Origin of the sequence: Massilia mucilaginosa (assembly GCF_011682145.1) — a bacterium.
Classification (GTDB): Bacteria; Pseudomonadota; Gammaproteobacteria; order Burkholderiales; family Burkholderiaceae_D; genus Telluria_A; species Telluria_A mucilaginosa.
In genome coordinates this window covers 1-56,065 of record NZ_WHJH01000013.1, presented here as the reverse complement: position 1 = coordinate 56,065, position 56,065 = coordinate 1, and the positions used below count along the sequence as shown (strand labels likewise).

The 56,065-nt window shown below is 65.9% G+C and carries 58 protein-coding genes and 1 pseudogene (1 of these 59 cut by a window edge); 35 read left to right on the top strand and 24 right to left on the bottom strand.

Annotated elements, in window-relative coordinates:
- A protein-coding gene (locus tag F2P45_RS13350; RefSeq protein ID WP_166875498.1) for a DUF2268 domain-containing putative Zn-dependent protease crosses the window boundary here: on the bottom strand, positions 1-96 show its start. It extends 1,164 nt beyond the left edge of the window; 96 of the gene's 1,260 nt are visible here — the first part of the coding sequence; it begins with the start codon at positions 94-96; its stop codon lies beyond the left edge, outside the window.
- A gap of 96 nt (positions 97-192) precedes the next feature.
- Positions 193-723, bottom strand: a complete 531-nt coding sequence (locus tag F2P45_RS13345) for a hypothetical protein (RefSeq protein WP_166875495.1) — start codon at positions 721-723, stop codon at positions 193-195.
- Positions 724-978: 255 nt separating this feature from the next.
- On the opposite strand from F2P45_RS13345, the gene F2P45_RS13340 reads away from it, so the two are divergent.
- The 5 genes from F2P45_RS13340 (at position 979) to cphA (ending at position 7,916) form a co-directional block, all read left to right on the top strand.
- Positions 979-1,848, top strand: coding sequence for an isoaspartyl peptidase/L-asparaginase (locus tag F2P45_RS13340; protein WP_166875492.1), 870 nt, complete (start codon positions 979-981; stop codon positions 1,846-1,848).
- Between the two features lie 117 nt (positions 1,849-1,965).
- The gene (locus F2P45_RS13335) at positions 1,966-3,444 is read left to right on the top strand and encodes an iron-containing redox enzyme family protein (protein WP_166875489.1); all 1,479 of its coding nucleotides are present in this window, start codon (positions 1,966-1,968) and stop codon (positions 3,442-3,444) included.
- 22 nt (positions 3,445-3,466) lie between these two features.
- Positions 3,467-4,477 (top strand): methyltransferase, encoded by a 1,011-nt coding sequence (locus F2P45_RS13330; RefSeq protein WP_166875486.1) that lies wholly within the window; start codon positions 3,467-3,469, stop codon positions 4,475-4,477.
- On the top strand, positions 4,474-5,316 hold the full coding sequence (locus F2P45_RS13325) for a cyanophycinase (protein WP_166875483.1): 843 nt from the start codon (positions 4,474-4,476) through the stop codon (positions 5,314-5,316). Before F2P45_RS13330 ends, F2P45_RS13325 begins: the two co-directional genes overlap by 4 nt.
- Before the next feature lie 5 nt (positions 5,317-5,321).
- Positions 5,322-7,916, top strand: coding sequence for a cyanophycin synthetase (cphA, locus tag F2P45_RS13320; RefSeq protein WP_166875481.1), 2,595 nt, complete (start codon positions 5,322-5,324; stop codon positions 7,914-7,916).
- Between the two features lie 24 nt (positions 7,917-7,940).
- On the opposite strand, the gene F2P45_RS13315 is transcribed toward cphA, so the two are convergent.
- The 3 genes from F2P45_RS13315 to F2P45_RS13305 form a co-directional block, all read right to left on the bottom strand.
- Positions 7,941-8,501, bottom strand: a complete 561-nt coding sequence (locus F2P45_RS13315; RefSeq protein ID WP_166875478.1) for a DUF805 domain-containing protein — start codon at positions 8,499-8,501, stop codon at positions 7,941-7,943.
- Positions 8,502-8,638: 137 nt separating this feature from the next.
- Positions 8,639-9,751, bottom strand: coding sequence for an ABC transporter substrate-binding protein (locus tag F2P45_RS13310; protein ID WP_370663245.1), 1,113 nt, complete (start codon positions 9,749-9,751; stop codon positions 8,639-8,641).
- The gene (locus F2P45_RS13305) at positions 9,748-9,957 is read right to left on the bottom strand and encodes a hypothetical protein (RefSeq protein WP_166875475.1); all 210 of its coding nucleotides are present in this window, start codon (positions 9,955-9,957) and stop codon (positions 9,748-9,750) included. The genes F2P45_RS13310 and F2P45_RS13305 overlap by 4 nt, the downstream gene beginning before the upstream one ends.
- Positions 9,958-9,972: 15 nt before the next feature.
- On the opposite strand from F2P45_RS13305, the gene F2P45_RS13300 reads away from it, so the two are divergent.
- The gene (locus F2P45_RS13300; protein ID WP_166875473.1) at positions 9,973-11,400 is read left to right on the top strand and encodes an RtcB family protein; all 1,428 of its coding nucleotides are present in this window, start codon (positions 9,973-9,975) and stop codon (positions 11,398-11,400) included.
- A 55-nt stretch (positions 11,401-11,455) separates the two neighbouring features.
- Positions 11,456-11,836, top strand: a complete 381-nt coding sequence (locus F2P45_RS13295; RefSeq protein ID WP_166875470.1) for a hypothetical protein — start codon at positions 11,456-11,458, stop codon at positions 11,834-11,836.
- A 43-nt stretch (positions 11,837-11,879) separates the two neighbouring features.
- On the opposite strand, the gene F2P45_RS13290 is transcribed toward F2P45_RS13295, so the two are convergent.
- The 6 genes from F2P45_RS13290 to F2P45_RS13265 all read right to left on the bottom strand — a co-directional run bounded on the left by F2P45_RS13290 (position 11,880) and on the right by F2P45_RS13265 (position 17,724).
- Positions 11,880-12,323, bottom strand: coding sequence for an Hsp20/alpha crystallin family protein (locus F2P45_RS13290; RefSeq protein WP_166875467.1), 444 nt, complete (start codon positions 12,321-12,323; stop codon positions 11,880-11,882).
- 203 nt (positions 12,324-12,526) lie between these two features.
- On the bottom strand, positions 12,527-13,372 hold the full coding sequence (locus F2P45_RS13285; RefSeq protein ID WP_166875465.1) for a universal stress protein: 846 nt from the start codon (positions 13,370-13,372) through the stop codon (positions 12,527-12,529).
- Positions 13,373-13,491: 119 nt separating this feature from the next.
- Positions 13,492-15,786 carry a xanthine dehydrogenase family protein molybdopterin-binding subunit gene (locus F2P45_RS13280; RefSeq protein WP_166875462.1) on the bottom strand — a complete coding sequence of 765 codons (2,295 nt, stop codon included), beginning with the start codon at positions 15,784-15,786 and terminating at the stop codon, positions 13,492-13,494.
- Positions 15,783-16,811: an FAD binding domain-containing protein gene (locus F2P45_RS13275; RefSeq protein ID WP_166875460.1), complete on the bottom strand. Its 1,029-nt coding sequence runs from the start codon at positions 16,809-16,811 to the stop codon at positions 15,783-15,785. Before F2P45_RS13275 ends, F2P45_RS13280 begins: the two co-directional genes overlap by 4 nt.
- Positions 16,808-17,362 carry a (2Fe-2S)-binding protein gene (locus tag F2P45_RS13270; RefSeq protein WP_166875457.1) on the bottom strand — a complete coding sequence of 185 codons (555 nt, stop codon included), beginning with the start codon at positions 17,360-17,362 and terminating at the stop codon, positions 16,808-16,810. The genes F2P45_RS13275 and F2P45_RS13270 overlap by 4 nt, the downstream gene beginning before the upstream one ends.
- A 131-nt stretch (positions 17,363-17,493) precedes the next feature.
- Positions 17,494-17,724: a hypothetical protein gene (locus F2P45_RS13265; protein ID WP_166875455.1), complete on the bottom strand. Its 231-nt coding sequence runs from the start codon at positions 17,722-17,724 to the stop codon at positions 17,494-17,496.
- A gap of 223 nt (positions 17,725-17,947) precedes the next feature.
- Here F2P45_RS13265 and F2P45_RS13260 point away from each other — a divergent pair, with 223 nt between their 5' ends.
- Positions 17,948-18,313: a hypothetical protein gene (locus tag F2P45_RS13260; protein WP_166875452.1), complete on the top strand. Its 366-nt coding sequence runs from the start codon at positions 17,948-17,950 to the stop codon at positions 18,311-18,313.
- An 11-nt stretch (positions 18,314-18,324) separates the two neighbouring features.
- Here the strand turns inward: F2P45_RS13260 and F2P45_RS13255 are convergent, their stop codons facing one another.
- Positions 18,325-21,621, bottom strand: a complete 3,297-nt coding sequence (locus F2P45_RS13255; RefSeq protein ID WP_166875450.1) for an amidohydrolase family protein — start codon at positions 21,619-21,621, stop codon at positions 18,325-18,327.
- A gap of 143 nt (positions 21,622-21,764) precedes the next feature.
- Entirely contained in the window at positions 21,765-22,556 is a 792-nt protein-coding gene (locus F2P45_RS13250) for a DUF4261 domain-containing protein (protein ID WP_223164732.1), read from the bottom strand.
- Positions 22,557-22,666: 110 nt separating this feature from the next.
- Between F2P45_RS13250 and F2P45_RS13245 the strand changes: the two genes are divergently transcribed.
- The gene (locus tag F2P45_RS13245; protein ID WP_166875444.1) at positions 22,667-23,236 is read left to right on the top strand and encodes a hypothetical protein; all 570 of its coding nucleotides are present in this window, start codon (positions 22,667-22,669) and stop codon (positions 23,234-23,236) included.
- A gap of 24 nt (positions 23,237-23,260) precedes the next feature.
- Here F2P45_RS13245 and F2P45_RS13240 read toward each other — a convergent pair whose 3' ends face one another.
- From F2P45_RS13240 to F2P45_RS13210, 7 genes are all read right to left on the bottom strand, one after another.
- Positions 23,261-23,743 carry an SMI1/KNR4 family protein gene (locus F2P45_RS13240; RefSeq protein ID WP_166875441.1) on the bottom strand — a complete coding sequence of 161 codons (483 nt, stop codon included), beginning with the start codon at positions 23,741-23,743 and terminating at the stop codon, positions 23,261-23,263.
- 67 nt (positions 23,744-23,810) lie between these two features.
- Complete coding sequence (locus F2P45_RS13235; protein ID WP_166875438.1) at positions 23,811-24,791, bottom strand: hypothetical protein; 981 nt, start codon at positions 24,789-24,791, stop codon at positions 23,811-23,813.
- Positions 24,784-25,356 carry a DUF6932 family protein gene (locus F2P45_RS13230; RefSeq protein WP_223164731.1) on the bottom strand — a complete coding sequence of 191 codons (573 nt, stop codon included), beginning with the start codon at positions 25,354-25,356 and terminating at the stop codon, positions 24,784-24,786. The genes F2P45_RS13235 and F2P45_RS13230 overlap by 8 nt, the downstream gene beginning before the upstream one ends.
- A gap of 248 nt (positions 25,357-25,604) precedes the next feature.
- Positions 25,605-27,743: a TonB-dependent receptor gene (locus tag F2P45_RS13225; protein ID WP_166875433.1), complete on the bottom strand. Its 2,139-nt coding sequence runs from the start codon at positions 27,741-27,743 to the stop codon at positions 25,605-25,607.
- Entirely contained in the window at positions 27,743-29,395 is a 1,653-nt protein-coding gene (locus F2P45_RS13220) for a PepSY-associated TM helix domain-containing protein (protein ID WP_166875430.1), read from the bottom strand. Before F2P45_RS13220 ends, F2P45_RS13225 begins: the two co-directional genes overlap by 1 nt.
- A complete protein-coding gene (locus F2P45_RS13215) occupies positions 29,392-29,697 on the bottom strand; it encodes a hypothetical protein (protein WP_166875427.1) in 306 nt (101 codons plus the stop codon). The genes F2P45_RS13220 and F2P45_RS13215 overlap by 4 nt, the downstream gene beginning before the upstream one ends.
- Positions 29,690-29,956, bottom strand: a complete 267-nt coding sequence (locus F2P45_RS13210) for a hypothetical protein (RefSeq protein ID WP_166875424.1) — start codon at positions 29,954-29,956, stop codon at positions 29,690-29,692. The genes F2P45_RS13215 and F2P45_RS13210 overlap by 8 nt, the downstream gene beginning before the upstream one ends.
- 281 nt (positions 29,957-30,237) lie before the next feature.
- Here F2P45_RS13210 and F2P45_RS13205 point away from each other — a divergent pair, with 281 nt between their 5' ends.
- The 26 genes from F2P45_RS13205 to F2P45_RS13080 all read left to right on the top strand — a co-directional run bounded on the left by F2P45_RS13205 (position 30,238) and on the right by F2P45_RS13080 (position 52,865).
- Entirely contained in the window at positions 30,238-32,907 is a 2,670-nt protein-coding gene (locus tag F2P45_RS13205) for a sensor domain-containing diguanylate cyclase (RefSeq protein WP_166875422.1), read from the top strand.
- Positions 32,908-33,429: 522 nt separating this feature from the next.
- Positions 33,430-33,669 carry a flagellar biosynthetic protein FliQ gene (locus tag F2P45_RS13200; RefSeq protein ID WP_229421974.1) on the top strand — a complete coding sequence of 80 codons (240 nt, stop codon included), beginning with the start codon at positions 33,430-33,432 and terminating at the stop codon, positions 33,667-33,669.
- 9 nt (positions 33,670-33,678) lie between these two features.
- On the top strand, positions 33,679-34,440 hold the full coding sequence (locus F2P45_RS13195) for a flagellar biosynthetic protein FliR (protein WP_166875417.1): 762 nt from the start codon (positions 33,679-33,681) through the stop codon (positions 34,438-34,440).
- Positions 34,440-35,519 (top strand): EscU/YscU/HrcU family type III secretion system export apparatus switch protein, encoded by a 1,080-nt coding sequence (locus F2P45_RS13190; RefSeq protein WP_166875415.1) that lies wholly within the window; start codon positions 34,440-34,442, stop codon positions 35,517-35,519. Before F2P45_RS13195 ends, F2P45_RS13190 begins: the two co-directional genes overlap by 1 nt.
- Complete coding sequence (locus F2P45_RS13185) at positions 35,516-37,582, top strand: flagellar biosynthesis protein FlhA (protein WP_166875412.1); 2,067 nt, start codon at positions 35,516-35,518, stop codon at positions 37,580-37,582. The genes F2P45_RS13190 and F2P45_RS13185 overlap by 4 nt, the downstream gene beginning before the upstream one ends.
- 38 nt (positions 37,583-37,620) lie before the next feature.
- Positions 37,621-38,349 (top strand): flagellar hook-basal body protein, encoded by a 729-nt coding sequence (locus F2P45_RS13180; protein ID WP_166875409.1) that lies wholly within the window; start codon positions 37,621-37,623, stop codon positions 38,347-38,349.
- Between the two features lie 28 nt (positions 38,350-38,377).
- On the top strand, positions 38,378-39,151 hold the full coding sequence (gene flgG / locus F2P45_RS13175) for a flagellar basal-body rod protein FlgG (RefSeq protein WP_166875406.1): 774 nt from the start codon (positions 38,378-38,380) through the stop codon (positions 39,149-39,151).
- Between the two features lie 7 nt (positions 39,152-39,158).
- Complete coding sequence (gene flgA, locus F2P45_RS13170) at positions 39,159-40,109, top strand: flagellar basal body P-ring formation chaperone FlgA (protein ID WP_166875403.1); 951 nt, start codon at positions 39,159-39,161, stop codon at positions 40,107-40,109.
- A gap of 10 nt (positions 40,110-40,119) precedes the next feature.
- Positions 40,120-40,692 carry a flagellar basal body L-ring protein FlgH gene (locus tag F2P45_RS13165; RefSeq protein WP_166875400.1) on the top strand — a complete coding sequence of 191 codons (573 nt, stop codon included), beginning with the start codon at positions 40,120-40,122 and terminating at the stop codon, positions 40,690-40,692.
- Complete coding sequence (locus tag F2P45_RS13160) at positions 40,692-41,804, top strand: flagellar basal body P-ring protein FlgI (protein WP_229505066.1); 1,113 nt, start codon at positions 40,692-40,694, stop codon at positions 41,802-41,804. Before F2P45_RS13165 ends, F2P45_RS13160 begins: the two co-directional genes overlap by 1 nt.
- Before the next feature lie 34 nt (positions 41,805-41,838).
- Positions 41,839-42,222, top strand: a complete 384-nt coding sequence (gene flgB, locus F2P45_RS13155; protein ID WP_166875394.1) for a flagellar basal body rod protein FlgB — start codon at positions 41,839-41,841, stop codon at positions 42,220-42,222.
- Positions 42,222-42,659, top strand: coding sequence for a flagellar basal body rod protein FlgC (gene flgC / locus F2P45_RS13150; RefSeq protein WP_166875392.1), 438 nt, complete (start codon positions 42,222-42,224; stop codon positions 42,657-42,659). The genes flgB and flgC overlap by 1 nt, the downstream gene beginning before the upstream one ends.
- Positions 42,656-42,958, top strand: a complete 303-nt coding sequence (fliE, locus tag F2P45_RS13145; protein WP_166875389.1) for a flagellar hook-basal body complex protein FliE — start codon at positions 42,656-42,658, stop codon at positions 42,956-42,958. The genes flgC and fliE overlap by 4 nt, the downstream gene beginning before the upstream one ends.
- A 12-nt stretch (positions 42,959-42,970) precedes the next feature.
- On the top strand, positions 42,971-44,404 hold the full coding sequence (fliF, locus tag F2P45_RS13140) for a flagellar basal-body MS-ring/collar protein FliF (RefSeq protein WP_166875387.1): 1,434 nt from the start codon (positions 42,971-42,973) through the stop codon (positions 44,402-44,404).
- A complete protein-coding gene (locus F2P45_RS13135) occupies positions 44,404-44,907 on the top strand; it encodes a hypothetical protein (protein WP_166875384.1) in 504 nt (167 codons plus the stop codon). The genes fliF and F2P45_RS13135 overlap by 1 nt, the downstream gene beginning before the upstream one ends.
- Positions 44,907-46,238, top strand: a complete 1,332-nt coding sequence (locus F2P45_RS13130; protein WP_166875381.1) for a FliI/YscN family ATPase — start codon at positions 44,907-44,909, stop codon at positions 46,236-46,238. Before F2P45_RS13135 ends, F2P45_RS13130 begins: the two co-directional genes overlap by 1 nt.
- On the top strand, positions 46,235-46,702 hold the full coding sequence (locus F2P45_RS13125) for a hypothetical protein (protein ID WP_166875379.1): 468 nt from the start codon (positions 46,235-46,237) through the stop codon (positions 46,700-46,702). Before F2P45_RS13130 ends, F2P45_RS13125 begins: the two co-directional genes overlap by 4 nt.
- Positions 46,699-47,745 carry a hypothetical protein gene (locus F2P45_RS13120; protein ID WP_166875376.1) on the top strand — a complete coding sequence of 349 codons (1,047 nt, stop codon included), beginning with the start codon at positions 46,699-46,701 and terminating at the stop codon, positions 47,743-47,745. Before F2P45_RS13125 ends, F2P45_RS13120 begins: the two co-directional genes overlap by 4 nt.
- Positions 47,732-48,127, top strand: a complete 396-nt coding sequence (locus F2P45_RS13115) for a flagellar hook assembly protein FlgD (RefSeq protein ID WP_166875373.1) — start codon at positions 47,732-47,734, stop codon at positions 48,125-48,127. The genes F2P45_RS13120 and F2P45_RS13115 overlap by 14 nt, the downstream gene beginning before the upstream one ends.
- A 15-nt stretch (positions 48,128-48,142) precedes the next feature.
- A complete protein-coding gene (gene flgF, locus F2P45_RS13110; protein WP_166875371.1) occupies positions 48,143-49,321 on the top strand; it encodes a flagellar basal-body rod protein FlgF in 1,179 nt (392 codons plus the stop codon).
- Positions 49,322-49,330: 9 nt separating this feature from the next.
- The gene (locus tag F2P45_RS13105) at positions 49,331-50,113 is read left to right on the top strand and encodes a FliM/FliN family flagellar motor switch protein (protein WP_166875368.1); all 783 of its coding nucleotides are present in this window, start codon (positions 49,331-49,333) and stop codon (positions 50,111-50,113) included.
- Positions 50,114-50,141: 28 nt separating this feature from the next.
- Positions 50,142-50,474 carry a FliM/FliN family flagellar motor switch protein gene (locus F2P45_RS13100; protein ID WP_166875365.1) on the top strand — a complete coding sequence of 111 codons (333 nt, stop codon included), beginning with the start codon at positions 50,142-50,144 and terminating at the stop codon, positions 50,472-50,474.
- Positions 50,471-50,917 carry a flagellar biosynthetic protein FliO gene (locus F2P45_RS13095; protein ID WP_166875362.1) on the top strand — a complete coding sequence of 149 codons (447 nt, stop codon included), beginning with the start codon at positions 50,471-50,473 and terminating at the stop codon, positions 50,915-50,917. The genes F2P45_RS13100 and F2P45_RS13095 overlap by 4 nt, the downstream gene beginning before the upstream one ends.
- Entirely contained in the window at positions 50,910-51,677 is a 768-nt protein-coding gene (gene fliP / locus F2P45_RS13090; RefSeq protein WP_166875359.1) for a flagellar type III secretion system pore protein FliP, read from the top strand. Before F2P45_RS13095 ends, fliP begins: the two co-directional genes overlap by 8 nt.
- 7 nt (positions 51,678-51,684) lie before the next feature.
- Positions 51,685-52,446: a sigma-70 family RNA polymerase sigma factor gene (locus tag F2P45_RS13085; RefSeq protein WP_166875357.1), complete on the top strand. Its 762-nt coding sequence runs from the start codon at positions 51,685-51,687 to the stop codon at positions 52,444-52,446.
- A 26-nt stretch (positions 52,447-52,472) separates the two neighbouring features.
- The gene (locus tag F2P45_RS13080) at positions 52,473-52,865 is read left to right on the top strand and encodes a hypothetical protein (protein WP_166875353.1); all 393 of its coding nucleotides are present in this window, start codon (positions 52,473-52,475) and stop codon (positions 52,863-52,865) included.
- Here the strand turns inward: F2P45_RS13080 and F2P45_RS13075 are convergent.
- The 4 genes and pseudogenes from F2P45_RS13075 to F2P45_RS13060 all read right to left on the bottom strand — a co-directional run.
- Positions 52,859-53,425: a FliH/SctL family protein gene (locus F2P45_RS13075; protein WP_166875350.1), complete on the bottom strand. Its 567-nt coding sequence runs from the start codon at positions 53,423-53,425 to the stop codon at positions 52,859-52,861. The genes F2P45_RS13080 and F2P45_RS13075 overlap by 7 nt on opposite strands.
- 424 nt (positions 53,426-53,849) lie before the next feature.
- A complete protein-coding gene (locus F2P45_RS13070; protein WP_166875346.1) occupies positions 53,850-55,022 on the bottom strand; it encodes a tetratricopeptide repeat protein in 1,173 nt (390 codons plus the stop codon).
- Positions 55,023-55,140: 118 nt separating this feature from the next.
- The gene (locus F2P45_RS13065; protein ID WP_166875343.1) at positions 55,141-55,752 is read right to left on the bottom strand and encodes a tetratricopeptide repeat protein; all 612 of its coding nucleotides are present in this window, start codon (positions 55,750-55,752) and stop codon (positions 55,141-55,143) included.
- A gap of 119 nt (positions 55,753-55,871) precedes the next feature.
- Positions 55,872-56,065: pseudogene (locus tag F2P45_RS13060) on the bottom strand (IS66 family transposase); the annotation flags it as partial.

Genomic DNA, 56,065 nt, shown 5'->3' with positions numbered 1-56,065 from the left:
CGCACTGGCCCAGGCGCGTCCCGAGGTCTGGGCGTGGGCCGGGCCGGCCAGCGCCGAGGCAAGCACGATGGCATGGAGGAACGCGATTTTTTTCATGAAGGACCCTTGAGGCAGGAAGGCGCCCAGTATGGCAGCTCCGCACCGTACAGGAATTGCCATGCGACAGTTTGCCGAATCAAGGGGGCAGGAGGGCTAAACGGGACGCCCGTCCGGGTTGCGTCCGATATCGTTGAGGCGGATGGTGCTCGCCAGCCCACGGCTCAAGTCGGCCAGGGTGTCGGCGTCGTCGAGGTTGAAGTGAATGTCCAGATCGTGATGGCTCATCACCCAGATGGTGCCGTAAAAGGCGCCGAACTGGCCGATCAGTGGCGCCACCAGCGCTTCGTTGATGTGCACGTTGTGCTCCGCCATCCAATGGAAATACTGGTGCGGCTGGACGAACAGCTGGGTGCTGCGGTACGAAAAGCACAGCCCGCACGGGCTGTTCGAGCGCGGGAAACGGCGGCCTTCGTACGGCGCCAGCAGGCCGGCGGTGGCGGCCCAGGTCAGCTCATCGAGGTCGTTATTGTCGAATATGCTGATGCCGGCCGACTGGGCCGAACAGCGCAGCAGCGCTTCCTCGCAACGTGCGCGCAGCGCGTCGCGCAAGGTCACGCCATCCTGCGCCACGATACGCGGCATCCCGCGCACAGGCGCATTGCCGGCGGGTTTGCGAGGGCGCAACTGTAGTTCATGAGTTGCAATAATTTCGGACAGTGACATTGAGCGCTCCGGTAAAAGGCTGCAAAGCAGCCCTGTGTACAGAGTCTACGCCGAGTCGGGCACGTTGTCAGTTCGCAAACAATCACTGAGAGTCGCATTTTTTGAAAACCAACAGTTTAGAGCAGCGTGCAACACTGCGCAGGGTTAGGCAGCGCACACTGCTGGCGCGCGGCGCGGCCGATAATGTCAGCCCACATCGCCTTTGCGAAAGACGCCATGCCTGCTCCAACTGCCATCGTCGTCCACGGCGGCGCCGGTACCTCGCGCGACCATGAAGATGGCTGCACGCGCGCCGCCGGCCTGGCCCTGGCCACCCTGCGGCGCGGCGGCGACGCCCTCGACGCCGCCGTGGCGGCGGTGGCCTCGATGGAAGACGACGGCCGCTTCAACGCCGGCACCGGTTCGGTGCTGTGCCTGGACGGCCAGACCATCGAAATGGACGCTTCCGTCATGGATACCCACGGCCGCCTGGGCTGCGTGGCTTGCGTCACGCAGGTGAAAAATCCGGTGCTGGTCGCGCGCGCGGTGGCCGACAGCCCGCACTGGCTGCTGGCCGGCGAAGGCGCGACCCGCTTCGCCCGCAATGGCGGCCACCCGCCCTTCTGCCAGCCCACCGACAAGGCGCGCGCCGCCCATGCGCGCCTGATCGCGCAGCTGGGCGACCGGCCCCAGTTCGCGCGCCTGTGGAACTATGAACGCGCGCTGGAAGAAAGCGGCGAGCGCGCCTGCGACACGGTCGGCGCGGTGGTGCGCGGCGCCGACGGCCACTTCGCCGTGGCAAGCTCGACCGGTGGCTCGGCCCCGTCGCTGCTGGGGCGGGTGGGTGACACGCCGATCATCGGCAGCGGCTTTTACGCCGGCAGCGACGGTGCGGTGGCCGCCACCGGTATCGGCGAACACATCGTGCGCCACCTGCTGGCGTACACCGTGTACCAGTGGATCGCCGCCGGCACGCCCATCGAGCAGGCTCTGCCGCGCGGCATCGAGCTGTTCGCGCCGGAAGTCGCGGTCGGGCTGATTGCGGTCGGCAAAACCGGCCACGCCACAGCCAGCAACCGCCCCATGCCGCGCGCCATGATTTGCTGACGCGAGGTGCGAGCCGCGTAATCGTTGTCCTACCCAAGCACAGCTTGGTCACCGATACGAGGCGCGCCGGGCGACGGCGATAATGAGCCCTCTCTCGACACCTGACCGCCCGCACCCATGACCACCCTGCACAGCACCGTGTTCGTCCCGCCGCACCTCGATGCCCCGCGCCAGAGCGCGCCCGCCACGACCAGCTGCCGCGCGCTGTACGACACTCTCTCCCGGGCCGACCTGCCGCCCGGCGCCGATGCCGATGCCCAGGCCTACCTGGTCGGCCAGCTGGCCCGCGCCGCCTCCCACCCGTGCGACCTGCCCGACACCCCGGCCGGCCTGGATGGCTGGATCGCGCCGCGCGGGGCCGCCATCGGCGCCGAGTACCAGCAATACCTGGCCGCCCGCCGCGACGGCGCCGCGCGCCGCTACTTCACCAGCAAGTCGCACGCGCTGTACTTCCTGCGCTGCGTGGCCCCGACCAAACTGGTGGACGGCGCCTGGCTGTACAGCACCCTGCAACGCTGGCAGGAGAACGACTTGCGTCCGCTGGTCAAAACCTATGTCGAAGAACTCGGCGACGGCCTGCCCGACAAGAACCACGTCACCCTGTACCGGCGCCTGCTCGACAACCACGGCTGCGCCGAATGGGACGACCTGGACGGCGCCCACTTCACCCAGGGCGCGCTGCAACTGGCGCTGGCTTACGCGGGCGACGATTTCCTGCCCGAAATGATCGGCTATAACCTCGGCTACGAACAGCTGCCGCTGCACCTGCTCATCACCGCCTACGAATTGAACGAACTGGGCATCGACCCGTACTACTTCACCTTGCACGTCACGGTCGACAACGGCTCGACCGGGCACGCGCGCGACGCGGTCGAGGCGCTTGCCCGCGTCATGGCGCGCGCCGCCAACCCGGCCGAATTCTACCGGCGCGTGCGCGAAGGCTACAAGCTCAATGAACTGGGCGAGAACACCGGGTCCGTGATCGCCTCCTTCGACCTCGAACAAGAACTGGTGCGCATTCTCGCGGCCAAGGCCATGGTCGGACAGAACATGCACAGCGATTACTGCCGCGTGGCCGGCAAGACCATCAACGCCTGGCTGGCCGATCCCGCGCAGATCCCGACCCTGCTGCGCGCTTTTGAGACCACCGGCTGGATCAAGCGCGGCGCCGCCCCGCACGAAAGCCGCTTCTGGGGCCTGCTGCAAGGCGACCATGCCGAGATGTTCGGCGTGTTTTCGCGCTACGAACAGCAGGTGCTGGCCGACTGGATCGCCTCCCCCGCGCACGAGGGCGATGCCGCCCCGGCGGCGCCGCGCGTGGCCTCGTTCCGCGCCCGCCAGCGCGCCCTGGCCCCGGCCCGCAACGCAGCGCCCAAGCAGCACAGCGCACGCGCCCTGATCCGCTACCGCTATGACGGCCAGGCCGGCGAACACGAAGCCGAAAACGACCAGTTGCGCAATCTGGAACAAGCCGTGGCGCTGGCGCCGTCCACCGGCGCCGCCATGAAGCTCTTGATCGCGCACATGTCGCCGGCGCGCCACCACACCCCCACCGGCCTGATGGCAACGCGCATGTTCGTGCGCCTGCTCGGCTGACCGCCCTTACCTACAGGACCCCATGAGCGCCTCCATTATCTCCATCGACGGCCACCGGCTCGACCAGGCACCGCCGATCGGCATCGCCGGCGGCGAGCGCCGCGCCGCGCTGTACGCGCTCGGCTGCGGCCTCAAGCAGCTCGGCTACGTCTTCACCACCGTCACCCCGCTCACCCACAGCCGCGTCAACGCGCGCCTGGCCAACGGCTGGGCGCACGACCTGGCCGGCATTTTCGGCTGGAGCCGCGCCTTCAAGCCGGCCGTGGTCAACCCCACCCTGATGGCGCTGCTGCATGAAGCCGAGGTGCTCAACCACGACAACGGCATGCTGCGCAGCGTGCTGCGCGCCTCGACGCTTGATGGTCAACTTTACCTGCACTCGGCCTACCCCACCAGCGCGGCCGACGCCGTGTTCTTCGGTCCCGACACCTACCGCTTCGTGCGCGCCCTGCGCATCTCGCTGGCGGCGCGCACCCTGCCGGTGCGGCGCGCGGCGGACATCGGCTGCGGCGCCGGTCCCGGCGCCATCACGATCGCGCTGGCCCATCCCGGCGCCAGCGTGTTCGCGGCCGACATCAACCCGGCCGCGCTGGTGCTCACCGACGTCAATGCGCGCATCGCCGGGGTGGCCAACCTGACCCCGGTCGAGAGCAATCTGCTCGCCAGCGTGGACGGCCAGTTCGACCTGATCGTCGCCAATCCGCCCTACCTGATCGACCGCGAACAGCGCGCCTACCGCCACGGCGGCGGCGAACTGGGCGCAGGGCTGTCGGTGGCGATTGTCGACGAAGCCATCAAGCGCCTCGCGCCGGGCGGCACGCTGATGCTGTACACGGGCGCGGCCATCGTCGCCAGCGCCGACCCGTTCCGCCAGGCGGTCGAACCGCGCCTGCGCGCGGCCGGTTTCCACTGGACCTACGACGAAATCGACCCCGACGTCTTCGGCGAAGAACTCGACGAAGCCCCGTACGCCTACGCGGACCGGATCGCGGCGGTGTGGCTGTGCGCCACGCGCCCGACTGGTGCCGCATGAACGAACCGGCGCGGGGCAGTCTCTTGATCATCGGCGGCGGCGAAGACCGCGAAGACGACATGCAAATCCTGGAGCGCTTCGTCGCCCTCTGCGGCGGGCCGGACAAGCGCATCGTGGTGCTCACCGCCGCCAGCCGCGTGCCCGAAAAAATGTGGGCCATCTACGACGCCGCGTTCGGCGGCATGGGCGTGGCGCACCGCGGCGAAGTGCGCGTGAGCAGCCGGCTCGATGCCAACGATGCGGCCAAGGCGGCCGAGCTGGCGCGGGCCGACGGCATCTTCATCACCGGCGGCGACCAGAAACGCCTGCTGGCGCTGATCGGCGGAACTAAATTGGACAAAGCCCTGCACGCGGCGCTGGCGCGCGGCGCCAGCATCGCCGGCACCAGCGCGGGCGCGTCGGCGATGTCCGCGCACATGCTGGCCGACGGCAAAGCCGACCTGCATCCCGAAAAAGGCGCGGTCAGCCTGGGCGCCGGCATCGGCTTCGTGCAGCGCGTCGTGATCGACCAGCACTTCTCGCAGCGCCAGCGCCTCGCGCGCCTGCTGACGGTGGTGGCGCAGAATCCCTACCTGCTGGGCGTGGGCATCGACGAAGACACGGCGCTGCTGATCGAAGCCGGCGGCGGCATCGAGATCCTGGGCGCAGGCGCGGTCACCGTGATCGACGGGCGCCACATGGTCTCGAACGTGGCCGACATCCGCAACCGCAGCGTGCCCCAAATGGTGGACGTGCGCCTGCACCTGCTGCCGTCCGGTTCGCGCTACGGCGCGCGCGGCGACAGCGCCACGCCGGCCGCGCTGGCCGACTTTCTACATATTGTTACCAACATCGCCTAGAGCATATGAACATCATCGAACAGCGCGTGCTGCGCGGCCCCAATCGCTGGTCCCGGCTGACCTGCCTGCAAACCATGATCGACAGCGGCGAGACGCCCGGCATGCATCCCGGCTTCGCCGACGCCTTGCTGGCGCAGCTGCCCGGCATGGCCAGCCGGCGCAGTTGCGCCACGCTCGCGCAGGCGGCCGAACAGGCGGCATTGGAACTGCAAGGCATGGCCGGCACGCCGGTCAGCTTCGCCCTGACCAGCAAGGTCGATGCAAGGCGCTGGCGCATCGTGGTCGCCTACCAGCGCGAGCAGGTCGCCGTCGACGCCATGGCGCTGGCGCTCGAGATGGTGCGGGCGGCCGCGCGCGGCGAGGCGCCCGACTGGACCGACCGTCTCGACGCGCTGCGCGACGTTGCGCAACGCGGCGCCATGGGCACCAGCACGGCGGCGGTGGTGAACGCGGCGCAGGCGCGCGGCATTCCCACGGTGCGCCTGACCGACGAAGCCAATCTGTTCCAGCTGGGCTGGGGCAGCCGCCAGAAGCGCCTGCAGGCGACCGTGACCGGCGCCACGTCCACCATCGCGGTCGGCATCGCCAGCAACAAGCAGTTGACCAAGACCCTGCTCGACCAGGGCGGCATTCCGGTGCCCAAGGGCGGCGTGGCCGCCACCGCCGATGAAGCGGTGGCGCTGGCCGCGCGCCTGCGCTTCCCGGTCACCGTCAAGCCGCTCGACGGCAACCAGGGCAAGGGCGTCACCACCGAATGCGGCGATGCCGACAGCGTGCGCACCGCCTTCGATTTCGCGCGCCAGTACGGGCGCCGCGTCATCGTCGAGCGCTTCATCGCGGGGCGCGACTACCGCCTGCTGGTCACCGGCGGCAAGCTCGCCGCCGCCTCGCTGCGCCGCCCGCCGTCCATCACCGGCGATGGCGCGGCCACCGTACAGGAGCTGGTCGACCGTGAAAACCGCGATCCGGCGCGTGGCGAAGGCCACGCCAACATCCTCACGCACCTGCGCCTCGACGAACTGGCGCTGGCGCTGCTGGCCGAACAGGGGTTCGCGCTCGATTCCGTGGTTCCGGGCGGCGTCGAGGTACAGCTGCGCGGCAACGCCAACCTGTCCACCGGCGGCACCGCCGAAGACGTGACCGGCCTGGTACACCCGTCCACGCGCGAAATGTGCATCCGCGCGGCGCAGATCATCGGCCTGGACGTGGCCGGCATCGACGTCATTTGCAGCGACATTGCGCTGTGCCTGCGCGAACAGCGCGGCGCCCTGATCGAAGTCAATGCCGCACCCGGCATCCGCATGCACGAATACCCGAGCCAGGGCCAGGCCCGCAACGCCGGCGCCGCCATCGTCGACGCCATGTTCGGCGAGGGCGACGGCCGCATTCCCGTCATTGCGGTCACCGGCACCAACGGCAAGACCACCACCTCCCTGATGATCGCGCACGCCGCCCGCCTGGCCGGCCTGTGCACGGGCGTGACCACCACCGAGGGCGTCTTCATCGACGGCCACCGGATCATCGACGGCGACTGCGCCGGCTACCATTCGGCGCGCACCCTCTTGACCACCCCGACGGTCGATATCGCGGTGCTGGAAACGGCGCGCGGCGGCATCCTCAAGCGCGGGCTGGCGTTCGACCGCTGCGCGGTGGCGGTGGTGCTGAACGTGTCGGCCGACCACCTGGGACTCGACGGCGTGGAGAGCGTGGAAGAACTGGCGGGCGTGAAGGCCGTGGTAGCCAACGCCGCCTCGCGCGCGGTGGTCCTGAACGCCGACGACCGCCTGTGCGTGGCGATGAGCGCGCAGGTGCCGGCCGATGTGGAACGCATCTTCTTTTCGATGGAGCCGGAGAACCCGGTCCTGCTGCGCCATCTCGATAACGGCGGGCGCGCCGCCTACTACCAGGACAATGCGCTGATCCTGGCCGATGGTTCGCGCAGGGCCGAACTGCTGCGCGCCGAGCGCATGCCGTCGAGCATGCAGGGCCATGCGCGCTACAACATCGCCAACGCGCTCGCCGCGTCGGCCGCGCTGATGGGGGCCGACTTTACCCATGCGCAGATCGCGCTGGCGCTGTCCACGTTTGTGTCGGACCGCGCCAACAACCCGCTGCGCTCGAACATCTACAGCGCGCACGGCGTGACGATCGTGGTCGACTACGCCCACAACCCGGCCGCCTACGCGGCCATGGCGTCGATGGCGCAATCGCTCTCGGGCGGACGGCGCATCGCGGTGCTCACCTGCCCCGGCGACCGGCGCGAAGCCGACCTGCTCGACATCGGCCACACCTGCGCCGACGGTTTCGACGAACTGTTCGTGTACGAAGCCGATCCGCGCGGACGCGCCAGCGGCGAGACGGCGCAAAAAATCCTCGACGGCGCGCGCCGCGCCGGCAAGGATGAACACCTGCTGCACGCCATCGTGCCGGTCAGCGATGCCTTTGCGGCGGCGATGGCCTGCTGCCGGCCGGGCGACGTGCTGCTGTTCGCCTGCGGGTCGAGCGCCACCGCCCTGCGCGAAACGGCGCGCTATGTCGACCCGGCGCCCGCCGCGGCGGCGACAGCCTCGTTACATCAGGCGACCGTCCCGCTCGAATAATGTGCCGGCGGGCCCGCGCCGCGCTCAGTCGGCGTCGTCCAGCGGCGGCACAGCGTCGACGGCGTACCCGGCATGTTCGACTGCCGCCTTGATCGTTGCCTCGAATTGCTCGTGAGTCGACAGACCGATCACGGCGCACAGCGCGTACGCAAGCATCAGCGCCCAGGCCGACATGACCACCTCTGCGGGATTCGGTTCCGGTGCCGGTCCGAAACGGTTGCGGCCGGAGTCACCAGGTGCAAAAAGCAGGTAAATCGCCAATCCGATATTGAGCACCGGTACTAACAAAAGGGTGGACCATCCAGCGGCCCGGCCCAGATCGTACAAACGCCGCTGCGCAACCAGCATGGCGACGCTGAGCGGGGTGGCCATGATGATCAGGAAACCAATTGGCGAGTCCGAAGGCAGCAGCATGAACAGCCCCAACGCCGCCAACAGCGCCAGCATGGGAACCACCGTTCCATAGACGAGGTAGCGCATGCGTCCGATACGTCCGCGCATGGCGAGCATGGGGGGCTGGTAGGTGCCGGCGTCGCTGGCTGGCGCACCGATGGGGTTGTGGGGGGCGGTGTACGGATTATCCAATGGGCGCTCCGGAGAGTTGGATCAAGTTGAAAGAACGCGTCGGCTGATTGGCAATCGCAGTTGCGATTGTAACAATTTTACGCCAACCTGGCTCGTCTCAACTCACCGCGGCGACAGGGATGCGGCCCCGGCCCCGGTTAGTACATCAGGCGGCCGTCCCGCTTGAACAGGGCGATATCGACGAATTCGGACATGGTGCTCTTGCGGTCGGACGACTGGATCGTCATGCCGCCGATATCGATCGGGGTGCGGCTGGCGGCGATGGTCTGCAAGCCGCCTTTGCCGGCGGCCTCCATCTGAATCACCTTGACCAGGGTCTTGGCGACCGCAAAACCTTCGAGCGTGATGGACGATACCGGCTCGTCGCGGAACTTCTTCATCATGTCGATATGCTCGGATTGCAGTACCGAGGCGGTGCTGCCCGGATTGGGCACGACCTGCGAAAACACGGTCCACTCGGTGGCGCGCGCGCCGGCGATTTCGCTCAAGGTGGCCAGGTTGATCAGCGAGGTGCCGGCCACGAAGGTGCTGGCGTCGTGCTTGCGGAAGGCCTTGAGGAACTGCGAGGCGCCGATCGTATCGGCGATCATCAAGACCACCTTGGCGCCGGACGCGCTCAACTGCCTGGCGTCGGCGTCCATATTGGGCGACACCCGCACCGTACCGGCCAGGCTCATGCCGCGCTTGCGCAATTCGTCGCCCACCATCTTGTAGGTCTTCTGGTTCTGCGCCGTGTCCTGCAACACGATGCCGACTTTTTTGAGCCCCAGCTTGTCGAAGTAGGCGAGGATGAACTGGCACTCGTGCTCCATGCTCGGACGCCAGAAAATCACGCGTCCGCGCGGCGCCGCGAAGGCATCGGTCAGCGGCGCGAACAGCACGTGGCGCGATTCGGCGAATGCCGGCGCGGCCAGGATGGCCTGGGTCGACTCGGGACCGATCGCGCCCAGCAGGTAGCCGACCCGGTCCTGCTGGATCAGCGACGTGGCCAGCCTGGCCGAATCGGCCGCCACGCCGCGGTCGTCGCGCACGGTGTAGACGATCTTCTTGCCATTGATGCCGCCCTTGACGTTGATGCTGTCGAAGTAGGTGGTGATGCCGGCCACGTAATCGCGGCCGATGCTGCCGTTCGGGCCGGACAGGTCGATGGCGTGGCCGACCACGATTTGCGCGGAGGCGGTCGCGCTGGTGGCCAGCAGGGTGACACAAACGCTCATTGCCAGCCACAGGGCACGGATACAGGACTTCACGGTCGACTCTCGGGGATGAAAACCGCAATCGTACAGATGGGGTATGACAGGGTGATGACGCGCTGCAACATTGATTTCATTTTCACCTCAACAATATCGAAAACACCACATCGCGGCGTTCGGCTGATATAATCCGCGTTCTTCGTTGTATTGGCTGCTGCCTCTGAAGAAACCGCCTTTTCGAAGGTGCGTTTTTCTTCGTCCACAGAAAGCAGCCAAACATGAGCACTACCGTCCCGGCCAAACGACTGGCCAAAGCCCTCGCCTCCCACAACATCTTCGCCGAACGCGAAGGCAATATCCTGCGCGTGCAATCGACCGTACAAGCGGACGTACGCGCCGAAATCCTGCTGCCCGAGAGCCTGCCGCTCGAAGCGAAAGCGGTCAGCCAGCTGCTGGCGTTCGCCGGCATGCGCCACCCGCTCGGCGGGCACGTTTGCCGCGCCTGCGCCACGCCCGACTTCCATCCCGGCGCGCCGGTACCGGTCGGCAGCATCCTGGTCACCAACCATGACTTCGTGGTGCCCGAATCGATCGGGCGCGACATCAACTGCGGCATGCGCCTGCACGTGATCGACGTGCCGCTCGAACGCTTTTTGGCGCACAAGGAACGCCTGGTGGCGCTGCTCAAGGGCGACCTGCTGGAAGCGGCTCGCAATGTGCCGACCACCCCGGCCGCCATGACGGCACTGTTTGCCGACGGCCTGGGCGCCTTCTGGCGCGCCATGCGCAACACGCGCGAAGGCTTGTTCGAGAAAATCGACTTTGCCCAGGTCGAAGCGGAAACGGCGCGCCTGTTTTCCGCCTCGCACGTCAAAGGCAATCCCGCCTGTGCGCCCGAAGCGCTGCAGGATACCCGCCGCGGCCTGCTGCGCGATCCGGGCCTGGCCACGCTCGGCGCCGGCAACCACTTCTGCGAGTTTCAGCATGTGGCGCAGATACTGGACCGTCACCGCGCCTTCGAGCTGGGCGTGCGCCCCGGGCAGCTGGCGCTGATGGTGCATACCGGCTCGCGCGATGTGGGCTCGTACATCGGCACGCGCTGGATGGACCGCGCAAAAGCCGAATGGCCGGCCGGCGTCAAGCATCCGGAGTCCGGCCTGTATGGCCTGTGCGGGCCGCTGGCGGCCGAATACCTGACGGCGATGCACGCCGCCGCCCACTACGCCGACGCCAACCGCGCGCTGATCGTGGAACTGGTGCGCCAGCGCATCCGCCAGGTGTTCGGCGACCAGTCGATGCCGCTGGTGTGCGACGTGCCGCACAATATCGTGCTCAGTGAAGCGGGCGGGAATGTGCACCGCAAGGGCGCCACGCCGGCGCATGCCGGCCAGCCCCTGCTGATACCGGGCTCGATGGGCGACGACTCCTACCTGCTCGATGGACTCGGGCACGAACGCTGGGCCAGTTCGGCCAGCCATGGCGCGGGACGGGCCGTGTCGCGCACGGAGATGGCGTGGAAGTCGAAGCACGATGGGCCGGCCGGCGCACAACGGCCGTTCGAATGCATCACGCTGCGCGAGGAACGCCGCATCGAAGAGGCGCCCGGCGCGTACAAGCCGATCGGGCCGGTCATCACGTCCCAGGTCGAGGAAGGCCTGGCGCGCCCGATTGCGCGCTTTTCGCCGCTGCTGACCTTCAAGGCGTGAGGGCACTGTGGGCAACCGGAGCGGCATGCGGGCGCCCGGATTCCCGGGGCCCGGCATGACAGTGACGGCAAACTTGCTAAACTGGCATTTTGTATCTCTATCTCTAGAATGCCGGTTCATGAAAATAGCGCTTCTGTTTGTTCTCGTCGCCGTGATCGCCGGCGGCGTGCTGTTCGCCAGGGTGTACCAGGAGAACCGCCGCCGTATCGATTGCGGCATGCAGGCCAATACCGTTGCCGGCATTGCGCTTCGGCGCGACAAACGCGCCACGCGCGACGAGGTTCGTGCGGCGGTGAGCGGAACGGATTCTAAAGCCCGTTCCGCCGCGCAGCTCGAATCCATGCTCGATGCCGTCTACGTGCACGGCATCGGAAAATCGTTCGAAGAAATACGCAACATCGCCTGGGAGCAGTGCGACAAGAATCCGGAGCGTTGACAGCGCGCCGGTGCCTGTGCGCCTGTGCGCGCCCTGCCGCCTGTTACTGGACGGTCAGGCGCTTGGCGCCGCCACCCGGCTTCTTGGGCAAAGTCAGCTCAAGAACGCCGTCGCGGCAGGTTGCCGTCGCCTTCTCGTCGTCCACACTCTGGGGCAAGGTGAAGCTGCGGTACTGCTGGCCGTGAAAGCGCTCGCGCCACATGCTGCTGCCCTCCTTGCGCTCCTGCTCCTCGGTGACATCGGCGCTGATGGTCACTTCGTTACCGTCAACCGACACCTTGACGTCTTCCTTTTTCACGCCCGGCATGTCGGCCCGTACCACGAAGGCCTGGTCGGTTTCGCTGACGTCCATGCGGATATGTTCGCTGTCGAACGCGCGCAAGGGGCGCATCAGGTCGAAGGCGTTGAACAGGCTGTCGATATTGCGGAAAGGGTCCATCCGGCTGAGCGGGGTACCGGGATCGAAACGGGTGAGATGATTGGCCATTGCTTTCTCCTTCAGTTGGGTTGCTCGGATTGCGGATTGGCGGCCGCGGGTCGAGGGCTGCCATGCCGTCAGGGGTCCGATCATAAGGCGCTCGATGACCGCACTTTCTGACGCAGGTCAAATGCGCACCACTTCCTCGTGCGCTGGATTGATGGCGGCACAAAGTGCCAGCGCCCGCCATGTGAGGCGGGCGGCAGCGGGCGTCAGGCCGCCATGAACACAGGCAAGGTCATCGACTTGAGAACGGTGCGGGTGACGCCGCCGAGCAGCAATTCGCGCAGGCGCGAGTGGCCGTAACACCCCATGACCAGCAGGTCCGCACCGCGTTCGCCGGCCAGCGCCAGCAAGGCTGCGCCGGCGTCGCTCTCGTCGTCGCGCAGCACCAGTTCGGCCCGCACGCCGTGGCGCGCCAGCGCCTGGCCGATGGCCGTGACCGGACGCAGGCTGGCCCCGCCCCCGCTCTGGAGAGAGCCGGCGTCGAAGATCGCCACATCGACCGCGCTGGCGCGCCGCAGCAGCGGCAAGGCGAAGCGCATGGCGCGCCCTGCTTCGCGGCTGCCGTTCCAGCCGAGCAGGATGCGCCGGATCGGCCATGCTGGCGCCTGCGCGTGCGGCACCAGCAGCACCGGCGCCCCGCTGGCTTTGGCCACCTCGGCCGCCAGCCCGGGCGACGGCAGCGATGCGCCCTGCACCGCATCGGCCTGGCCCAGCACGCACAGGTCGCAGTAGCGCGCCAGCGCGCTCAGGCTCAAGCGCGGCTCTTCGTCGACGGCGCGCCGCTCGTAGCCGGCCAGCGCGAAGCCGGCCGCGACGCTCTCGAACTGGTCGAGCCCGGCTGCGGTGCGTTGGCGCAGCGTGTCGAGCACCGGCGCGATGGAGGGATTGAGGTTGTTCGTGACCACGGTCTCGCGCAGGAAGCGCGAGACGTCGCTGCTGGCCAGGCCGATAAGATGGGCCTGCTCCACCTGCGCCAGCTCGGCCGCATACGCATAGCAGGCCCCGGCATTGGGTTCGTCGCCGACGTGCACGACGATCGTCTTGTAGCTCATGATTGCCCTCCCCTGATCCACATTGACTGTATGACGCCGGTCAGGTCGGGGTTTGAGACGAATCAAAGTGCGCATCCGAACCAATCGGCGCGCATGGTGACACGCGCCGATGGGCGCGCTTACGGCGCCATCACCTTGTCGGGCGTCATCGGCGTGCTGCGTACGCGGCGGCCGGTGGCGTGATAGATCGCATTGCAGACCGCCGCCGCCACGCCGACCTGGCCGATTTCGCCCACGCCCTTGGCGCCGAGGCGGCTGACGATGCGGTCGTCCTCTTCCACGAACAGCACGTCGATATCGTGGATGTCGGCGTTGACCGGCACATGGTATTCGCCCAGGTTGTGGTTCATGAAGCGGCCCAGCCGATCGTCGGACTGGGTTTCTTCGTGCAGCGCCTGGCCGATGCCCCACACCACCCCGCCGACGATCTGGCTGCGCGCCGCCTTGGCGTTGATGATGCGCCCGGCCGCAATGGCGCTGACCACCCGCGTCACGCGCACCGTGCCGAACGCTTCGTCGACCCTGACCTCGACGAACACCGCAGAGTGGGTGGCGCGCAGGTACTTCTGCTGCTTGAGCATGTTCGGCAGCATCATGTACTTTTCTTCCATGCGCTCGGCGCCGTCGAATGCCAGGATCGCCTGCAAGGACACGGCCTGCGCCGGCTGCGCGCGCAGGCGCAGGCCGCCGCCGGCAAATTCGGCATCGTCGAAGCTGGCCTTGGCGAACGGCGAATCGGGCATCTTGCGGGCCAGCTTGAACAAGCTCTTTTTCAGCTTCTCGCACACGCCCTGCACCGCCGAACCGACCGTGGCCACGTGCGACGAGCCGCCTTCTACCGGCGCGACCGGCAGGGTCGAGTCGCCGAGCTGGAAGCGCACCCGTTCCAGCGGCATGCCCATGGCGTCGGCGGCGATGATGCACATCGCCGTATAGGTGCCGGTGCCGATATCGGTGGCCGCGCTGGAGACGACCAGCTTGCCGTCGGCATGCAGCACGGCGCTGGCGCGCGCGAACATCTGCATCGCGTCCCACATGCCGGTGGCCATGCCCCAGCCGATCAATTCGTGGCCTTCGCGCATGGCGCGCGGCTCGAGCGGGCGCTGGGCCCAGCCGAAGCGCGCCGCGCCCTGCTCGTAGCAGGCGCGCAGCTCCTTGGTCGAATACGGCAGGCCGTCGGTGGGATCGATGCCGGCGTAGTTTCGCAGGCGTAGCGCGAGCGGGTCCATGTTCAGTTCGTACGACAGTTCATCCATCGCCACTTCGAGCGCGTGCACGCCGTGCGCCGCGCCGGGGGCGCGCATGTCCATCGGGCTGAAGCGGTCCAGCGCCACCAGCTTGTAGCCGAGGCGGATATGCTCGCAGGCGTACAGCTGGCCCGACCAGTTGACTACCACTTCCACGTAGTCCTCGTTGCGCGAGGTTTCGGCCAGCGCTTCGTGGATGATGGCCGTCAAGGTGCCGTCCGGACGCGCGGCCAGGCGCACGCGCTGGATGGTTTCGGGGCGGTGCCCGAAGCTGAACATCTGCTGGCGCGTGAGCACCACGCGCACCGAGCGTTCCAGCTTGAGGGCGGCCATCACGGCCAGCGCCAGCTGGTACTGCGGCCGCAGGCCGGAACCGAAGGCACCGCCCACGTAGGGATTGCGCACGGTGACTTTGTCCTTGGACAGGCCGAACACGTGCGACACATACCAGCGGCTGTTTTGCGAACTCTGGGTCTTGTCGTAGATGGTCAGGTGGCCGTCGTCGGCGCGCACCACGGTCGAGGCGAACATTTCGAGCGGGTTGTGGTGCTCGACGCCGCTGTAATACTCGGCTTCCATCCGCACCACGGCCTTGTCCCACATGTCGTCGGCAAAGCCTTTCGGTTCGGGCGGCGGGGTGTAGCCGGCTTTCAGGCGGCTCGGCTTGTGGCTGCGCTCCATGTGTTCGACCAGGCTGGTTTGGTGCTCTTCCACCTCGTAGGCGATCCGCACCAGCGAGGCGCCATGGCGCGCCGCTTCGAACGTCTCGGCCACCACCAGCGCGACCGGCTGGCCGCTGCTGTGGATCCGGTCGTCGTAGAGCGGGCGGAATGGCGAGCCGCCGGGGGCGGTCATATCCTTGTAGAACAGGTCGAAGGAGCGCAGGCGCGGACGGTTCTCGTGGGTGATCACCTCGATTACGCCGGGCAAGGCCAGCGCCGCGGCGGCGTCGATCGAGGCGATGCGCCCTTTGGTGACGGTGCCGCTGACGACCACGCCGTACAACAGCGGATCGGCTGTATGCGCGGCCGGGTGTTCGGCGGCGTAGCGCGCCTGGCCGGTGACCTTGTCGCGGCCATCGACGCGCGAGACGGCCATGCCGATGGTGACAGGGCCGGTGCCTTCGTCGGCGACCGGGGTGCGCAGTGCGTCAATCAGATCGGTCACAGTGACTCCTTGCTGTCCGGTGCATGCATGTTGTCGATGGTGCCGGCGGCGGCCTGTTCGAGCGCGCGCACCACGGCGCGGCGCGCCATCGGAATCTTGAAATCGTTTTGTCCCTGGCCATGGGCGCCGGCCAGCAGCAGGCCGGCGCAGGCGTCGAAAGCGGCGCTGCCGGCGGGTTTGCCGACCAATAGCATCTCGGCTTGCGGCACGCGCCACGGTTTGTGCGCCACGCTGCCCAGGGCCACGCGCGCGGCGCGCACGATGCCGTCGGGGCCGATGTCGAGCGCGGCGGCGACGGACACCAGCGCAAACGCGTACGAGGCGCGGTCGCGGAACTTGAGGTAGGCCGAGTGGGCGGCATACTCTGCGCCCGGCGGCAGTTCGATGGCGGTGATCAGTTCACCGGGCAGCAAGGTGTTGTCGCGCTCCGGATTGGCGCCCGGCAGGCGGTGAAAGTCGGCAAAGTCGATGCGCCGTTCGCCCTGCACCGAGCTGACGTGGACCACCGCTTCCAGCGCCGCCAGCGCCACGCACATGTCCGACGGATGGGTGGCGATGCAATGCTCGCTGGCGCCCAGGATGGCGTGCTGGCGCGTCAGGCCGCCGATGGCCGAACAGCCGCTGCCCGGTGCGCGCTTGTTGCACGGGACGGCGGTATGGTAAAAATAGTGGCAGCGCGTGCGTTGCAGCAGGTTGCCGCCGTCGGTGGCCATGTTGCGGATCTGCGGCGAGGCGCCGGCCAGGATCGCCGCCGACAGCAGCGGGTAGCGGGTGCGCACCAGCCGGTGGTAGGCGGTATCGGCATTGCGCGCGGTGGCGCCAAGCAGCAGGCCGCCTTGCGCCGTGGGCGCGATGGCGTCCAGCGCCAGGCTGTTGATGTCGACCAGGGTGGTGGGGCGCATCACGCCCTCTTTCATCAGGTCGACCAGATTGGTGCCGCCGGCGATGAAGGCGGCGTTGACGCCGGCGGCGCAGCGCAGCGCGTCGGCATTCGCCTGCGGCGCGTGGAAGGTGACCGGGTTCATGCGGGCACCGTGCCGGGAATGGCAGGACGGTCGGGATGGTCCTTGTGATCGGCCAGGCCCATCACCCCGGTGACGGCGGCCACGATCTGCGGGTAGGCGCCGCAGCGGCAAACATTGCCGCTCATGAGTTCACGCACCTCGGCCACCGTGCGCGCTTCGCCTTCGCGCAGCAGGCCGATGGCCGAACACAGCTGGCCGGGCGTGCAATAGCCGCACTGGAAGGCGTCGTGGTCGATAAAGGCTTGCTGCAGCGGATGCAGCCTGGTCCCGTCGGCCAGGCCTTCGACGGTGACGATCTCCTTACCGTTCTGCATCACCGCCAGGGTCAGGCAAGAATTGATGCGCTTGCCGCCGACCAGGACGGTGCAGGCGCCGCACTGGCCATGATCGCAGCCTTTCTTGGTGCCGGTCAGGCCGGCGCGCTCGCGCAGCAGGTCGAGCAAGGTGACCCAGGCTTCGACCTCGACCTGGTGCTGCTGTCCGTTGATGCGCAGGCTGATGGGATAGGTGGTGGCGGCCGGCGCGTGCGCGGCCTTGATATGGACGTCCATGAATAGTCGACTCTGCTTGTGTGGGAGCCAACTTTATCCAGAATGCCCATCTTGATCTGTTAGCGAACGAACGTTCGTAACAATCGGTAATTTATTTGTGTGTCGCACAAGTCACAAAACAGGGGAACGGCTTATCCGCAGCTTCCCTTGACGCTGTTGTTTTGATGGAACTGCTCCCAATCGGTCAGGCGCCGGGTCGCCGCGCCCAGCAGCACGCGCTCGACTACGGCGGCCGGAATGTCCGATGCGCGGAAGTACGCCAGCGCCACCTGGCGGCTCAGGGTGCGGTCGTACGTGACGCCAAGATCGACCAGGAGCGACAAGCCGCTGTTGTCGCATTGGCGACGATCGGGAGCATTCAATTGGTGAGCCTTTCTGGTGGGGTCCATCTACCCCTTTTTACAATAGCCGAGATTTATCATGTCCACAAATAGCGCTTTGCTATTGATGATTTTCCAACCGGAAATCTACACCATTTTTCATGACTCCATTCATTCTGATGCTCGAACAACTGTTGCTTAACTGTGTTGGCGAACTTCATGCAGCAGTGATAAATTGGCCACTTTTGGTAAGTGAGGAGGCGTGATGGAACGCTATGAACGCCACTTCGTGTCGCAGCGAATTGGCAGAGCCATTGGCGCGGTGGAGTTTGATGGGGATGGGATGGGCGTGGTGGAAATCAGCGCGCCGGAGGGGCCGGCACGCATGCTGTTTTCGTTCACACTCAGCGGCGGGCCGGACACGCATGCGCCGACACCGGCCCTGGCCGAAGTGCTGCTGCGAACGGCAATCTCGCAGGTGCACAAGGAAATCCTGAAGCCGCCGCCGGGGGGCAGCGACGAAAGCCGCTGCCTGTCGAACCTGTGCCCGCCGTGGATTGGCGACCTGGAAGTGGCGCCGTACGGCGGCGCCACTTCCGGCTACGCATCCCAGGCAAACCGGGAGCCGTAGCCGGCCTGCCGTCAGTGGCCGGTGTGGCGGCCGTCGCCGTGGCTGTGGCCGACCGTCTCCACTGGCGCGCTGGTCCCGTTCACGCCTTCGAAGAAGAAGGGTTTACGCGCCTTGGGCGTGGCGCCGACCTCGTTCATGGTCGCCGTCTCGTACACGCGCCCGCCGATCATCACATGCGTCAGGCGGTCGGAGCTGCGGATATCCTTGACCACATCGCCGTCGATGATCGACAGGTCGGCCAGCTTGCCCACTTCGAGCGAGCCGACATCCTTGTCCAGGCCCAGATAGCGCGCGCCGTTGAGGGTGGCCGAACGAATCGCTTCGAGCGGCGTCATGCCGCCCTGGACCAGCGACCACATCTCCCAGTGCGCGCCCAGCCCTTCGCGCTGGCCGTGCGCGCCGATATTGACCGGCACGCCCACGCGCTGCAAGGCCGTCGCCGTGCGCGCCACGCGGTGCACGTTGAAGTCTTCTTCCGGCGCGGTTTCGCGGCGGATCGAGCGCGGTTCCAGCACCGCGCGCGGCACGTAGCGCGACAGGATCGGATGGCGCCAGACATCGGTGCGCGCGTACCAGTAATGCTCGCCGTCGAGGCCTCCGTACGACACCACCAGGGTCGGCGTGTAGCCCACCCTGGTCTGCGACCACAGCTGCTTGACGTCGTCGTAGGCGTCTTCCACCGGAATCGAATGCTCGACGCCGGTGTGGCCGTCCACCACCATCGTCATATTGTGCTGGAACAGCGAGCCGCCTTCGGGCACCACCATCATGCCGGTCTGGCGCGCCGCCTCCAGGATTTGCTGGCGCTGTTCGCGGCGCGGCTGGTTGTAGCTCTTGACGCTGATCGCCCCGCCCGCTTTCAGGCGCCGCACGTGGGTGAGCGCGTCGTCCAGGCTGTCGACCGGCGCGGCGAAGTTGCCCTTGGCGCCGTACAGGATGGTGCCGGTCGAATAAATGCGCGGGCCGACCACCTGCCCGGTGCGCTGCAATTCGCTGTGGGTGAAGACGGTGCCGGTCTCGTTGGACGGGTCGTGCACGGTGGTCACGCCGAAGGCCAGGCCCGCGTAGTCGACCCAGCTTTGCTGCGGCACGATGCCGTCTTCGCCCATGGTGCCGTGCCAGTGCGCGTCGACCAGGCCGGGGATGACGCTTTTTCCCCTGGCGTCGATGCGCGTTGCGCCGCTTGGGACGGCAATGTCGGCCGCCTGGCCGATGGCGGCGATGCGCTTGTCCTTGATGACGATGCGGCCGTTCTCGATCACTTCATCGCCATTCATGGTCACGATGCGCGCACCGTCGATGACTACGGTGGCGCGCGGCGCGCCCGATTGCGCGCGAAAGCCGATCCTGAGGCCCGGCTGGGCCGCCAGCGCGCTCAATCGCAGTTTTTCCTTTTTGGCGTCCGGGTCGCTTGGCGCAAAGGCGTTTTTGAGCTCGCGCGTGAACAGCTGGTCGCCCAGCGAATAATGCAGCGCGCCGCTGTCGCCCGACCAGTGCAGGTAGTCGCCGGCGTCAAGGTCGAGCTGGCGCACCGGCAGGGCTTCGGTCTTTTCGCCGATGGTGATGACCTTGCCGGCCATCGGCATCGGCGCCACCCAGGTGTGGAAACGCTCGCCGTAGGCCAGCCAGGCGCCGTCCGGCGAGAGGCTGAAACTGGTCACGAACTCGCCTTTGACGATGGCGTGCTCCTCGTGTTTGTCGAGGCCGATGCGCACCAGCGAGGTGGTGGTATCGACTTCGTTGGCGCTTACCGTGCGCGTGACATACACATGGTTGCTGTCGCCGGCGTACTGCGGCGCGCGGCCGTCGTCGGTGACCAGCACCGGCTTGCCCTTGCCATCGCTGGCGACCTTGTAGACGCCCGTCTCCAGGCCGTGCCATGGGCTGAGCAGGAAGCGGCCCTGCCCTTTGACGTAGACCACGTCCTTGCCGTCGGGCGAGAAGGCCGGCTCGATGTATTTGCCGGGCGTGCTGGTGAGCGTGGTTTCCTTGCCGCTTTTCAGGTCGATGGTGCGGATCGAACCGAGTTGTTCGTCATCCCAGGTGGCGAACACGATGCGCTGGCCGTCGCGCGAGAATTTCGGAAAGTATTCGAAATGGTCGCCCTGGCGCGTCAGGCGCCGTGGCTCGCCGTTGGGCAAGTCGCGCACGTATATGTGGCCGAGCGCCGAGTAGACCACCTTGTTGCCTTGCGGCGCCACGTTGACCCAGCGCAGCTGGCGCACGTCGAACTGGTCGGGTGCGACCGCGTGCGGGAAACGCAGCGCTTCGCGCACCTCGCGCGTGTCCTTGACGTGGAACGGAATCTCCCTGGCCGATTTGGCAAACGGATCGACGCGCCATATCTTGCCCTTGGCCCAGACCACGATCTCTTTGCTGCCCGGCATCCAGCTGAACGCGGGATACACGCCGTGGATGGCCCAGGCTTCCTGCAGGTCGCGCTCCAGCCCGCTCCAGGCCGGCGTTTCGATGCCGCTGGACAGGTCTTTGAGGAACAGGGTCGACTGGTTGCGCACGCGCCGCACGAAGGCCAGGTATTTGCCGTCCGGCGACGGGGTCGGCCGCACCGCGCCGCCCGGACCGCTCACGAAGGGCTTGGTCTTTTCTTCTTTCAGGTCGCGCCGGAAGATCTGGTAGATCTGCGCATTGGAATTCTTGTTGTACTCGAATGCGGTGCCGCCGGTGGTGTCCTGCGAATAGTAGACGTAGCGGCCGTCCGGCGAAAACGCCGGCTCGCCCAGGTCCTTTTGCCAGTTCGGCTTTTCGTTCAGCTGCACCCCGCCGCCCTGCGTGTGGAACATCCAGATTTCGCCGGAACCGAGCGAGCGGGTGCCGGAATAATGTTTGCGCGCGGCGATGTACTTGCCGTTCGGATGCCATACAGGGTTGTTCAGCAGGCGGAACTTTTCCTTGCTCACTTCGCGCGCGCCGCTGCCGTCCACATTCATGATCCAGATGTTGTCGCCGCCGGCCGCGTCCGACATGTAGGCCAGTTGCTTGCCGTCCGGCGAAAAGCGCGCCTGCATTTCCCAGGCCATCGAGTGGGTCAGCGCGGTCGCTTCGCCGCCGCCGATCGGCAGCAGGTACAGGTCGCCCAGCAGGTCGAACACGATGTGCTTGCCGTCCGGGCTGACGTCGACGCTCATCCAGGTGCCGGTGGCGGTGTCGATCTTGACGGTGCTGGCCGGGCCGGGAGGATTGTTGACATCCCACTTTTTTTTGTCGGTGCTGCTGTCGTCGGCGGCGATGGTGCCGGACGCGGATGAGGCCAGGATGGCGGCCAGGACGGTGGCGCGAAGTGGATGCATGAGACTCTGTAGAGAATGGGTTGACGGTACCGGCGGCGCGGGTAGCACTGCCGATGAGCAAGCGATTCTACGATGGGGATGGTGCCGCGGGCAAACGCTGGGCGAGTTGACGTCTTGTAAAGACGCGTGGATGCGACACCGCCTTACCAGGGCTTCCACCAGGGCTTCTTCGTCGGCTCGGATTCGTAGACGAGACGCATGACAGTTCCCTCGATGCCGAAGGCGGATTCGGCATAAACGACGCGAATTTTCTCATCGGCGCTTTCGCCCAGGGTGTCGCCATCGTTGATGACCTGTCCATTTTCCAGCAAATATTGCGCTATCGCTTCAAAGCGCTCCCTCAACTCGGCTGGCGGCTCGGTCGCGCCCTGCGCCTCCAGTTCCATCAGCCCGAGCTCGGCCAGGCCGGTGGTGAAACCCGAACTGAGCGCGTCAACCTCGGTCCAGCCAACGCGGCAGTCGACCCAGATGGTCAACGGCGGGCCCAAGGGCATGATCTTGACGGCGAAGTCGATGAACATGTCTTTGGGCACAAGCAGCGCGGCATTCGTCCAGAACACGCCCGGGGTGCCCGGGGTCGTCGCCATCAGCGCGGCCGTCACCTGCGTGAGTACCGTCGACAGTGCGACCGGGGCGAGCTCGCCACGCACGGTGACGAGCGCGTGGTGCTTGTGTCCCGGCACGACGGATGCCGCATCCGGCCAGAGAATGCTGGTAGCGCAGGGCCCTTCCAGGTCCGACCAGGGGACCGGGGCGGGCATCGTACCGATGACCACTTCCGCGCCGGCGAGATTGAACGCCAGCGTGTTTTCTTCGGCGGAAACGTCGGAAATGAGCGGCAGGCCTGGCCAGCTCGATGAAAGGAAGGCTTGCAGTTCGTTGACAGCGTATGCAGGCGCTTCGTTGAAGAGAATCATGGATATTTGCAGCGGCACGGCGAGCTCCTTGTTTTTTGCGATGTTCAGTTTGCCAGCGGCCGGGGCCAATTGAAGACACAGGGCTATATATGGCGTAAACTGCCATGTTAAGTGATAGACACAACCCCGTGACGTCGCCCCACCCATGCACACCGAACCTGATCGATCAGCAGAAAGCCTTCAATGGCTACGTCCGCCATGTCTGGAACAGCATGCTTGCGGGGACGAGGCAGACTGATGAAGGCATCATGCGTCTGTATGAGCTCTTCGAGAAGGATGAAATTTCCATGCCTGGACATGCGCAAGCTCCAGCATCGGGAGCACTTCCTTCACGCGGGCCGGGAGGCGTGCGAGAAGCCGTCTTCCGCCCTGCCTTGCGCACGCACTTCGCCAGGCTGACGATGCAGTTTCTATTCCAGATCGACGATATTTTTATGATTACAGGACGCGGATGCGTGCTCGTACCGGGCGTGCCATTCGCGTTTCCGGCCGTCATCCGCGCCGGGACCAGGATTGTCATCGTATCGCCTGCCGGAGAACGGCTGGACACCGTCATCGCCGGATGCGAAATGATACATCGTGGTACTCCCTCCAGCCATGCCCCAATTTGCCTGCCGCTCAATGTCCCCAAAGAGATGCTGGCGCTCGGGTCACGTGTTTACCTGGCGCAGAGTGGCGATCAGCAATCCGACGGCTGAAAGAACATGGCATCAACCGCAAGGCTAGCCGTAGCGATGCAGATCATCGCTATCGGTTGCCACGCACGCCACGAATTCATTGAAATTGCTCGATACCTTACCCAGGCGCGTAGCGCCTACCGCATCGACATGACCGAAATGCGCCGATGACGGATCGAGGTCGATCACATAATGCACGCATTCCATCAGATGATCGGCGCAGATAAAAAGATCCCCGGAAAGGAGCGGCGCAAGGTCGGTGCCGACGTCATCCTCACTGGCGCGGCGCCATTCGTCGAGTGCCCAGAAACGCACGCACGATGGCCATTCGTCCGCAAATTCGGGCGCGCCATTCATGATCGCGTAGTTGGAGCGCACCTGCTGCGGAAGGCGCACCCGGTTCGCTGATTCGAAGGCATCGAACTGCGCCATCGACGCGGGCTTTCCCGCAACTTTGCCTTCTTTTACCAGTTGACCGCGCACAGACCGAAAATCGTACATCGCTCTCTCTCCGACAAGATCGTCCATTGCAAAGCAGCTAATTGGTCACTACCTGAGCTGCCGACCAAAAACGTCGCCGGCGCTCTGGAAAAGATCATTGGAAGGAATCCAGGGCAACTGCGCTTACCTCACCCACGCGCACAAGATAGCAGAGGCGACGCGGCCTGTTGCCGTCTCTGACCATCTTGGTATTGATCACAACAGTACGGGGCTGTTGCGAGACATGTCTGGCGTCAATGGACGGCGTACTCGGCGAATGCTGGCTCGCGAACTGGGCGGCGGCTTCATGACCGACGATTCCCGACAGGATGACGATGGCGCCGTCGACGTTTGCCTGCAATTCGAATCGGCGCGATTGGGGAAGCAGAAACAGCGTGCCCGCATAGTCGGCGCCTGTTTCCTCGATTTCCGTTTCTTGCAAGCGGCGGCGAGCCAATGCCACTGCGCAGGCATCGAGAAAGATATCCTGTGATCCGCAAACCACGCGCAAAGTCGCTTTGTGTTCATCGAGCCGAACGAAAAACTGCGTCAAGGGCGTTAGCAGTCCCGGATCGAGCGCGGCGGCGGCTTCATCGGATGTCGCGGCGTCATTGGCGCCGATGCCTGCAAGCGTATCGACGAGCGCAGTGAGAACCGTGCGTAGCGGGGTTGCCGTCGAGTTAGTCGCGTCGATTGCCTCTTCAAGGATAAAACCCATCGCTCCCCGGACAACGTCCGTCAACAGCATGTTCGAGCGATCCGTGAAATCGGCACGGGCTGAGTCGGCGGGTCGATTGGCGGCACTCGTGGCGAATGCCGTCGTGATCAAGTCGTGGATATCGTTGAGTGCCTCTGCGGCAAATTCAACGTTGATGCCTTGCGCGTTCTTGAGCGGGCCGCCGCCAAAAAATATCCCAATTTCGGCGTGCAAATCCGGACGATTGCTTAGGCGCTGCAACTGTTCTTCGATGGCGGCCTTGCGGCACGTGTATTGGAGGAAGCCGATGGGATCGTCCGCTTCGCTGCGCGAGGCAAGCAGTGCCTCAACGGCGGCAAGATCGGCGGCCAGAAAATCAAGCTCGCGGTGTTTACGCATGTGGCCCTCCACCCAGTTGACGCTCCATGTCGTTGAGCAGCATCAATGCGGCACGATCATCATGGTCCGCCATTGACACCTTCAACATTCCTTTCCACAGCAACGTGGCGCGCTGGTGAGAAAACAATCCGAACCAGTACCGCGTGTCGTCGACCAAACGCTCGGCGTGATTGGCGAGATCCACGAAGTAGCCATCACAGCGGTAACGCAGCCGCGTCCTTCCCGCATCAAACAGATCGAGGTTATCCAGTGCCAACTGACGCTTTGTTTGAGAATTTCCGGGCAAATGTGCAAAGGTCACGATATCGATATCCGCAGGAGAACGGCCGGTAGCCATCTCGATACCCTCCGTAAAACTGCCATTGAGCCATTGCCAACCGTCACATATACCGATGGCGCGCAAGTCACCTCTATATGATAGCAGTCCGCGTAAAATCGCAATGCGGTTTGGACTTCTACCGAATCTTCGGATCAGCTCGATTAAATCTGTATCGTAAGGCGACATGTGGGCTCGTGAGCTGGCTTCTGCACCGGTATAGGGCGGCAGGACAAGCGCCGCATTCATCGTTGGAATCATTATCGTCTCGCAGTCAGGAAGAGTTTCGGTCTACACCAAACCCATCACCCTAAGCTGAGAGGTGCAGTCGTTCCGTGCGTAAGGCCAATGAAACTGCTCGCGTGAAGTCCATGCAACACCGAATCGGCGGACAAGAAATTTCAACAAGGAATCATGATTCACCCATAAAAAAGCCCGCGATAAGGCGGGCCTTTTCATCCGGCACGCCCGCAAACAGGCATGCCACTCACGTCAGCTTAGAAATCAAACGCCGCCGACAGCCTGATCGCGCGCGGCGCGCCCAGGTTCAAGCGCCCTGCTCCCCACGCGCTCTCGAAATACTCCTTGTCGGCCACGTTGGTCACGAAAGCGCGCAGCACCACCGGCATGCTGCCGAAACGGGTCGCGTATTTGGCGCCCAGGTCGAGCGTGGTCCACGAGTCCAGCTTCAGGCTGTTATCCGCCGCCAGCCACTGCGAACCGGTGTAATTGATGCGCGAGCTCAGTTCCAGGCCCGGCACCGCCGCCAGCGCGTAATCGAGGCCGATATTGGCCGTCATGCGCGGCACGCCGAACTGCGCCTTACCCTGATTGATGCCCTTGTTGGTCTTGGTCTGCTCGGCCTTGGTGTAAGCCACGCCACCGAGCAAGGTGATGTCATTGCCGGCCTTGCCGAACACATTCCATTCCACGCCGCGGTTGCGCTGCTCGCCATCTGTCGACATGCGGTTGTTCGATTCGATCAGCGCCGGTTTGCTGATCTGGAACACGCTCAGGGTTTGCGTCAGCGTATTCATGTTCCACTTCACGCCGGCCTCGAGCTGCTTCGACTTGTACGGCTTGAAGGTTTCGCCTTCGTTCGCGTACGGCGCCTTGACCGTGGTGCCGGCGCTCAGGCCTTCGACGTAGTTGGCGTACAGCGACACGTTCTCGCCCCACGGCTTATAGACCACGCCGGCCAGTGGCGTGACCGCCGTTTCTTCATACTTGCTCAGCTTCTGCTCGACTTTCTGGGCGCGCACGCCGAGCGTCAACTGCAGCTTGCCGTCGGCGAACCAGATCGAATCGACCGCGCTCAGCGCCGTCATCACATCGTCGTTGACCCGATTGTAGGTCGAGGCATCTTTACCGGCCGGCATGGTGATCGGGGTCGGGTTGTAGAGGTTGCTGTTGATCGCCGCCGTGCCGTTGGCGCGGCCGCCGCCTTCGTAGTTCATCACATTGGCCGCCAGCGTCACCTTGTGCGCGATGGCGCCGGTGTTGAACTGGCCGCGCACGCCCATCTCGGCGGTGGTGGTTTCGTACTCGCCCCACGAGTTGTAGGCGGTGCCGGTGGCCTTGCCGCTGCTGCCGCCCGAGACCGGCAATACCGGACGGGTGCCGAAGATGAAGCCGTCGTACGAGTGCTTGGCCGTGCCGGCCGAGGCGAACGCGCTCCAGCCGGCGCCCAGTTCCACCTGGCCGCGCACGATCAGGCCCTGGGTTTCGGTGTTGCTGTAGACATCTTCGCCATAGAAGAAGTTGGTCGAGCCGTGCGGCGCTTTCGGCACGCTGGTCCAGCCGGTGATGATCGGCTGCATCGGCGCGCCCTTGCGCACCTTGTTGGTCAGCGAGTAGGCGTCCATCTCGACGTTCCAGCCCTTGCCCTGGTAGTCCACGGCCACATGGCCGATTTCGCGGCGTTTGGTCTGGTGGTCGAGCCAGGTTTTGCCGCCCGACAGCACGCCGTTGACGCGCACGCCCAGCGCCTGGTCGTCGCCGAAGCGGCGCGCCACGTCGGCATGCACGCCCACGTTCGACTTGCTCGATACCGAGGTCGTCACGCGCGTCAGCGGGGTGGCGCCGGCGCGTTTCGGCACCAGGTTGATCGCGCCGCCCACGTCGCCCGCCGGCGGCAGGCCCATCATCATGGCGCCGGGACCTTTCAGCACTTCGACCCGCTCGAACATCTCGGTCGGGGTATTTTGCTCCGGGGCCAGGCCGTAGGCGCCATTGATCGCCATCGAGCCCGAACCGACGCCGAAGCCGCGGATATTGAAGTTCTCGACCACGTGGCCTTCGTTGGTGGTGGTGCGCACCGACGGGTCGTTCTTGAGCACGGCGCCGATGGTCTGGGCTTGCTGGTCGGCGATGGTTTGCGCGGTGTAGGCGGTGATGTTGAACGGCGTGTCCATCACGCTTACGTTGCCGAGCACGCCAAGGCGGGCGCCTTTGGCGACCTTGCCGCCGGCAGCGGCCGCAGGCAGGCTGTCCGGCGTTTCGGCGGCGGCCTTGACGGTGATTTCTTTCATGGTTTCGACAGGCGCCTGGGCCATGGCCGGCAGGGCCAGGGTAGCGATCATGGTCATGCAGGCCATGGGAATGGTACGGAAAGCACACACAGGGACAACTCGCATTACATTTGCTCCATCTGGTTAGAGGTTATTTGGTGAGAAGTTCTTTGATTCGAATTCGTTGGCGATGACGGCATGGATGCATCGAGCTCGCGCCAGACGCTTTGCTGCTGGCCCGAACGGGCGCGCCGGCGCACCCGCGCCGCCATCCACAGCAGCAGCGCGCCGCCGAGCAGCGACAAGCCGTCGATCCAGAGATAATCGGCGACGTAAGGCTTGCCGACCGGCAGACCAGGGAATATGCCGGCCAGCGCACTGGTAAGCGGCACCAGCAGGGTCGCCAGGGCGGCGCCGAAGGTCAGGCGGTAACCGGCCCAGGCCGCCCCCTTGGCCAACGCCGCCAGCAGCCCGAGCGCGAGCGCGCCGTTGAAGACGGCCAGGCCGAGGCCCGCCATGTCCAGCCCCAGGCCGGCCTGCCAGCGCAGCGCCACCAGCCCCAGCGGCAGGCCGATGACGGCGCCCAGGCACAGGCCGACCGTCAGTGCGGCCACCGCCCGCACGTGGCGCGGCTGCGCCAGCGGCGTGGCCAGCTGGCGGTTCTTGCGCAGGCGCGATTCGATCCACAGCAGGTTGCCGGTGTAGAACAGGATCGCGCCGAGCAAACCCATCGCCACGTAGGCCAGGCGCACCGGCACGCCGCCAAAACTGCCGAAGTGCAGCGCGAAAATGGCGGACAAGCTCGCTTCCCAGTTGTTTTGCTGGTGCGGCAGCAGGCTGATGCCTTTGTTGAGCTGGCCGCTGACGGGATTGAAGTTCATGAAGCCGGCACGCGGGGCGCGCATATGGCCGCTCCAGTCTTCGCCGCCCATGTTCACTTGCGGTTTGGGGCTGTTCAGGCCGCGGTAAGTCAGTTCGGTCGGCGTGAAGCTGGCGGAAATGGTGCGCGCGCTGGCCAGCAGGCGCGATGGCGCCACCCAGTTCGCGCTCGCGCCCGGCACAGCCTTGCCCTTGGCGCGCGGTTCGGCCCCGGCCGGCTTGCCGATGGCGTGGATGGTGGCGTCCTGCGTGTCATAGACCCAGTCGTGCAGGCAGAAGCCGGCCGTGGTCAGGGCAATGGCCAGGTGGAACGGCAGGCTGGTGATGCCGATCAGGTTGTGGGCGTCGAGCCAGAAGCGCTTGACGTTGGCGCCGATGCGCAGCACCAGCAAGTCCTTCACCAGCGAGGGCAGCAGGATCACCACGCCCGAAATGAGCGCCAGCGCATACAGCAGCGCCACCAGGCCGATGATCGGCTCGGCCACGGCGTCGGCCAGCGGCAAGCCGCCGTTGCGGTGCACCTGGTCGACAAAGTGGGCGGCCGGGCCGGTCTGCGCGGCGCTCGTTTGCAGGCGGCCGGCCACGTCCAGCGTGACCTGCCAGCTCGCGCCCTGCTGGTCGGTGTAGCGCATGCGGCCGTAGCCGGGCCGTTCGCCATCGAGCACCAGCACGGCGCTGCCGACGGCCGGGTCGCGCGCGGCGAAAAATGCGGCGGCGAGCGGGTCGAGCGGCGAGCTGGCAGCCTGCCGCGCAGTCGGCGGCGCTTCGGCCCAGCGCCCGATTTCGGGGGCGAACATGGTCAACGCACCCGCGTAGAACGCGATGAACAGCATCACGCCGCTGAGGATGCCGACCCAGGTATGCACCACTTTGTAGGTGCGCACGATCTCCGCCTTCATGCGGCGCTCGCGCCGGCTTGCATCAGAAGGTAGCAGGCTAACGCGGCGAGCGCGTTGGCCAGCGCCAGCCACAGCCAGCAGGCGCGCTTGCTGGGCAACAGGAACACCAGCGCGATGGCCGCGACCCAGAGCGGATACACCACCCACATCGTCAATTGCCCGAGCACCGGGCCGGCCCCCAGAAAGCGCATCAGCTGGTGCAGCACGCCGCTGACGGCGATCGCCAGCGGATAGCCGAGCACCAGGGCCAGCAGGCCGTTGTGCAGCAAAACCCGGTCGCGCCGGGTGGTGTCCTTAGCCATGCGCCCTCCCCGCCCGGGCTTTGCGCACGGCGCGCAGCACGCCGACGGCCGGCAGGGCGAACATCCACACGGTCAGCACGCTCAGGATGGCCGTAAACGTGCTCATGCGGGCGGACAGCGCCAGCACGGCCAGCACCAGCGGGGCCGCACCCGACACCCAGCCGAGCAGGGCCGGCAGGCGTGGTTCGGCCCTGGCCGTGCTGAAATTGCAGCACGCGGCGGACAGCAGCGTCAGGATCAAGGCTAGGGCAAGCAACATACTGGCTTTCAACTCGCCCGTGGGACTGGGGAGACGGCCGCATCTTACTCCAAATAGAAATGATTCTCAATACGACGGTTGAGTAAAATATATCTTTTTGACGATTATTGATTCCACAAAGAAATTTTGGTATAGTTATCGCAGCCGTTGTTGCGGCTCGGGCACAGGCCCAAATAGCGCCTGCTTGCTCTCGTACTCACCAGAATTTCCTCCGGCCATGCTCCCGCCGATCCTTGCTGTTGCAAAATACTGACGCCTGACGTCAGCGACCGGGACGCCTCATGGACATAGCACTTTCCGACTCCGCCGATCTGAAACGTGTGCGCGCCCTGTGCGCCCTGTGCGTGCTCGACACGCCGCAGGAAGACCGCTTCGACCGCCTCACCCGCCTCGCCTCGGCCGTCCTGGCGGTGCCGATCGCGCTCGTTTCGCTGGTCGATGCGCAGCGCCAGTGGTTCAAGTCGCGGGTAGGGCTGGACACCACTGAAACGCCGCGCGCGATCTCGTTTTGCACCCACACGGTGGCGCAGCGCGAGATGCTGGTGGTGGAAGACGCGCTGCGCGATGCGCGCTTTGCCGCCAACCCGCTGGTCACCGGCGCCCCGGGCATTCGCTTCTACGCCGGCCAGCCGGTGTTCTCGCACGATGGCGAGGCGGTCGGCACCCTGTGCATCATCGATACCGTGCCGCGCAGCTTCGACGAGGCGGCGCGCGAGACGCTGCGCGACTTCGCCGGGCTGGTCGAGGATGAACTGAACAAGGGTGCGCTGATCGACGCCCGCCTGCGCGCCGAACAAGCCCTGCATGCGCTCAACGAAGAACTCGAACACCGCATCGAAGAGCGTACCCGCTCCCTGAGCGAGGCCAACGACACGCTCAAGCGCGAAATCCGCCAGCGCCTGGCCGCCGAAGAGACCCTGCGCACCAACGAAGAGCGCATCCGCACCATCATCGATTCGTCCTTCAGCGCCTTTGTCAGCACCGATGCCGCCGGCATCGTGGTGGACTGGAACCTGTCGGCCGAACGCACCTTCGGCTGGAGCCGCGCCGAAGCGCTGGGCCAGGAACTGGCCACCCTGATCGTCCCCGAAAACTACCGCGCCGGCCACCGCGCCGGCATGCAGCGCTTCGTCCGCGACGGCGTGGGCAATGTGATCAACACGCGCATCGAGATGCCGGCCCGCACCAGGGATCAGGGCGACATCACGGTCGAAATGACCATCAACGCCTTTCACGCCGGCGGCGACCTGTTTTTCGGCGCGTTCTTGCACGACGTGTCGGAGCGCATCCGCGCCAAGCTGGCCTTGCAGGAAAAGCAGCAATTGCTCGACACGGTGCTCGAGACGCTCGATGTCGGCGTGGTGGCCTGCTCGGCAGACGGCGAGCTGACCCTGTTCAACCGCGCCGCGCGCGAATTCCACGGCCTGCCGCCGCAGGCGCTGCCGAGCGGCGACTGGGCCTCGCATTACAGCCTGTTTTCAAGCGACGGCGCCCATCCGATGGAAGAACGCGAGGTACCGCTGGTGCGCGCCCTGCATGGCGAGACGATCAAGGATTGCGCCATGGTGATCTCAGCGAGGGGCCGCAACCGGCGCTACGTGCTGGCCAGCGGACGGCGCATGATCGGCCCGAACGGCGAGGCCATGGGCGCGGTGGTGGCGATGAAGGACATTACGGAGCTGAACGACTCGCAGCGCAGGCTCAAGGTCAACGAGCAGCGCCTGCGGGCGATCACCGAAAACCTGCCGGCGCTGATCGGCCAGGTCGACAAGGCCGGCAATTTCACGTACCTCAATACCCTGGCGCTGCGCTTTTACGGGCGCGAAAAATCCCAGCTGATCGGCCAGCCGGTGCGCCAGGCCTACAGCGCGCCCGAGTTCGAACGCGTCGAACAGTTCATGAAACTGGCGCTGCAGGGCAAGCGCGTCTCGTTCGAAGATGAACTCACGGTCGAGGGGCGCAGCTCGCATTATCACGCCTCGTACATCCCCGACATCGATGCCAGCGGCTCGGTGAACGGGTTTTATGCGATGGCCTTCGACATCACCGCCAGGAAGCGCAGCGAAATCCGCCAGCGCGACAGCGAGGAGCGCCTGCGCACCGTCACCGACAACCTGCCGGCGCTCATCTCCTATCTCGACACCGACCTGCGCTACCGCTTCGCCAACGCCATGTACAAGCAGTGGTACGGCGTGGATCCGGCGGCAATGGTCGGCAAGAGCATCAGCGAGATCTTTCCCGCGCACTTCTGCGGCCAGCGCGAACAACAGCTGCGACGCTGCCTGGAAGGCCACACCGTGCAGCTCGAACTCGAAATCGAGCACGCGGGCGACACCCGCATCCTTCACTCGGTGTACATTCCGCACCTGCGCGACGGCGTGGTGCTGGGCGCCTACCTGCTCTCGACCGACGTGACGGCGGCGCGCCGGCACGAGGCCAACCTGAAGGCGCTGGCCCATACCGACACCCTGACCGGCCTGCCGAACCGGCGCAGCTATGAAGCCGAACTGGAAGCGGCCCTGGGGCGCAGTGCGCGCAACCGCAGCGGCATGGCATTGATGCTCCTCGATATCGACCGCTTCAAGCAGATCAACGATACGCTCGGCCACGCCGGCGGCGACGAGGTGCTGCGCGAATTCGCGCGGCGCCTGCTGCGCGCCGTGCGCAAGACCGACACGGTGTCGCGCCTGGCGGGCGACGAATTCACCATCATTCTGGAATGCGTGCGCTCGCCCGAGGAAAGCGCCAGGGTCGGCGCCAAGATCGTCGAGGCCATGCGGCCGCTGTTTTCGGTGGGCGAGATGGCGCGCCAGGTCTCGACCAGCATCGGCATCGCCTGGACCAACAGCGCCGCCGACGATGCGCGCGCCTTGTCGACCCGGGCCGACGCCGCCCTGTACCAGGCCAAGGAGGCCGGACGCAATCAGTTCTGCGTGGCGGCGGCGCCATAAAACACCCGTTTTTTATACCGAAACCGCCCTGTAGCGACCCGCATTGCTAAGTTGTAAGCGCTTTATACAATTTGATATGCGAGCAGGACAATAAGGAGAATCAGGCGCACTGGGGACATATTCGTGGCCGGGATTGGCGCGTGGGCCCAGGCGGCAATAATGGCCATCCCGCCGCGCGCGGCCTCCGCACGGAACGTCGGGCAATTGGCATGCAACGGACGTTAATAACGGTTATATATAATGTGAATAATCATTCTTTGTTGTTTTCAACCAACATCGAATGGCATTCCGCTTTACCCCGGACTACCATTTCTTATCCCATCAAAAAGCTATTTCCAACAGCAAATGTGTCTGATATCTGTATTAAATTTGTCCAGAAGTTATTGACACAAATCACACCAAGTCTTACTCTCCTACCCTTAAGCAATATTATTGCAATTTAGAAATTAAGAATGCACCTCGCCGGACGTTCTCTTCTAATCGGGAAAGCGGAAGATGGGATCGGATGTTGCATTAGCGCTCATGGCGCAAATTCTGTGGGGCGCGGTCATCATCAGCGCCCCGATTCTGCTCTGCACCCTGGTCATCGGTCTGGTCGTGAGCGTACTCCAGGTCGTCACCCAGATCCAGGACATGTCGCTCACCTTCATTCCCAAACTCATCGGCACCGTGCTGGCGCTGGTGTTTTTCGGTCCCTGGATGCTGCGCAAGCTGATTCTGCTGGCCAGCGGCCTGATCTCGAACATCCCCAACTATTTCTGACCTTTCCCGATGACGTTCGACTTCAATCCAGCCTGGCTGATCGCCGTGCTGCTGTGCTCCCTGCGCCTGTCGGCCCTGTTGCTGCTGACACCGCTGCTGCAGGCGCTCGGCTTGCCGGTCCGGGTGCGCGTGGTACTCATCCTCGCACTGTCGGCCATGCTGGTATCGGGCATGCGCCTGCTGCCGCCCGATCCGCCGTCCGACGTGCCGGCGATGATCGGTGCCTGCATAAACGAGCTGATGGTGGGCGCGCTGATGGCCTTCGGCATCTTTGCCGCCTTCGCCGCTTTTTCCTTCGCCGGCAATGCGCTCGACCTGCAGATCGGTTTTAACATCGCCAACGTATTCGATCCCGTCACGCGCGCCCAGGCGCCGCTGCTGGCATCCCTGCTGGCGATGCTGGCCGTGGCCCTGTTCTTCGGCATGGATGCGCACCACGCGCTACTGCGCGGTTTTGCGTATTCGCTCGAACGCGTTCCGCTCGGCGCCGGCCTGGCCCAGCCCGACCCGGCCATCGTCATCCGCCAATTCGGCATCGTCTTCACGCTCGGGTTGACCCTGGCGGCACCGGTGCTGTTCTGCCTGTTCCTGGTGGAACTGGCGCTGGCGGTATTGTCGCGCAACCTCCAGCAAATGAATATTTTCGTGTTGGCCGCGCCGATCAAGATCGTGGTCGGCCTGACCATGCTGGCCCTGATGGCGAACCACATCGGGGTGCTGGCCGAACGCATTTTCAACACCGTGTTTTCGTTCTGGGACGCGGTGCTCTGATGTCGGACGATGGACAAGACAAAAGCCAGGACGCAACCCCGCACAAGCTACGCGAGGCGCAAAAACGCGGCCAGGTATCCAAGAGCGTCGAGGCCAACTACGCCGCCGTGCTGGCGCTGCTGGTCGGGGTCTGCTTCGCCTCGGGCCCGGCGATTGCCCAGCGCGTGCTGCTGCTGGCGCGCCAGACCTTCGACCAGGCCGGGCGCACCGACTGGGCCAGCGATAACATCGCCATGTGGCTGGTGCAGCTGGTCGCTGGCAGTATCGCCGCCCTGTTGCCGCTGCTGCTCGGGCTGGTGGTGGTGGCGCTGGTGGTCAACGTCAGCCAGACCGGTGGCGTGTTCAGCTTCGACCCGATCACGCCCGACTTCAAGCGTCTCAATCCGGCAACTGGCCTGGAGCGCCTGTTTTCGCTGAAGATGCTGTACGAAGCGGCGCGCAGCGTGGCCAAGCTGGCCTTGCTGGGCCTGGTGGCATGGAGCGCGATGCGGACCCTGATGCCCGACTTGATGAAGCTTAGCTACATCGATGCGCGCGGGCATGCCGCCCTGGTGCTCGGCAACGTCGGCCCGCTGCTGTTCAAGCTGATGCTGGCAGTGCTGCTGCTGGCTCTGATCGACGTGCTGTACACGCGCTGGGATTTCGCCAAAAAGATGCGAATGAGTCATCGCGACATTACCGACGAACACAAACAGAAGGAAGGAGACCCGCGCATCCGCAGCCGCCTGCGCCAGCTGCGCAATGAAATGCTGAAACAGTCGCGCTCCGCGCGCAAATTACCCGAGGCAGACGTGCTCATTACCAACCCAACTCATATCGCCATCGCCCTGTCGTACCGCCATGGCGAAATGCCTGCGCCCAAGCTGCTGGCCAAGGGCAGCGGCAAGCTGGCGGCGCGCATGCGCCAGGCTGCGCGCGAGCTGAACATTCCCATTGTCGAGAACCGCCCGCTCGCGCGCGAGCTGTACAAACGCATCGGTGCCGACCAGTACGTGCCCGAAGACCTGTACCCGCGCGTGGCCAAGATCCTGATCTGGGTGTACGCCATGCGCCAGGGCCGTACCGGGAGCGCCGCTTGAACGCCCTGCGCCGCGTCTTGGGGGCCAACACCGACATCGCCATGGTACTGCTGGTGGTCGGCGTGCTGTTCATGCTGTTCGCTCCGGTGCCCCCGGGCCTGCTCGACTTCCTGATCCTGGCCAACTTCAGCTTCGCCCTGCTGATCCTGCTGCTGACCTTCTACATGTCCAAGCCGGTCGAGTTTTCGACCTTCCCGTCGATGCTGCTGATTGCCACCCTCTTCCGGCTGGCCCTGAACATCTCGGCCACCCGCCTGATCCTGCGCGACGCCGACGCCGGGCATGTGATCGGCGCCATCGGCTCCTACGTAGTGGGCGGCAATTTCGTCATCGGCCTGATCGTGTTCCTGATCCTGGTGGTGGTCCAGTATGTGGTCGTCACCAGCGGCGCCCAGCGCGTCTCGGAAGTGGCGGCCCGCTTCACCCTCGACAGCATGCCGGGCCAGCAGATGAGCATCGATGCCGACCTCAACATGGGCTTCATCGACCAGGAAGAAGCCCAGCGCCGGCGCGCCAACATCAGCCGCGAAGCGGCCTTCTACGGTGCCATGGACGGCGCCAGCAAGTTCGTCAAGGGCGACGCCATTGCGGGCATCATCATCATGTTGATCAACAGCGTCGGCGGCCTGGTGATCGGGGTCATGCAGCTCGGCATGCCGTGGGACCAGGCCATGCAAACCTTTACCCTGCTCACCATCGGCGATGGCATCGTGACCCAGGTACCGGCCCTGGTCATTTCGGTGGCGACCGGCCTGATCGTCACCCGCTCGGCCTCGGACGACAACCTGGGAAATGCAGCCTTCCGCCAGATCACCTCCTTCACCAAGCCGCTGGCCATGGTCACGTTGACCATGGCGGCGCTGATGTTCATGCCCGGCATACCGGTCTGGCCGCCGCTCAGTCTGGCGGTCTTGTTCGGCGCCGTGATGCTGCTGCGCCGCAAACCGGGCGACGTGGCTGGCGGCGCCCTGGCCGACGGTGCCGATCCGGCCAAGCCTGGCACGCCACCAGTAGCCGGCGGCAAGGAAGACGATGCTTACGGGCTGCTGCCGATCGAAGCGGTGGAAGTGCAGCTGGGCGTGGACCTGGTGCCGATGTTGGAAACCGACCAGGCCCTGTTCATGGAACGCATTGCCACTTTCCGCAAGCAGTACGCGCTCGAATCGGGCCTGGTGCTGCCGAGCACGCGTTTCCGCGCCGGCCCGCGCCTTGGCGCCAATGCCTACGAAATCCTGGTGTTCGGCGTGGCCGTGGCCAGGGGCGAGATCCGGCGCGACCGCATCCTGGCGATCCATCCGGGCGGCGAGATTGCCAGGCTGGCAGGGATCGATACCAAGGAGCCGAGCTTCGGCCTGCCGGCGGTCTGGATCGAGGAAGCCGGCCGCGCCGAAGCGATCGCCGCGAAGTACACGCTGGTCGACCCGCCCACCGTGTTCATGACCCACTTATGCGAAGTGCTGCGCCAGCACGCCGCCACCCTGCTCACGCGCCCGGAAACGGAGCGCCTGCTGGGCCGCGTGCGCGACGCCCAGCCCGGCCTGGTCGAAGAAATCGTCCCCACCGTGCTCGGCGTGGGCGAGGTGCAACGCGTGCTCCAAAACCTGCTCAAGGAAAAAGTGTCGATCCGCAACCTCGACGCCGTCATCGAAACCCTGGTCGATCATGCCAAGAACAGCAAGGACCCGGCCTACCTGACCGAACTCGTGCGTCAACGGCTGGGCTCGATGATCTGCCAGTCCCTGACCAACGGCAACAACACTCTGCAAGTCATCACGCTCGACCCGACGATCGAACACACCCTGCTGCAAAACATCCGCGCGGTCGAAAGCGGCGGCGCCATGGTGGTCGAGCCGAAATTTGCCGAGCAGGTCATCACCCGCCTGGCCCAGAACGCCGAAAAGATGATGAAAGCCAATCTGATGCCGGTGCTGCTGTGCGCACCCGAACTGCGGCGCCATATCCGCACCCTGTCCGAGCGCATGGTGCCGCAGTTGCGAGTGCTGTCGCTCGCCGAAGTGCCCAATTCGCTCGAACTGCGGGCCTATGTCACCGTATCGATTTGACTCCACCAGCGACCTGAACAAGAACTCCAAGGAACAGCATGAGCAACGCCCTTATCGCCTCCGTGCAGAGCATGCAGAACGACCTGCGCCGCATGGATACCATCAGCCAGAACATGGTCAACATCGCCACGCCAGGCTACAAGCGCGCCATTCCCGTGGCCGGCGCCTTCGACGCCATGCTGGCCGCACCAAGGCAGGGAGCGCCGGCGGTTCCAGCCCAGGCTCCGACGATCAACAGCGTGCTCGACCTGTCGGCGGGCGCCTTCAAGCAGACCAACAAACCGTTCGACCTGGCCATTGCCGGCGACGGCTACTTCGAACTGGCCACGCCCCAGGGCCCGGCGTACACCCGTGCCGGCGACTTCCATCTCGACGCGCGCGGACGCCTGGTGTCGCAAGCTGGCTACGCACTGCAAGGCATGCAGGGCGACCTGGTGTTGAACGGCGCGGCCGCCGCCATCGACCACAGCGGGCGCATCACCCAGGATGGCGCCACCATCGGCCAGGTCAAACTGGTGCGCTTCGCCGACGCCAGGGCACTGGCCAAGAACGGCGCCGGCCTGTTGCAGGCGGTGGCCGGCATGGACGGCGCCACCGAAGCGAAGCCTGAACTGCAGGTCGGCTACCTGGAAAACTCGAACGTCACCCCGATGCGCGAAATGGTCAGCATGATGGAGACCACGCGCCACTTCGAAGCGGCCCAGAAGCTGTTCCAGGGCTACGACGAAAAAATCGCCAGCGCCATCCAGAAACTCGGCCAGTTCTGAGCCGCCCTACCTTTACCCCAGGATTATCATGAACGATTCACTGTACATCGCCGCCACCGGCATGCAAGCCCAGCAGCAAAACATCGACGCCATTGCCAACAACCTGGCCAACGTCAGCACGGCCGGCTTCAAGAAAGGCAGGGTCAATTTCCAGGAAATGATGCACGTCGACCCAAACCAGCAAGGCGCCGCGCGCGCCGGCCTGAACGGCCCGCTGGGCCTGGGCATCAGCGTCGGCAGCGTGGCCAAGGATTTCGCGCCGGGCGCCCTGGCCCAGACCAACGCCCCGATGGACCTGGCCATCAACGGCGCCGGATTCATCGAAGTTACCCTGGCCGACGGCAGCCGCGGCTACACGCGCGGCGGCACCCTGCAGATCAGCAAGGACAATTACCTGGCCACCGCCGACGGCCATGTACTCAAAGCCGCCATTCATGTGCCGCCCAACGCGGCATCGGTCAAGATCGGCGCCGATGGCAAGGTGTCGGCCCAGATGAGCGCCAACGGCCCCCTGACCGAGATCGGCCAGATCGAACTGGCCAGTTTCGCCAACCCGTCGGCGCTCAATGCCGTCGCCGGCGGCATCTACGCGCCGACCGAAGCGTCGGGCGACGCCAACATCGGCAAACCGGGCCAGCAGGGCATGGGCGTGCTGGCGCAAGGTGCGCTGGAAAACTCGAACGTGACCCTGGTCGACGAAATGGTGACCCTCATGATCGCCCAGCGCGCTTACGAGATGAGCTCGAAGGTAATCCAGGCCTCGGACGAGATCATGGGCCTGACCAACAACCTGCGCCGCTAGATCTGTCATGCGCGCCCTGCCCCTTCTTTCTGTGCTGATCCCCCTGCTGCTCGCCGCCAGCGGCGCGCTGGCGGCCGCCCGGGTGACGCTGAAAAGCAGCGCCATGGTGACGGGTGCGCGCATCACCCTGGCCGACATCGCCAGCGTGCAGGGCGACGGCGCCGCCGCTCTGGCTGCGCTCGACCTGGGCGCCGCGCCCCTGCCCGGCTACAGCGCACGCATCTCGCGCGCGGAACTGGAGCGCACCCTGCGCTCGCGCGCGCTGCCGTACCAACTGGGCGGCGACAGCGCCGCCAGCGTCAGCATCGAGCGCCGCGCCCAGGGCGTCGATGCGCAAGCGCTGGCGGCCCTGGCCGAAGAACACCTGCGGCGTCATCTAGGCGCCAACCACAGCCGGGTGGAACTGAAACTGGCCACGCCGCTCGCCGAACTGCAACGACCGGCCGGCAAAGTGGAACTGACGGCGCGCGCGCTGGCGCCTGGCCTGGTCCCGCGCCGCCGCATGCAGGTCTGGGTCGATATTGCGGTCGACGGCGTGTTCGCGCGCGCGGTCGCGCTGCCGTTCGACGTGCATGCCTGGCGCCCGTTGCTGGCCGCCGCGCGCGAATTGCCGGCCGGTACCGTACCCGACTGCACCATGCTGGTCACGCGCGACGAGGACGTCACCGCGCTCGATGGCGCCGCCGCCACGACCGACTGCGGCGCCGTGCGTGGGCGCCTCAAGCGCGCGCTGATGCCGGGCGCGCCGCTGCTGGCGGCCTACCTGCAAGCGAGCTTCGCGGTCGGTCAGGGCGACAGCATCGGCCTGCAAATGCATCACGGCGCGATCGTGCTCGAATCGCGCGCCACCGCCCTGTCCGACGGCAACGTCGGCCAACGGATCGAGGTCCGTCCCGCCGGCGCCAGCGGCACCGTGCGCGCCGAAGTCATCGGCCCGGCCCTGGTCAAAATCTACTGAAAGCGAATCGATGAATACCCGCATACTTTCCCTGCCGCTGCTGCTGGCCCTGTGCTGCGGCGCCGTCCACGCGGACAATCTGTACAACGAAAAGACCTACCGCCCGCTGGCCTCGGACAAGCGCGCCCACCTGCCCGGCGACGTGCTGACGATCATGATCTACGAGAGTTCGAGCGCGCTGACCCGCGCCGATACCCAGCTCCAGCGCAACAACACGGTGGGCGTGCAAGCGGCTGCCGACCGCCATGCGCACAGCCTGGCCGTGGGCGCGAACAACACCTTTGACGGCGGCGGCACGGTGCAGCGCGCCGGCAAGCTGCTTGCCCAGATGAGCGTGACCATCACCGGCACCGCGCCCAACGGCGACTTGCTGGTGGCCGGCGAGCAAATGCTGGAAATCAACTCCGACAAGCAAGTGATCAAGGTCGAAGGCCGCGTGCGCACGCTCGACATTTCCGACGCCAACACAGTCATGTCGTTCCGCATCGCCGACGCCAAGATCAGCTACCTGGGCGACGGCGACCTGGCCGCGCGCCAGCGTCCGGGCCTGTGGTCGCGCCTGTTCACATGGGCGGGCTTCTGATGCGCCGCCTGTTCGCTTTCGTGCTGCTTGCGCTGGCCGCCGCCGCGCCAGTCCACGCCGACACCGTGCGCCTGAAAGACATCGGCAAGTTCGCCGGCTGGCGCGACAATGCGCTGGTCGGCTACGGTCTGGTGACGGGCCTGGCCGGCACCGGCGACTCGGCCGGCAACAAGGCCACGCGCCAGTCGATCGCCAATGTGCTGGCCCAGTTCGACGTGGCCGTGCTGCCGGACGATATCCAAAGCCGCAATGCCGCCGCCGTGATGATTACCGCCAAACTGCCGGCGGTGGCGCGCGAAGGCGACACCATCGATGTGACAGTAACCTCGATCGGCGACGCCCGCAGCCTGGCCGGTGGCAACCTCCTGATTGCTCCGCTCAAGGGTCCCAACGGCAAGGTGTACGCACTGGCCCAGGGCGCGCTGTTCGTGGGTGGGTACAAGTTCGACCAAAACGGCAGCGTGACGCAGAAAAACCACCCGACCGTGGGCGCCATTCCCGGCGGCGCCACGGTCGAAGTGGCGGTGCGCGCCAACATCCTCAGTGCCGACAACACCATGACCTTCACCCTGGCCGACGCCGACTACACCACCGCCTCGCGCATCGCCGGCGCCATCAACGGCTCCTTCGGCCAGTCGCTGGCCAAAGCGGTCGACGCCGCCGGCATCGAGATCGCGGTACCCGAGAACGCGCGCGCCAATCTGGTCGAATTCATCACCCGCATCGAACGCCTCGGCGTCGAACCGGACAACCGCGCGCGCGTGGTGGTCGACGAGCGCACCGGAACCGTCGTCTCGGGCGGCGACGTGCGCATTGCGCGCGTGGTGATCTCGCACGGCGACCTGAAACTGTCGATCGTGACCGACAACAGCGTCTCGCAACCGCTGCTGGTGCGCCAGACCGGCCCCGACGTGCGCACGGAAACGGTCGCCAACTCGCGCATCCGGGTCAGCGAGCGCGATGAAACCGGCTTTGTGAGCGCCTCCAACAATTCCGTGGCCGACCTGATCCAGGCCCTGACCCGCATCAAGACCAGCACCCGCGACATTATCTCGATCCTGCGCGCGGTGAAGGCGGCCGGTGCGCTGCACGCCGACCTGGTCATTCAATAACCCATGCGCCCCATTTACTACAGGAGTTCCACCCATGTTCGGTTCCACTGAAGCCGTCACCGTCGACATGGTGCGGCTGGCCCTCGACGCGGCCAGCCTGCGCCAGCAGACCATCGCGCACAATATCGCCAACGTCAACACACCCGGCTTTGCGCCCGCGCGCGTCGATTTCGAACAGCAGATGGGCGCCGCCCGCGCCGCGCTGGACCAGGGCCAGCCGGTCACCGCCGCCATGCTCGGCGGGGTGCGTCCGGTGGTCATGCGCCTTGCACCATCGGTCGATGCCGACCGCAGCGCCATGCTCGACCTGGAAGTGGCCGACATGGCCCAGAACACGGTCCACTACCAGGCCCTGGTCAAGGCGCTCGGCAAGCATATGTCGATCATGAGCTCGGCTGTCGCGGAAGGAAAACGCTGATGGATTACCGTAACGCATTCGCCATCAGCGCCAGCGGCATGACGGTCGAAAAGACGCGCCTCGACACCACCGCCGTCAACCTGGCCAATGTGCACAGCACGCGCGGCCCGGACGGCAAGCTGTTCCGGCCGCTGACGGTCAAGGTGGGCGAAGCCGGCGCCAGTTTCGCCGCCGGTTTCACCCAGCTCCAGGGCGCCGTCCTGCGTGGCGCCGAAGTGGTGCGCATCGAAGAAGCCAACGTAGCGCCGCGCATGGTGTACGAGCCGGGCAACCCGGACGCCGACACCAAGGGCTACGTTGCCATGCCGGGCGTGAACCAGGTGACCGAAATGGTCAACCTGGCCAGCGCCCTGCGCGCCTATGAAGCCAACGTGGTGGCGATGAACGCCGCCAAGACCATGGCCCTGAAAGCACTCGACCTGGGAGGTCCGCAATGAGTATCGACGCCATCACATTCCTGCCGCCGCTGGCCATGCCGGCCGCGCCCGACGTCACCGGTGCGGCCAAGGCCCCGGGAGGGGAATTTGCCAGCTGGTTCGGCACCCAGCTGGCCGACGTCAACAGCCAGCTGGTCACGGCCGACCAGGGAATACAGCAGCTCGCTGCCGGCGACGCCAGCAATCTGCACCAGATCATGATCAACCTCGAGCAGGCCAAGCTCTCCATGCAACTCGTGATGCAAGTCAGGAACCACCTGCTTGACGGTTATCGCGAGCTCATGCAAATGCAAATGTAAAGGTAGCAACCCGTGACCGCTTTTAACGACTTCTGGCAGCGTACCGACCAGCGCGCCCGCCTGGGGCTGATCATCGGTGTACTGCTCATCGCCCTTGTTACCGTGGCGCTCGGCGCCCTGCTGCTGCGCACCGACTACCAGGTCCTGTTCTCCGACCTGGCCCCGCAGGATGCGGCCACCATGACGGCCGAGCTGGACAAACTGAAAACCCCGTACCGTCTCAGCGGCGACGGCAACACCATCCTGGTCCCGGCCGAGATGGTGCACCGCACGCGCCTGAAGCTGGTGGCCAAGGAATTGCCGCTGCGCGGTGCGGTTGGCCTGGAGCTGTTCAATTCGAGCGAAGTCGGCATGACCGAGTTCACCCAGAAGGTCAACTACCAGCGCGCCCTGCAGGGCGAACTGACCCGCACCATCCTCTCGCTCGACGAAGTGGCGACCGTGCGGGTGCACCTGGTGATGGCCGAGCAGGCCCTGTTCAAGAAGAACGTCAAGCAGGCCAAGGCCTCGATCAGCATCGCCATGAAGCCTGGCCGCGCCCTCGACGCGACCCAGGTGCAGGGCATCCAGCGCCTGGTCGCAGCCGCCGTGCCCGACATCAGGGCCAGCGACGTGACCATCGTCGACCACAACGGCGTGGCGCTGACCCGGCGCAGCGGCGCCGAGGGCGACGATGGCGCGGCGGGCGGCGACAGCCTGGACGACAAGCGCGCGCTCGAGACCTATCTGAACAAGAAGATATCGGCCATGCTCGACCGCACCTTCGGCCCCGGCCAGGGCATCGCCAGCGTCGACGTCACGCTCAACCACAAGCACGTCAAGACCACCACCGAAAACGTGCTGGGCAAGGATGCTTCCGGCGAGGGCGCGGCCGCCGGCGTGATGGTGCGCGAGCGCATGACCTCGCGCGACGGTCCGGCCGACGCCTCGGTTCCGGCCGGCGCAGGCCCTGCCAACGGCACGGTCACCAGCGAAACCGACTACCAGGTCGGCCGCCGGGTGGAACAGGTGGTCGCGTCGGCAGGCGCCATCAGCCGCGTCAACGTGGCCGTGGTGGTCAGCGGCGCGCTCGACCAGGCGCGCCTGGACCGGGTACGCGATGTGGTCGCGCTGGCGGCCGGCATCGACAAGGCGCGCGGCGACGCCGTCGCGGTGTATTCGATGGACCAGGTGGCGACCGTGCCCGCCGCCGGCGCGGTGCTGGCCCAGGCCGCGCCGGCGCAGGCGGCAGCGCCCGCCGTGATCGCCGCCACCTCCGCCCCCGCCGCCGCATCGGCCAACACGCTGCTGCTGGCCCTGGGCGCGCTGATCGTGCTGGCCCTGGCCTGGCGCCTGTTCGCGCGCCCGTCCCAGCCGCAGTTGACCCTGGAACAGCGGCGCCAGCTGCTGAACCAGGTCAACGACTGGCTGGACGCGCCGGCAACTTCACGCAAGGACCAGTTCTGATGCCCGCGCACCGCCAATCGGCCCTGCTGCTGCACGGCCTCGGCCAGGCCGACCAGCGCTGGATCCTGTCCCAGCTGGGCGAGCAAGACCGCCGCATCCTGGCCGGCCACCTGGCCGAGCTGAAGGAACTCGGCATTCCGGCCGATCCCTCGATCGCCCGCCAGGCCGGCGGCGCGCGCGCAGTGGCCGACCAGGGCCCGCTGCACAAGGCGTCGGCGGCCACCATGCTGCAGGTGCTGGCCGATGAGCCGGCATGGCTGGTGCGCCAGGTGCTGGGGCTTAGCGACTGGCCATGGCGCCAGGCCTACCTGGAGGCCCATCCCGAGCAGCAACGCGCGCGCCTCGGCGGCGACGCCGGTACGCCCCTGCATCCGCAAGCGGCGCAGCGCCTGATGGAACGCCTGGCCGAGCGTGCCGGGCAACACGCCGCCAGCCCCGCGACCCCGGCCAGCGCGCCCGGCCCGCTGGCGCGCCTGCGCCAGGCCATGCGCCGGAGCACCTGATGCAGCGCTACGTCGACGCCATCCGCTCGGCCGACCTGGTGCGCAAGGTCGGCCACGTACGCCAACTGGCGGGCCTGAGCATCGAGTCGTCCGGGCCGGACGCACTGGTCGGCGAGATCTGCGAGATCCGCCCACGCCGCGGCGGCGCCAGCGTGCGCGCCGAAGTGGTCGGCCTGCGCGACGGCCGCGTCATGCTCATGCCCTACGGCGAAATCCAGGGCATCGGCGTCGGCAGCGAAGTCGTCGCCACCGGGCGCATGCCGCGCATCGCGGTTGGCCAGGGCTTGCTGGGCCGCGTGATCGATGCCTTTGGCGACCCGCTCGATGGCGGCGCGCCGATCCACGCCGCCGAATTCCGTCCGCTCAAGGCCACGCCCCTCAACCCGCTCTCGCGCCCGCGCGTGACGACCGTGATGGAAACCGGCGTGCGCGTGATCGACAGCATGCTGACCATGGGCCATGGCCAGCGCGTCGGCATTTTTGCCGGCAGCGGCGTCGGCAAGAGCACCTTGCTCGGCATGATCGCCCGCAATACCCTGGCCGAGGTCAATGTGATCGCCCTGATCGGCGAGCGCGGGCGCGAAGTGCGCGAATTCATCGACAAGCACCTCGGCCCGGAAGGGCTGGCGCGCTCGGTGGTGGTGGTCGCCACATCGGACCAGCCGGCGCTGGCACGCGCGCGCGCGGCCTACGCCGCCACGGCGATTGCCGAATACTTTCGCGACGCCGGCAAGCAAGTCATGCTGACCATGGATTCGGTGACCCGCTTCGCCATGGCGCGCCGCGAAATCGGCCTGTCGATCGGCGAGCCGCCCACCGCGCGCGGCTACACCCCGTCGGTGTTCGCCGAACTGCCGGAGCTGTGCGAGCGCTGCGGCACGGCCGACTCGGGCGGCGCCATCACCGCCTTGTACACAGTGCTGGTCGAGGGCGACGACTTCAACGAGCCGATCTCGGACATGCTGCGCGCTACCCTCGACGGGCACATCGTGCTGGCGCGGCGCCTGGCGCAGCAGGGGCACTACCCGGCCATCGACGTACTGCACAGCGTCAGCCGCCTGTTCGGCGACCTGACCACCGAGGACGACCAGGCCCTGGTGCACGACACGCTCGAATCCCTGGCCGTGTACGACCGCAACCGCCAGTTGATCGACATGGGCGCCTACCGCGCCGGCAGCAGCGCCGAGATCGACAACGCCATCGCGATGTGGCCGGCCCTGACCCGCTTCCTGCGCCAGCGCGAAGCGGGCGGCATCGCGCGCACCGACACCATGGCGGCCCTGCGCGAGGTGATGGCGCAGCGTGCAGTCGACGCGGAGCCGGTGCCATGAGCGGCGACCGCCGCGGCTTCGCTTACGCGCTCGAACCGGTGCGCAGCATGACGGCCTGGGAGATCGACGAGATCGCCAGCGAGCTCGCCGTGCTGAACCAGGCCGCACGCGCGCTGCAGCAAGACTGCGACGCGCTGGCCGGGCAGTTCGCGGCGGCGCGCACCGACATCATCGCCCAGCGCCAGACCCAGACCGCGCTCGACATCGCCGGCCAGCGTCGCGCCCACGACTATATGTTGCAAGTGCAGGTGCAGCTCCAGGCCACACTGGTCAAGCTGCGCGCCGCCGAGGAGGAGCGCGATGCCATGTACCTGCGCCTGATCGACGCACGCAAATTCGCCGAAAGCCTGGACCGCGACAAGGAAGCGCAGGCCGGCGAGCATGACCAGAAAATCGCCAAGCAAGGCTACCAGCTGTCCGACGACAACTGGCTGCAACGAATTCATTGGAGGAAAACCACGTGACAAAAATCAGCGCCTTTATCGCCGTCGCGGACGACAAGTCCGCAGCGACGCGCCAGGCCGACGCCGCCAATCAACGCGAGAGCTGGTTGCGCCAGATGGAGCTGGCCCAATTGGCCGGCATGGGCAAAGCCGGCGCCGCCCGCGACCGCTCCGACGCCAAGCTGGCGGCGGCGGCGCCAGCCGCCCTGCGCCCGATGCCGCAAGCCGAACGCGCCGTCCAGCGCGCAGAAGAGCGCGCGCGTGACGCCGCACCCGATGAGCGCACGAACGACGCCGGCCAGCAAGGCGGCGACAGCGTTCGCGCGGCGGCCGACCGCGCGCCCGATGCCGCCCCCCAGGCCCCAGCACACGCCACGGCCGCAGCGCACGCTCCGCCCGCAACGCAACAGGACGCGCAAGCCTGTGTGGCGCAGGCGGCCAGCGTGATAACGCCCGGGCCGGCGGCACGCACGCTGCAGGCCGCCGCCATCCTGTCCGCCCCCGCCACCGCGAACGCGCCGGCGCCCGGCGCGCCCGGTACTGGCATGGCGCTGGCGGCAGCAGCAGCGGCAGGCGGGCGCGCTGGCGCGCTCCAGCTGGCGCGCGAGAACACCGCACCGGCCTTGCCGCCGGTGGCCGTGCGCGAGCCGGTGCGCCTGAGCGCCGCGCTGGCCGCCAGGACCGAAGACGGCGACGCCCACGAAGCGGCGCCCGCGCGCCAGGCAGCCGACACCGACGCCGAACTGGGCGACAAGCCGGTCTGGGAAAAGCGCCTGATGCACCTGACCGGCAACGGCAAGGACGTCGATCTCTGGATCCGCGATGGCGAGCTCGATCCGGCTCAGTCGATGAGCCTGCTCTACCGCCTGGCCGGCGACATGGCAAGCGCCGGCCTGCGCCTGAAAGGCGCGACCATCAACGGCAAGCCGCTATTACGGGCCGGCGCCGCCCTGGCGGCCGGCGCACGCCCGGATTTTGCACAAGCTTTGGACACAGACGAAGCGGCCGCGCACGACAGCGCAGCCCCGATCACCCCCACAGGAAACCATCATGGCAATCGATAGCGTCAACACCGTCAACGCGACGAGCAACAGCTCGGTCAACCAGCAGGATTTCCTGCGTATTCTGCTGACCCAGCTCAATTCGCAAAACCCGTTGAAGCCGATGGACAACACGGCGTTCGTGGCCCAGCTGGCCCAGTTTTCCCAGCTTGAGCAAACCCAGCAGATGCTGAGCGGGATCAACCAGCTGGTGTCGGTGCAAACCGCGACCCAGACCGTGGCCCTGCTTGGCAAGACGGTCAGCCTGCTCAACAACAACGCGTACACCACGGGCGTGGTCAGCAACGTCTCGTTCAGCGGCACCACGCCGACCCTGTCGGTCAAGCCCGCAGCAGGCGCCGACATCAACAATATCGAGCGCAAGCAGATTCTCGACGTTAAATAGACCCAAGGACATCCCATGCTCAAATCAATCAATATCGGCACCTCGGGTCTGATCGGCTTCTCAAAGGAACTGGAAACCATCAGCAACAACGTGGCCAACCTGAATACGCCCGGCTTCAAGGGCGCCAACAGCCAGTTCGCCGCCCTGTTTTCGGCCGGCGGCAACAGCGCCGGCGCGGGCGCCGGCAAGACCGGCACCCACAGCGGCTCGGGGCTGGGCACCCTGCCGACCATGGTCGACTTTACCCAGGGCCCGATCAACCAGACCACCAGCGACCTGGACGTGGCGATCGACGGCAACGGCTTTTTCGTGCTGCGCGACGACACCGGCAATACCACCTACACGCGCGACGGCCGCTTCAACTTCAACAACGACGGCGTCCTGACCAACGCCGCTGGCGACACGGTGCAGCAGCTGAGCGCCGAGGGCACCCTGAAAGACATCACCCTGGAAGGCTCGCGCATCAACGCCGCCCTGCCCAGCACCAGCATCAAGCTGGGCGGCAGCCTATCGCTCGCCGAATCGCCCAAGGTGGTCAGCGGCATCAACGTGATCGACAGCGTCGGCGCCAACCGCGCCTTGTCGGTCGAGTTCAAAAACAACAGCGTGGTCACCGCCGGCAGCTGGCTGGTGACGATCAAGGATGGCACCACCACCGTGGGCAGCGGCGAAGTGCGCTTCATCGACGGCAAGCTGGATCCGGCCCGCTCGACCGTGTCGTTCAACTATGCACCGGCGGACGCGGCCAAGATGCCGATGACCTTGACCCTGAACGCGGGCATGACCGTGCTGCCGGCCGGACTGGCCAACATCAGCACGCCAACCGTGGACGGCTACGGCCAGGGCGCCCTGAGCAAGGTCACCTTCGACAAGGCCGGCAAGATGGTGATCAACTACTCGAATGGCCAGACCGGCAGCGGCCAGCAACTGGCGCTGGCGCAGGTCAATACCGCCACCGACCTGGACCAGGTCGGTGGCAACACCTTCAAGAGCGCCAATTCGCAGGCGGTCAAGCTGGGCGTGGCCGGCGAGGACGGCAGCGCCATCAGCGCCAAGTCGGTGGAAGGCTCGAACGTCGACCTGTCCAAGGCATTTTCGGCAATCATCGTCACCCAGCGCGGCTACCAGGCTTCGTCGGAACTGATCAGCACGGCGAACGAGATGCTCGACACCTTGATGCGCATGAAAGGCTAAGGCGGACCCGTGAACGTTTCTCCTTTTCAGTTGCTAAAGCGCAGCAGCGGCGATGCGCTGGCGGCCCGCGCCAGCGCCGCACTGGCCCAGTGGGGCGCGGCCTGGACCACCCTGCCCGACCATGCGCTTGGCTGCGCAGCCGCCAGCGAACAGGTTGGCCGGCTGGCGGCGGGCGAGCTGCGCTGCCGCCTGCTGGACGGCGGCCTGCCGGTCTGGGCCGTTGTTCCCGCGGGCATGGAGCGCTACCTGGAACAGCTGGTGTTCGGCTTGTCGAACCTCGATGCCGCCAGCGGCCGCAACCTGGCCTCGCGCCTTGGTGGCGGGGTGGCGGAAGACGCGCTGGAAGACTTGCTGCAAACCCTGTTCAGTGCACTCACCGGACGCGCTTCGCAGGCAGCGCCCGCGCAAACGCTTCCTGCGCACCTGACCCGCCCCGGCTCCGGCGCGGTGGTGTGCAGCGTGCAGCTGGGCGAACGCGCCTTGCGCCTGCTGCTGCCGGCGGCGGTGCTGCCGGCGCCGCCCCCGCTACGCGCGCGCGCCGGCGCCGCGCCCCTGACCAGCCTGCACCGCGCTTTGGCGTCCTTGCCGGTGCCGCTGAGCGTGGAACTGTGCCGCACCGAACTGACCCTGGGCTACCTGCGCACGCTCGCCGTGGGCGACGTGCTGGCGCTGCCGATGGCAACCGATCAGGCATTGCGCGTCACCGGGCCGGGCGATACCACCGTCTGCGGCGCCCATCTGGGCGCGCTGGACGGCGCCTACGCCGTCGAACTGATCAAGGCTGCGCGCTGAGCGCGGCGATACTCTAAAGGAATTCAACATGAACGAGCAACAAAGCAACAGCGCACCCCAGCATATCGACTTGCCGGAACTGCAAGCGGGCAGCGGCCAGGGCCACTCCATCCTCAGCGGCAACCTGGACGTGATCCAGAACGTCAAGGTCAAGCTGTCGGTGAAGATCGGCGATGCGGTGGTCAGTATCGGCGAGCTGATGAACATGAGGGAAGAACATATCCTCAAGCTGGACGCGGCGCTCGACTCGCCGGTGGACGTTCTGCTCGAAGGCAATATCGTCGCGCGCGGCCAGCTGGTGGCGGTGGACGACAACTTCGGCGTGCGCATCACGGAATTGCCGAAAGTCGGCCAGCCATGACCACGCTGCGCGTTGCCCTCGGCGTTTTGCTGCTGAGCCTGACAATGGCGCTGCCGGCGCTGGCGCGCGCCGACGCCTCGCCCGGGGCGCCGGCGGCGCCGCGCACGTCCATCCCGTTCAAGCAGGACAAGCAAGGCGCCGGATCGCTGGCCTACCAAAGCATGGCCGGGCTGGTGCTGGCCGCGCTGGCGGCTTACGGCGTCATCTTCGCGCTCAAGCGCTACACGCTCAAGGGCGGCGGGCCGCTGCGCCAGGCGCGCCGCCTGCGCACCATCGAATCGATGCGTCTTAGCAGGCGCAGTACCTTGCACGTGGTGCACTACGACGGCGAAGAACTGCTGCTGGCCGAAAGCGAGAACGGCTTGCGCCTGGTGAGCAGCCGCAGCGCGACGGTTGTCGAGACCAAGGCGGCCAAGGCCGCGCAAGGAGACCAACATGCATAAACCTGTCTTGCGCACCGCCCTGCTGTGCGCCTTACTGTGCGGCCTTGCCGGCAGCGCCATGGCGGCCGGCGCACCGGCCATCAGCCTGCCCGGCGTCGACATCAACATCAACGGCGCCGGCGGCCAGGCCAGCCAGGTGTCGGCCGCGCTGAAAATCCTGCTCGGCCTGACCGTGCTCAGCCTGGCGCCGGCGCTGCTGGTGTCGGTCACCTCTTTCATCCGCATCACGGTGGTGCTGTCGATGCTGCGCCACGCCATGGGCATGCAGGAGACGCCGCCGAATACGGTACTGATGAGCCTGGCGCTATTCCTGACCTTCTTCACCATGGCGCCGGTGCTCACGCAAGTGAACGACCAGGCCTTCCAGCCCTTCATGAACGGCAAGATGGAAGCCCAGCCGGCGTTCGACACGGCCTTGCGCCCAATCCGCGACTTCATGGTGCGCCAGACGCGCGAGCAGGACTTGCAGTTGATGGTGGAGATTGCCAAAGCCCCGACCCCGGCCACCGTCGACGACATCTCGACGGTGCAACTGATTCCGGCCTTCATGCTGTCGGAACTGCGCGCGGCCTTCCAGATCGGCTTCGTGATCTTTTTGCCCTTCGTGCTGATCGACCTGATCGTCTCGACCATCCTGATGGCGCTGGGCATGATGATGGTGCCACCGGTGACCATTTCGCTGCCGCTCAAGATCTTGATGTTCGTGCTGATCGACGGCTGGAACCTGGTGATCCGCGCCCTGCTCGGCACCTTCAATTAGCCGGCCTGTGCAACGTCCTGCTTCACAAGGCGCCGCTGGCGCCGCCACCGCCCCCGTGCTGGCCGACGAGCCGGCGCTGTGGAAAGCCGCGCGTCGCGGCGGCGAGGCCGCGCGCGCGCGCCTGATCGAAGCCTACCTGCCCTTCGTACGCATGCTGGCGGCCAAGATGTTCGCCGGCCGAATCGACCACGACCTCGAATTCAATGAATACCTGCAATTCGGCACCATCGGCCTGATCGAGGCGGTAGACCGCTTCGACCCGGGGATGGGCAACCAGTTCAAGACGTTTGCCGGACACCGCATCAACGGCGCCATCCTCGACGGCATCGGCCAGATGAGCGAAAAGCGCACCCAGGTGAATACCCGCAGGCGGCTCCAGTTAGAGCGGGGCGAATCGTTGCGGGATGCGCTCGACGCCCGCACCGGGGACCTGTTCCAGCAACTGGCCGACGTGGCCGTTGGGCTGGCACTCGGTTACGTGCTCGACGATCCGGTGGTGTACTACCATGAAGACGCCACGGTGGCCGACCAGCATTACACGCGGGTCGAGATGACCCAACTGCGCAGCAAGATGCAAGCACTGGTGGGCAACCTGCCTGAGAAGGAACGAATGGTGATAAAGTACCACTATCTGAACCAGGTGCCGTTCGCCGTCATTGCCCAGACCATGGGCTTGACCAAGGGACGCGTGTCGCAGATTCACAATAAGGCGCTGGCCTTGCTGCGGCGGGCGGCGAATGCGGTGAGCGCCTGCGATATGGTGTGGTAGCGATCAACCAGAACGAAAGCGGGTCCATGGCGGGAATAAGCAGCGTGCAGCAGATCGTCGCGACGATCCGTGCCGAAATGAGTAGCCGTGTCGGGAACAGCGACCGGCGCGGCCCGGCCATGGCCGAGAAACCTGCGCCACGCACCAGGCCGGCGCAGGCGAGCGCGCGCATGAGTGGCCTGCTGCTGCAGCGCGTGGCCGCACTCGACCAGGCCGATCCCGAGCGCGGGCGCAAGGCTTTCCGGATTTTTCTCGAATCGGTCTTGCTCGCCGAGTTCGGTGAAGCGTTGATCAACGATCCTGCGTTTTACGCCATGGTCGACCAGGTACAGCTGACGATGGAAGACGATCCGCAGATAGCCGGCGCGATTGCGCAGGCTGCGGAGAGCCTGTGCGGCGACGGAAGGAAGAATTACTGAGGGTTGCCGCGCGCGGAGATCAGCGTAGCGCGCAGCCGTTCGAGCTGGGTTTCGAGGCGGGCATCGAGTTCGCCGCTTTCGGTTTCCACGATGCAGCCGCCCAGGGCGACGTTCTTGTCGCCGCTCCACGACACCAGGGTGCCTGACGGCAGCGCATCGTCCAGCGCGCCGGCCTCGCGCAGGGCCGCCAGGTCGCCAGGATGCAGGCGCACCACCACCTTTTCGCTGCTGACCGCGTGCGCCGCAGCCTCGCTCACCAGCGCATGGATGCCCTCGCGCGTGACGGCGGCGCTGCCCATCATCTTACACACCGCTTCGAAGGCGATGGCGACGGCCATGTCTTCCAGGCCCTTGAAGCCGCTGACGGTGGCCTGCTGCAGCGCGTCGGCGATCGAGCGCACCCGGGCCAGCTCGGCGCCGAAGGTCTTTTTGGCTTCCTCGGCGCCGCTCTGGCGCCCTTCCTCCAGGCCGCGCTGGCGACCCAGTTCACGCGCCTTGTCGGCTTCGACCTTGAACTCGGCAAGCACGGATTCACGCGCCTGGGCGACCAGGGCCTTCATGTCGGGCGCGGGAGGCGCCGGCGGAGGCGGCGCGGCAGGAGCGGATGGCCTGAAAGCTGCTGCGGGAAGCGGCGCAGGGGTGGCCGGCGCCGTTGGCGCGGCAGGGGCACTGACCGCTGCCGGTGCGGCGGCAGCAGCGCTACTGGCCTCGCTGGCAACCGTACGCCGGCTCTTGAGCTTGCGCCTCTCTTCCGAGATTGCGGGGGAACGAATGATGGAAACCATAACTTCTACGATCTAAAAATAGGGAAGCCACGCTGTTGCGCGAGTGAGGAACTGACAGTCTGTACTATGTCAGATCGCCGCTACCTTGGAAAGCAGGTTTTGCCGCGCCGGCGTGCCTGACTCGGCTGGAAGACCGTGCGGTCGACGCATCGCGTGCGTGGAAATGATCGGCCTACCTGCCCGGCAAGCCGGCGGCGCCTCACTGCTCCGGATGCGCGGCGGGGTATGCGGCGTCGAGAACGCGCTCGGCCACGACGTTAAAGTCGACCCCGAACAGATTCGTGCGACCGGCTGTCGCCTTGAGCGTGGTGCTGCGGAACTGCTCCAGGTCGTTCAGCTTGCCGTCGAGCGCCATGCGCGTCATGGTGCCGGTCACGGATTGCGGGTTCAGCCGCAGAGCGCGCTGCAATGCTGCCTCGGCCACGCCACGCTCACCGCGCAAGGCAGCGATAAACGCGATCGAGCCGTGGGTTTCGCTCATGTCGGGGTCGAGTTCGAGGGCGCGCGCGAAGGCGGCGTCCGCCTCGGCCGGCTGATTGTGCATCAGGCGGCACCAGCCGAGCAAGGTCCAGTTGGCGATGTTGGATGGCATCAGCTCAGTGGCGCGTTCGAGCTGCTGGCCGGCCGCAGGGAAGTCGCGCTTGAGCAGGTTGGCCATGCCGAGGCCATTCCAGATGCGGCCTTCCTGGGGATTGAGGGCGAGCGCTTCCTGGAACTGCGCGAGGGCGCCGTCGGCATCGGCGTTTTCCAGGCACAAGGTCGCGCTGACGACCAGGGCTTCGATGGGACGCGCGCCGTGCGCGAGTGCCGCTTCGCTCAGGCGCAGTGCTTCGGCGCCTTTGTTGCTGTCGGCATAGGCGAGGCTGGCGGCGGCCAGGAACACCGGATCGGCCGACAGGCGCGCTTCGTGCTGCTCGATGAGTTCGATGGCGCGTGCGGTCTTGCCGACGTGGTGATTCGCACGGACCAGCAAGGTGACCGTTGCCGCAGGCAAGTCGGGAGCGTGTTCGAACGGCGCCATGGTGTCCAGCGCAGCTTGGTGCTGGCCGAGCCAGAACTGGCAGGTGGCAAGGCTGAAGGCCAGGTCCGGATCGCTGATTTGGCTGAGCAAGGCAGCGTAGACCGGCGCCGCGTCGCTCCAGCGCTGCTGGGCGGCGAAGACGTGGGCTTGCAGGCAGACGATCATCGGATCTTGCGGGAAGGCGGCGACGGCCGCTGCTGCGTGGGGCTCGGCGCCGGCCGGGTTGGACAAGGCAAGGTTGAGCTCGATTGCGCGGGTCAGCAATTTTTTGTTGGTGGGGTCGGCCGCGAGGTATTCCTCGGTGCGGTCGCGCTGGCGCGTCAGTTCTTCTTGCGATGTCTGTTGTTGCATGATTCAAGGTCCGGGAGATGGTGGGGCGGCGTGGCGGCGCGTTGGGCGGATCGCGGCGATATGGGTTCTGCCTGGGCAGGTACCGCATCGCCGCCGATTGTAGCTGATCGTGGGTGAATTACTTCGGTAGCGTGCCACCGTACGCGGACATGAGCAGGTGACGGTGGTAGGGGTTGTCTTCGACAGGCTCGTCGGCTGCTGCCGCAAAGGCGGGGACGACCGGTGGCGCCGGGCTATCCGCGATCGCTTTCGCAATATCGTCGATGAACATTTGCATGTCCTTGTTAAGCGCAAGATTGGTGTTGTTCAGTTCGATCCCTTTTGCCAGGGCGGCACTGGCCTCGGGCAGCTGATTTTGCGCGAGCAGGATCAAGCCGTGGCCGAACACGCGCAGTGGGTCGCTGTCCGGCAACTCCTGCAACGGGGAGAGTACCGTGACGGCACGCTCGGCATCGCCGTTGGTCAGCCAAAGCAAACCTAACTGAAAACGTGCGATCGACAGACCGGGTTCGAGGGCAAGAGCGGACTCCATTTCGCCGACGGCACGGTCGTACATCTGGATCTGGGCGTAATGGGCACCAAGCAAAAAATGCGTCGTGCCGGAGGCGTCAGGGCGCGATGCAGCCTCCTTGAAGTAGACAATTGCCGCGCCATCATTGCCAGATGCGCTTGCGTTTATGGCAAGTTGCAGCAGTTCAGCTTCATTTAATGTAGAAAATTTTGAGGCCATTTGCACAGAAATTTTTTGAATTTTAATTTAGAAAAACGGAACCATACAAAGAAGCCAATACAAATAGTGCTTAGCTAACTCCGCAATATTATCCACCGCTACAGCATTAACGTAGCCGTTCACACCCCGAGCGGAATCTTTGGCAGCGCCGGCACCGTCAGACCGTTTCTGGCTGCGGCAATGACGCTGGCAATGAAGGTCCAAGAGGAGGCCGAACGTTTTCTGCACGTCTCGATGACGCTGGCCAGGAGCGCGAACGCGCGCGTGCCGGCTTCGCTGCGGGTACCCATGCTGATACGGCGCGCGATCACCC

Excerpts from the sequence above, each read along its gene's own strand:
- F2P45_RS13260 (WP_166875452.1), top strand. The coding sequence starts at position 17,948 with ATGGAACGCTATGAACGCCACTTCGTGTCGCAGCGAATTGGCAGAGCC.
- F2P45_RS13080 (WP_166875353.1), top strand. The coding sequence starts at position 52,473 with ATGGCGGGAATAAGCAGCGTGCAGCAGATCGTCGCGACGATCCGTGCC.
- F2P45_RS13135 (WP_166875384.1), top strand. The coding sequence starts at position 44,404 with ATGCCCGCGCACCGCCAATCGGCCCTGCTGCTGCACGGCCTCGGCCAG.
- fliE (WP_166875389.1), top strand. The coding sequence starts at position 42,656 with ATGAGTATCGACGCCATCACATTCCTGCCGCCGCTGGCCATGCCGGCC.
- F2P45_RS13070 (WP_166875346.1), bottom strand. The coding sequence starts at position 55,022 with ATGCAACAACAGACATCGCAAGAAGAACTGACGCGCCAGCGCGACCGC.
- F2P45_RS13210 (WP_166875424.1), bottom strand. The coding sequence starts at position 29,956 with ATGTTGCTTGCCCTAGCCTTGATCCTGACGCTGCTGTCCGCCGCGTGC.
- F2P45_RS13065 (WP_166875343.1), bottom strand. The coding sequence starts at position 55,752 with ATGGCCTCAAAATTTTCTACATTAAATGAAGCTGAACTGCTGCAACTT.
- F2P45_RS13095 (WP_166875362.1), top strand. The coding sequence starts at position 50,471 with ATGACCACGCTGCGCGTTGCCCTCGGCGTTTTGCTGCTGAGCCTGACA.
- F2P45_RS13240 (WP_166875441.1), bottom strand. The coding sequence starts at position 23,743 with ATGGACGATCTTGTCGGAGAGAGAGCGATGTACGATTTTCGGTCTGTG.
- F2P45_RS13125 (WP_166875379.1), top strand. The coding sequence starts at position 46,235 with ATGAGCGGCGACCGCCGCGGCTTCGCTTACGCGCTCGAACCGGTGCGC.
- F2P45_RS13255 (WP_166875450.1), bottom strand. The coding sequence starts at position 21,621 with ATGCATCCACTTCGCGCCACCGTCCTGGCCGCCATCCTGGCCTCATCC.
- flgG (WP_166875406.1), top strand. The coding sequence starts at position 38,378 with ATGAACGATTCACTGTACATCGCCGCCACCGGCATGCAAGCCCAGCAG.
- F2P45_RS13190 (WP_166875415.1), top strand. The coding sequence starts at position 34,440 with ATGTCGGACGATGGACAAGACAAAAGCCAGGACGCAACCCCGCACAAG.
- F2P45_RS13115 (WP_166875373.1), top strand. The coding sequence starts at position 47,732 with ATGGCAATCGATAGCGTCAACACCGTCAACGCGACGAGCAACAGCTCG.
- F2P45_RS13230 (WP_223164731.1), bottom strand. The coding sequence starts at position 25,356 with ATGAATGCGGCGCTTGTCCTGCCGCCCTATACCGGTGCAGAAGCCAGC.
- F2P45_RS13285 (WP_166875465.1), bottom strand. The coding sequence starts at position 13,372 with ATGAGCTACAAGACGATCGTCGTGCACGTCGGCGACGAACCCAATGCC.
- cphA (WP_166875481.1), top strand. The coding sequence starts at position 5,322 with ATGAACATCATCGAACAGCGCGTGCTGCGCGGCCCCAATCGCTGGTCC.
- F2P45_RS13160 (WP_229505066.1), top strand. The coding sequence starts at position 40,692 with ATGCGCCGCCTGTTCGCTTTCGTGCTGCTTGCGCTGGCCGCCGCCGCG.
- F2P45_RS13075 (WP_166875350.1), bottom strand. The coding sequence starts at position 53,425 with ATGAAGGCCCTGGTCGCCCAGGCGCGTGAATCCGTGCTTGCCGAGTTC.
- F2P45_RS13200 (WP_229421974.1), top strand. The coding sequence starts at position 33,430 with ATGGCGCAAATTCTGTGGGGCGCGGTCATCATCAGCGCCCCGATTCTG.
- F2P45_RS13195 (WP_166875417.1), top strand. The coding sequence starts at position 33,679 with ATGACGTTCGACTTCAATCCAGCCTGGCTGATCGCCGTGCTGCTGTGC.
- F2P45_RS13340 (WP_166875492.1), top strand. The coding sequence starts at position 979 with ATGCCTGCTCCAACTGCCATCGTCGTCCACGGCGGCGCCGGTACCTCG.
- flgA (WP_166875403.1), top strand. The coding sequence starts at position 39,159 with ATGCGCGCCCTGCCCCTTCTTTCTGTGCTGATCCCCCTGCTGCTCGCC.
- flgF (WP_166875371.1), top strand. The coding sequence starts at position 48,143 with ATGCTCAAATCAATCAATATCGGCACCTCGGGTCTGATCGGCTTCTCA.
- F2P45_RS13225 (WP_166875433.1), bottom strand. The coding sequence starts at position 27,743 with ATGCGAGTTGTCCCTGTGTGTGCTTTCCGTACCATTCCCATGGCCTGC.
- F2P45_RS13235 (WP_166875438.1), bottom strand. The coding sequence starts at position 24,791 with ATGCGTAAACACCGCGAGCTTGATTTTCTGGCCGCCGATCTTGCCGCC.
- F2P45_RS13335 (WP_166875489.1), top strand. The coding sequence starts at position 1,966 with ATGACCACCCTGCACAGCACCGTGTTCGTCCCGCCGCACCTCGATGCC.
- F2P45_RS13270 (WP_166875457.1), bottom strand. The coding sequence starts at position 17,362 with ATGGACGTCCATATCAAGGCCGCGCACGCGCCGGCCGCCACCACCTAT.
- F2P45_RS13130 (WP_166875381.1), top strand. The coding sequence starts at position 44,907 with ATGCAGCGCTACGTCGACGCCATCCGCTCGGCCGACCTGGTGCGCAAG.
- F2P45_RS13180 (WP_166875409.1), top strand. The coding sequence starts at position 37,621 with ATGAGCAACGCCCTTATCGCCTCCGTGCAGAGCATGCAGAACGACCTG.
- F2P45_RS13165 (WP_166875400.1), top strand. The coding sequence starts at position 40,120 with ATGAATACCCGCATACTTTCCCTGCCGCTGCTGCTGGCCCTGTGCTGC.
- F2P45_RS13220 (WP_166875430.1), bottom strand. The coding sequence starts at position 29,395 with ATGAAGGCGGAGATCGTGCGCACCTACAAAGTGGTGCATACCTGGGTC.
- flgC (WP_166875392.1), top strand. The coding sequence starts at position 42,222 with ATGGATTACCGTAACGCATTCGCCATCAGCGCCAGCGGCATGACGGTC.
- fliP (WP_166875359.1), top strand. The coding sequence starts at position 50,910 with ATGCATAAACCTGTCTTGCGCACCGCCCTGCTGTGCGCCTTACTGTGC.
- flgB (WP_166875394.1), top strand. The coding sequence starts at position 41,839 with ATGTTCGGTTCCACTGAAGCCGTCACCGTCGACATGGTGCGGCTGGCC.
- F2P45_RS13300 (WP_166875473.1), top strand. The coding sequence starts at position 9,973 with ATGAGCACTACCGTCCCGGCCAAACGACTGGCCAAAGCCCTCGCCTCC.
- F2P45_RS13325 (WP_166875483.1), top strand. The coding sequence starts at position 4,474 with ATGAACGAACCGGCGCGGGGCAGTCTCTTGATCATCGGCGGCGGCGAA.
- F2P45_RS13295 (WP_166875470.1), top strand. The coding sequence starts at position 11,456 with ATGACAGTGACGGCAAACTTGCTAAACTGGCATTTTGTATCTCTATCT.
- F2P45_RS13100 (WP_166875365.1), top strand. The coding sequence starts at position 50,142 with ATGAACGAGCAACAAAGCAACAGCGCACCCCAGCATATCGACTTGCCG.
- F2P45_RS13330 (WP_166875486.1), top strand. The coding sequence starts at position 3,467 with ATGAGCGCCTCCATTATCTCCATCGACGGCCACCGGCTCGACCAGGCA.
- F2P45_RS13275 (WP_166875460.1), bottom strand. The coding sequence starts at position 16,811 with ATGAACCCGGTCACCTTCCACGCGCCGCAGGCGAATGCCGACGCGCTG.
- F2P45_RS13205 (WP_166875422.1), top strand. The coding sequence starts at position 30,238 with ATGGACATAGCACTTTCCGACTCCGCCGATCTGAAACGTGTGCGCGCC.
- F2P45_RS13215 (WP_166875427.1), bottom strand. The coding sequence starts at position 29,697 with ATGGCTAAGGACACCACCCGGCGCGACCGGGTTTTGCTGCACAACGGC.
- F2P45_RS13290 (WP_166875467.1), bottom strand. The coding sequence starts at position 12,323 with ATGGCCAATCATCTCACCCGTTTCGATCCCGGTACCCCGCTCAGCCGG.